The organism is Lewinella sp. JB7 (assembly GCF_024297185.1).
Classification (GTDB): domain Bacteria; phylum Bacteroidota; class Bacteroidia; order Chitinophagales; family Saprospiraceae; genus Neolewinella.
Window position 1 is genome coordinate 1 of sequence record NZ_JANCTD010000003.1, and the last position, 57671, is coordinate 57671.

Consider the following 57671-nt stretch of genomic DNA (forward strand, 5'->3'; position numbering starts at 1 on the left):
TCCCGGCAGCGCACCAGGGCGGCCAGTTCTTCCGGAGTGCAAAATACCTGGAGGCGTGGCATAGGCCAATCGAGTTAGATCATCCTACTAAACACGGCAGCCCCTTATTATGTGCAATTCAATAAGCCGGCGCTACACTAGCCGGTGCTACACGTAAATATCCACAATCGACGCCGTGCCGAATACCAAACTCGCCACGCCATTTGTCGTGAAGAATGCTAGGTCCACGCGGCTGAGATCCCCCGGTCGCACGATCGTGTGCTGGTAGGCCAGCAGGGATAAAAAAACGAGACCGCCCACGAACGTCAGTACCCCAAACTCCGGATACAGCCGATGTTGCAGCACCAGGGCGTAGAGCAGTACGATGGAACAAGCGAAGTGAATAACCCGACCGAGCTGCAGGGCGCGTACCGTACCCAACCGGACCGGAATGGAGAACAGCGCTTCTTCGCGGTCGAAAGATTCATCCTGCAACGCGTAAATAATATCGAATCCCGCGACCCACAGCAGAACGACCGTTCCGTACAACACGGGAAGCAGGGCCCACTCCGCCGTAACGGCCAGGTAAGCACCGATGGGGGCAAGCGCCAGCCCAAGTCCCAGTACGAAGTGGCACAGGTACGTAAATCGCTTCGTGTAGCTGTATCCCAGAATGATCAGCAGTGCGAGGGGCGATAACAGTAACACGACTGAATTCAGCAGACCGGCGGTCCCAATAAACAGTACGGAGTTGAGCACCACGAAAGTCAGGGCGGCACGCGAAGAGATCGTGCCGGCGGGAATCTCCCGTACGGCCGTCCGGGGATTCCGGCCGTCGATGCGTCGGTCGAGCCAGCGATTGAAGGCCATCGCCGCGGACCGGGCAAAAATCATACACAGCAGTACCAGTAGCAACTTGTACCAGCTGAAGTCCCCCCGGTCCAGGGTCGCCAGAAAAAAGCCGAGTAGGGCGAAGGGCAGCGCAAATACCGTATGGGAGAACTTGACGAGGGAAAGAAAATTACTGGCCCGACGGAGGGTGGACATAGGCTGCGCTGAAATGTTCTTAGGCAGTAAAAGCCTCCTGGGTAAAAATGTTGCCCGCCCGCCAACGACCTTACCCCAGACGTGCGTCTGACCCGACAAATACCGACCAATGAAACTACATCTCCCCGTAATCATGCTGGCCCTGACGCTCACCGGATGCCTCACCGACGATTGCCAGGACACTATTTCGTTCCAGTCCTATACTCCGGTGATCCTTACGGCGGCGGAATGGCGCTCCGACGAATTTCCCTCCGGCTCCACCGGGGAGGTGTGCGACCCGAGCGGGTTTTATGTGTACGGCACTCACCTCTTCGTCCAGGATCGCAATGAAGGACTACACATCATCGACAACTCGGACAACGACAATCCCCGTCCCGTCAACTTCATTCAAATTCCCGGAGGACAGGGCATTGCGGCCCGCAACTCCATCCTTTACGTGAACCAGTACGTCGACCTGCTGGCGTTCGACATCAGCGACCCGGCAAATCCCCAGTTCCTGAGCCGTACCGAAGACGTTTTTGAGGTGCACGGCACTTTTTCCAACGCCGGCCTCATCAATGGCGACATCGTGATCGGGTATACGGAAGGTACGGAAACGGTTGAAGTAGATTGTAACTCGCCCTACTACCACCACGGATGGTGGATGGTTGATGACATGGTCTTCGCCGTGAACCGGGGGCAGCTAAACAACTTCTCCGCCGCTAACGGTGACTTTGCGGCCATGCAGGCCGGCGGCCAGCCGGAGATCGTCGGCATCGGCGGTAGCCTTGCCCGCTTCACCATCAGTAAGAGCACGCTCTATGCCGTCGATGACCACAGCCTGCGGACCTTTTCTCTGGAACGGGCCGACCAACCCGCTTTCGTAGGCACCAGCGAACTGGGCTGGGGCATCGAAACCATCTTTCCGTACGGAGACGAACTCTACATCGGGGCCAACAACGGCATGCACATTTACGGCATCGACAACCCCCTCGAGCCGGAGTACCTGTCTACCTTCCAGCACGTGCGCAGTTGCGATCCGGTGGTCGTTCAGGACGACGTGGCCTACGTAACGATGTGGGGCGGCAGCAACTGCGGCGATCAGGGCGATCAGCTGATGGTCGTTGACGTCGCGGATCCCCGCTCCCCCCAGTTGCTGCAGCAGATCCCCATGACGAACAGTCACGGGCTGGGCATCGACGGCGACCGTTTGTTCCTTTGCTCGGCGACGGACGGCATTCGGGTGTTCTCCGTGCAGCCCGATGGGCAGATCGAAACCGAAGTACACCACGCTACCGGTTTCGACGCCAAGGACGTGATCGTCCTTCCACAGCGCAACGAACTGATCGTTTTCGGATGGGGAACGAACGGCATCAAGCAGTACGACTACACCGACGACGGATCGCTCACGGCCGTCAGTGACATCGCCGTTTGCGACTAATTACCCCAATCCTCGAGCGCATGAAAATCGTCTTCCACCTCCTCCTCGTTCTCCTGCACTGTTCGCTATTTGGACAAAGCACCGCTGTGCCGACGGACATCATCCACCTGCGCAAAGGGAAAAGCGTCCGGGGCACGGTCATCGATTACGATTTTGGAGAGCGGATCACCGTGCTGACCCCGGCCGGCGATTCTACCGATGTACTCTGGCAGGACGTGAAGCGCGTGCACTTCGGATTTCGGGAGTCTACCTACAAGCATCAGGTAACAACGTCGGTGGGATTTGCGCGGGCCGACCCGGCCGTTAACTTCGGTTGGGGAACCATTGAAACCCCACCGGAGCTGGCCCTGGGACTTGATTACCACCTGACGCGTAGCCGTAATGCCCTGACGGTGGGCGTGGGCCCGGGCGTTGCGCTGCTGCCCGTCGGGTGGCGGAGGGAGAAAGTCGTACAGTTGACCGGTCTGGTGGAATACGGCCTGGGCAAAGCCCGGTTTCGGCCGGTGGCTACCCTGGTGGCCGGGGCCAACCTACCGATCGGTAGTGAGTCCCTACGGTTAACGGGGCGTTCCGTAGGTATGGTCGTTCATCCTTCCTTGGGATTGCGGCTACACCCCCGGGCCGGAGGATGGGGGACGGTACTGGTCGATCTCGGGTATCGCTTTACCGACCTCACCTACCGTACGGCGAGTTTTGACGGATTCAATACCACGCAACGGAACATAACTTACCGCAGACTTACCGTCACCACAGGCATCAGATTTTAATCCTTGGACACAGCACACGACAGAACCCTGGTGAATGAGTGTCTGCGGGGCAACCGCCGCGCCCAGGAAACCTTTTACCGCCGGTACGCGCCGGTGGCACTCGTGGTGTGCCGCCGGTACGCGCCGGGGCGGGAGGAGGCCATGGCACTACTCAACGGAGGCATGATGAAGGTCTTCGAAAAGCTCGATCAGTTCCGCTGGGAGGGCAGTCTGGAGGGTTGGGTAAAACGCGTGGTATTTCACGCCACCATCGATCAGTTTCGTAAACAGCGTAAGCGCCCTACCCTGGAGATCGCTGACTGGGACCAACCTACCGAGGACAGCGTGACCCACCGGCTCTACGCGGACGACCTCTGCCGCCTGATCGATCTGCTGCCGGAAACCAGCAAGGAGGTCTTTTGGCTATTCGCCGTGGAAGGCTATAGCCACGCCGAGATCGCCGGGAAGCTTCACTTCAGTGAGGGCAACAGCCGGTGGCACCTCAACAAAGCCCGGCAACTGCTGCGCGAAAAACTCAATCAAGCATCCCATAATCAGAACCGTTATGCCGGATAGTAAAGAACACAACTGGGTACCGGACGAAGGCTTCTGGAACGAGGCCTGGACGGATATGGAGGACCGCCTGGTACGCCGCAAGCGCCGTCGCGCACTTCTGGTCTGGTTGGGGATCTTGCTGCCCGTCCTGGTGGCGGGTACGCTGGTCCTGCGAAACGCGCCCGCCACGTTTACCCCCGAGGTCGAGCCCACCCCCGCTGCCGCAGCCTCCGCTGCGCCCGTCGTAGCGGAAAAGGAAGAGCCAACCTTTGTTCCGACGGGCAAGCAAGCTCAGGTGACTGCCGCCGGGTCCCTGCCCGAACCGTCTGCTGAAAGACCTTCCCCCGCCGGAGTGATCATTACGGGTGAGCCGACTGCTCCCGCGCTCGCCGCCCCCCTACCCTACGAAGCCGGCCAGGATATTTCAACCAACCTACCCCCCTCCGCCGTAGCAAGCATCGCCACTCTGGGGCCTTTTTTCCTACCCGTGGGAACCACCCTACCTGACCTCCGGGTGGAGTTGCCAACGGTAAAGGCAGACTGCCCGGCCCCGCCCGCGCTTCAATTAAGTGCAGGGACAAACGTGTACGCCGGGAGTTGGAGGCCGGGGGGCTACGGCAGCCTCGCTTACCGCTGGGGTAAGGGCAAGTGGAGCTTTCCCCTGGAAGCGCGGTACGTCTATTCCCGTCGGGAGTTCCAGTTGAATGCGGAATCCTACGGGGAGGCTCTCGCCGACTTCGCCGCGGGTGGAACGCCGCAGCTTTCCACCGGTGGATTCGCGAGTTCGCTACGCAGTGCCATTGCCGACAGTGGATTCGAGTCTGTCCGTACCCACGAGATCGAACTACGCGCAGGTGTCGGCCGGAAACTGGGATCGTGCGGGCGATTCTACCTCAGCGGTGGCCTCGGGTTGAGCTACCTCCTGAGCGGGCAGGGCCCGGCCCTGTACACGACTTCCGGAGGGAATACGACCTTTGACGTACGGGAAGAACGTCTGAACGCGGGGGGCACGAGCGGGAGCGCCAATTTTTCCCCCACCGCCGGCAATTTTCCGCTCGACACCGAGGTTAACCGCTTCACCCCCTCGGTTTGGTTACGGGCGGATTGGTGGGTCGCTAAGCGCTGGGGAGTGAGCGTCGGAGCAACGCGGCAACTCGGTCCGCTATACCGGAGCAGCTTCCTGGACGCGGGGCAAACGAGATTGGCATTCGGGCTTAGTCACCGGCTCTAATTTGCCTATCTTTGCGCGCCAATTGCGCGTTCATCATGAAAAAAGACATCTCACCGCCCGAAGTAACCGACGTGGCCGTCGCCGTGATCCCGCGGCAGGATGCCGGCGAAGAACTCTGGGATACTTACCTGATCAATTTGCGGGACGAGCCGCTGGAGAACATCCTCATTACGAGCCAGGGTTACGGCAGCGTCGAAGGCGTCGACAAGACCACCACCGTGCTGCGTCACTTCCACCAGCAGTTGCCCGCCGGAGATTCGATCAAGATCGAACCAATCCAGCCCTCGCTTTTCGGCATCACCAACGAATACTGGGTCAGCTTTAACAGCAACGGCCAGATGCTCGATAAACGCTACGTGTTCAAGGCCAATACCATTCGTCGGGAGGCGCTATCGGAGGTGCCCGTCGTCGCGCGTCCCGGAATCGTACTCCAGTGAGCCGGCCCGCTCCCAAACGAGTGGCTGACAGTTCGACTACCATGTCGGAACTGGTCATGCCCAACGACACCAATCCCCAGGGCAACCTCATGGGCGGCAATATGCTGCGGTGGATGGACATTTGCTGTGCCATCTGTGCCGGTAAGCACTGTGCCCGCCCCGTGGTCACCGCCAGCGTCGACAACGTGGCCTTCAAGAGCGCCATCAAGAACGGAGAGGTCATCACCCTGGAAGCCAACGTAACGCGCGCCTTCAACACCAGCATCGAGGTCTACGTGGAGGTCTTCGCCGCCACCATGCAGGGCACCCATCCGCGCCGCACCCACCACGCTTTCTTTACGTTCGTGGCGCTGGACCGCGACAACGGTTCGCCGGTCCCGGTTCCCGAACTCATCCCGCTTACCGAAGTGGAACACCAACGCTACGCGGCCGCCCTCAACCGTCGGGAACTCCGGCTGGTCCTTGCCGGGCGACTCAAGCCCGACGAGGCCGGTCAGTTGCAGGAACTTTTCCGGCGTCCGGCCTGATTTTTAATCGTTTCACCCTACACCACCCCGTTTTGAATATCGTGACCTACAACGTCAACGGCATCCGCGCCGCTCTCCGCAAGGGGATCGCCGAGTGGGCCGCCGCGACCGACATCGACGTCCTCTGCCTGCAGGAAACCAAGGCCCACCCGGAACAGGTCGATCTCGCCGAACTCCGGGCCGTAGGATTCGAACACGCCGCCTGGCACAGCGCCACCAGTAAGAAAGGATACAGCGGCGTCCTGACTCTCAGCAAGCAGGCTCCCGATCTCGTCGTACCGGGTTGTCAGCTGGAAGTCTACGATTGCGAGGGGCGGGTGATCCGGACGGATTTTGGCGACCTAACCATCTTGAATTGTTACTTCCCCAACGGCGGACAAGGCGATCACCGTCAGGATTATAAGTACCGTTTCCTCGACGACTTTCTGGCGTTCGTGTTGGAGTTGCAGAAAACCCGTCCGAACCTCATCGTGGTCGGTGACTACAACATCGCCCACCAGGAGATCGACCTGCACGCCCCGAAGCGGAACGAAAACACCACCGGGTTCCTGCCGGACGAGCGCAAGTGGATGACTCGCTGGTTCCGGGAGACGGGTCTCGTGGATGCTTTCCGCCACCTTCACCCGGAAACGGTGGCCTACAGTTGGTGGAGTTACCGCGCCAACGCCCGCAATAATAACAAGGGGTGGCGCATCGATTACCACAGCCTCAACCCCGCCCTGGCCGAACGGATCGTCGCGGTGGAGCACCTGCCCGATGCCCTGCACTCCGATCATTGTCCGATCTTGCTGCAATTAACTTCCTAGCCCCTTGAACAGAATCTTCCTCGACAACGCCGCCACCACCCCCCTCGATCCCGACGTACTCGCCGCCATGACGGAAGTGATGGCCGGCACCTTCGGCAACCCCTCCAGCATTCACGCGGAAGGAAGAAAGGCCCGCAGCCTCATCGAGGCCGCCCGTAAGACCGTCGCGAACTGCCTCAACTGCAGCATCGGCGAGATCTTCTTTACGTCCGGGGGTACGGAGGCCAACAACATGGCCCTCAAGAACGCCGTGCGCGATCTGGGGGTGACGCGCATCATTTCCTCCCCCCTCGAACACCACTGCGTGTTGCACAGCCTCCAGTCCATCGAGGCCACCGGCGCCGCACGTATGGAAATGGTACGCATCGACGAGAACGGGCACGTCGATACGGAGGACTTACGCAAAAAACTGGAGAACGGACGGGAGAAAACACTCGTCAGCCTCATGCACTCCAACAACGAGATCGGCAACCTGCTGCCCCTGGAAGAAGTAGCCAAAATTTGCGGGGACGCGGGAGCCATGTTTCACTGCGATACGGTGCAAACCATCGGTTACTACCCCATCGATCTGGACAAGACGCGGGTAAATTTCTTGTCCGGTTCCGCCCATAAATTCTACGGACCCAAGGGGGTAGGTTTCGTGTACGTCAATAGTGAAAACATCGTAAAGCCCTATCTGGACGGCGGAGCGCAGGAGCGAAACATGCGGGGGGGGACGGAGAACATATACGGCATCGTCGGACTGGCCAGAGCCCTCGAGAAAGCCACGGCCGAGCGGGACGACCGCATGCAAAAAATGCAAGAACTGAAGCGGCATTTCGTAGCCAGCCTCCGGGCCGCATACCCCAATGTTCAGTTTAACGGAGATCTTGAAAACAGCCATCCTAAAGTGCTGTCGGTCAGCTTCCCGGAATCACCAAAGGGGGATTTGCTGCTGATGAACCTCGACCTATCGGGTATTTCCGCAAGCGGCGGCTCCGCCTGCTCCAGCGGCATCGACGTCGGCAGCCACGTCGTGGGTCACTTACACCCGGATTCCAAACGGCATACCATTCGGTTCTCCTTCAGTCACCACAATACGCGGGAAGAAGTGGATGCCGTAGTGAGCAAGCTGGGCGGAATGCTGTAGGGCCTGGTCGGTCATTACTGCACCAGCAGCAGTTTAGCCCGATGACCGGAACCTTCCTGCGACGCCCGGATCAGGTAGGAACCCGGAGTCAGGCGGTTCGAAAGCTCGATCAGCTGGCTACGTTCTGCGCCGAGTTCGTACGCCCGCTGAAATAGCTGTCGACCCGTTATGTCATAGACCTCGATCGTAAGTTGAGCCCCTGACGTCACCCCGACTGCCTGGACATAGAAGTGCCGCCCGGTATTCGGATTAGGAAAGAGGGAGAAGGACCAATCGACATCGGCGGAAAAATTTACCTCTACCAGATGCGACAAGCTGATGCTGCCGTCGAAATCGGTGGTCCGCAGACGGTAGTACGAGGTGCCGGAATAGGGTTCGTCGTCACGCAGTTCGTAGGAAAGCCGCTCTCCGGGGACCGAGTTTCCCGCCGCGGCGGTGGTGCCTACGGTGGCAAACGCCCGTCCGTCGACCGTCCGTTCGATGGTGAAAAAGTCCGTATCGACCTCATCCTCGGTGACCCACTTGACGAGGACGAATTGTTCGCCCGGAATAGCGTCGAAGCTGATGAGGGTCAGTGGCAGGGGCACGACACCGAAGAAGTAGTTGGCATGGAATCCCTGCCCCGGTCCGCCCAGGTACAGGGCCGCCAGATCCTGGCCGGTCACCGTGGCCGACAAAGTCCTGAAGTCGAAGCCATCTCCGGCACCACCCGTGTACAGTCTGGCCAGCGAAGTACTGCTGAGTAAGGTGTTCGTGGTGGCGTGGTCGAAGCCGTCGCCATCGCTGCCACGAAACACGCCGGCAATAGATTCTCCGCCCAGCGTCAGTGCTGCGGTCTCCCGACTGAATCCATCGCCGCTACCGCCGGAGTAGGCTCCCCGCAGATCCGCTCCCGATAGGTTCAGGAAGACCGTCTGCCGATCGAAACCGTCGCCCGCCCCGCCAGAAAAAACCGAGACCAGACTCAGGCCGGCCAGCGCGAAATTGCCCGATTTCTGGTCGAAACCGTCGCCGGGTCCACCGGTATATACGCCGGCTAGATTTTCGCCGGAAAGGGAAATCGTAAATCCTATGGCATCGGATCCATCGCCGTCACCGCCGGTGTATACGGCCCTGGTTCCCGCGGGCTGGCCATCGATGGTGACCTGCACGATTTGCCGGGCAAAGAAGCCATCCCCCGGCCCGCCGGAAAACTGTGCGGTGAGGGAGGCTGTAGCCAGGATTAAGGTCGGAAGGAGTAGCCAGCGGACCTCGGAGGATTGGTGGGTTAGCATGAGTACCTGCTTAGTTGGCGCTTCTCACGCCGCGGAAACCCAGCCTGGTATTGGCGCCAACGAGTTCGGTAGCCGCATCATTGCGGTCGGACAGGCGCAGAAAAGGTGCACCGTTCGCGTGGCTTCCGCCGCGGTATCCGAGTCCCAGATTCCCTACGGGCCAGGAGAGTACGTTGTGGGTGTTTGAGATTTCTCCGTCTCCGTGACTTCCGTTAAATGCCCTTCCCTCCGGATTACCGATGGTGATCATCCGTTCGTACAGGTTGCCGGAGAGTTCCATGATCCCGTAGTAGCTGCCCCCGGTTTCCTCGCGGTTGGCGTTAAGGGCACTGGCCGCGAAAATTCCCACGCGTGCCGGTCCGAGGAACGTTGGATTGGTCGCAGCGTAGTGCGCATTTCCGGTCCCTTCTCCCAGTCCCAAAAATTGCTCGGATGGCTGTCCTGCATTCATGGCCGTGTATGTCGTAGCGAAAATGCTTGAGGTACCCCAGGCGTATTCACCCTGTATCGGTTCGGCGGGCCCGCGGCCGGCCTTCTCGAATTCCAGTTCGGTCATGGGTCGTAAGCCCGCCCAGTCCAGGTACGCCAACGCGACCTGGTTGGAAACGTAGTTCAGGGCCACATCGGGTAAGGATGTCGTGGCGTTCCCGCTTTCATTCCAGGCGATTCCGTTCCGGGCCGATACGGCGTCGGTATTTTTTCCGCCGGGACCGGTAACGTCGAGGGCGACGCGCTGGGCTTGGGTAAGGGTGTTGAAGAAGGCGACGTATTGCGCCTGGGTGGTTTCGTACTTGGCGCAGTAAAATCCGGCGTACCCCTTCGGGAATGCCGCGGGAACCGGTCCGATTTGATCTCCGGAAGTCACTCCTTCATTGCTGGGCGGATAATTCAGGTTACCTACTGCCCCACCGATGGTGATCTGGTCCTCCGATTCCACCGCATAGGCAGGACGAAGGAGCGGAGTAACGGTAACCCGATAAAACTCTCCGGCCTCCAGGGTAGCCGGGTTTACTAAGGTCCCACCTGTGCCGAGGTTGAAGGGTCCCTCCGGCACGTAGACCATCTCCAGGGCGAATACCTGTACGTCAACGACCGCGTTGTTATCCACGCCGTCTATGCCGTAATCCCATACGAGTTGTATGTCCTGATAGGCGACGTCGCCGCTGCCGTCGCTACTGCGGTACACGAAAGCCCCCAGGTTGTCGACTTCCTCGACCGTTGCTCCGCCGGGGGCACTTCCGGTGCGTGCGATGTTGGCGTGGCGCCAGGGCCCTCCCCCGACGCGGTACTTAATGATCACCCAGGCGGCGTCGTAGTTGGCGGGACCAACACTGATGCGCCAGGAGTTTTCCCACGCCAAATCAAACTGAACGGTGGTCTCCCCGGAGCCAACGTCTTGGTCGGTAAGCACGATGTTAGAAACCGCAATGTTGTTAGCCCGTAGGGCGGTGAACGAGAGTAACACCAGTAGAAGGAGGGGGAAGTGATTCATTGTGAATGGATTGGGTAAGTGAATTGAGGCATTTACGGTATTGATAATTAGACCGGCGAGGCCGTTACACCCCCGGGCGAAAAACCTATCTTCGCCGCAACCCAAATGATCCGTTCTTGAGTTACGAGACCACCATTGGCTTAGAAACCCACGTCCAGTTGGCCACCGCGTCCAAGGCATTCTGCGCCGACCGTAATGAGTTCGGGGCCGAACCGAACCGTCACGTGAGCGAAGTAAGTCTTGGCTATCCGGGCACCCTGCCCTTCCTGAATGAGCGGCAGGTGGAGTTCGCGATCAAACTCGGGCTGGCGCTGGGTTGTCGGATCAACCGACGCAGCACCTTCGACCGGAAGAATTATTTCTACGCCGATCTGCCCAAGGGATACCAAATCACCCAGGACGACCGGCCCATCTGCGTCGGAGGAGCTTTACCCATTCGTACTGACGCGGCGACCGTGCGGCACGTCCGGCTTCACCACATCCATTTGGAGGAGGACGCGGGTAAGTCGGTACATGCCCCGGACGAGTCGTTCAGCCGGGTTGATCTTAATCGGGCGGGTACGCCCCTCCTCGAAGTCGTCACGGAGCCGGATCTGTGCAGCGCGGAGGAAGTCGACGCCTTCATGAGCGGTATGCGCCAACTCGTCCGCTGGCTCGACATCAGCGACGGCAATATGGAGGAGGGCAGTCTACGCTGTGATGTGAACGTGAGCGTCCGCCCCCGGGGCCAGGCCGCGTACGGTACCCGGTGTGAGATCAAGAATATGAACAGTATGCGGTACGCCCGCCGGGCGATTGCCTACGAAGTAGACCGACAGATCGCACTGTTGGAGGCCGGAGGGGAGGTACAGCAACAGACCCGCCAATTCGACCCCCAGTCGGGCACCACTTCCGCTCTGCGCGACAAGGAAAACGCTCACGACTACCGCTACTTTCCCGACCCCGACCTTCCACCCGTTGTCGTCACCGAAGGGTACGTGAGCCGCCTGCGGGAGGACGTGGGGATCCTGCCCTGGGAAGCGTACGATCAGCTCACGGCGCTGGGATTAGACGCGGAGGACGCCGCCCTGATCGGTGAGGAAAAGGACCGCTACCTCACCTTCCTTCGCTACGCGGAACACTCCCCCGCGGTCCCCGAACTGGCCAAACTCTGGGTGAACCGGGTGCTACCTTTCGCGCAGGGACGGGAACTCCAGCTGGCCCCGGAGCAATTCGTCCGCCTACAGGAGCTGATCGCGGACGGCAAGGTGAGCGCCGCCAACGCCGCTTCCCGCTTGCTTACCGACCTGCTCGAGGAACCGGGCGATCCCGTGCAACGTGCCGAGCAACTGGGGTTGATTCAGAATACCGATACGAATTACCTGCGCGAAATCGCCCGCTCGGTGATCGCCGATAATCCGGGCAAGGTGACGGCTTACCAAAAGGGTAAAAAGGGGCTGCTGGGCTTCTTTATGGGGCAGGTCATGCGCAAGAGCGGCGGTAGCGCGGAACCCACCGAAACCCAGACGCTTCTACGCGATATGTTAGAGGAAAAAGCTTAACCATGGCGAACGACTACGCGGAGTACCTGATGTGGTGGAAAAAGCACGGTCGTCATGCCCTAAGCGATTATACGGATGGCAAGACCTCGTACGTAGTGGGGCTTTCCCCCCAGCGGGCGCTGGAGTATTCCGCCGTAGAGATCACGAGCATCCTGCACGGGCGCCTGGGCAGTTCATTGTTCCAGCGCGCACTTAATCCTGACAACCGGATCGAAAGTCACGTTGCCGAGCGCGCGAACGGCGACTGGTTGAAATCCTGCCACACGGTGGGAGTGAACGTACGCACGATCGGAAGCTTCTGGAACGTGCTGAAGTACGCGCTCACCCTGCCGGATCACATTCGGGGCATTCACCTATTGCCGATCTGGGAACCCGGCGTAGTGGGTAGCCTGTACGGAATGGCCAGTTGGAACCTGAACTGGGAATTTCTGGACGGCGAAGCCCTCCGGATGTTTCCGCAGTTGAGAAACCTGGAGAACCAACTTAAGGTGACCATCAATATGCTGCATGCCCTGGGGAAGGTCGTCGGCATGGACGTCATTCCCCATACCGACCGGTACAGCGAGATAGTACTGGCTAATCCCAGCTACTTCGAATGGCTTCGACGCGACGATCTGACCATCACCGATCACCGCGAGAACCTGCACGAGGACGCCGAGCGGGCTATACTGGACTGGCTGCGCCTAACGGATCCACGGCTGGATTACCAGCCGGAGACATTTTTCGGGGAGCTGACGGAGGCGGACCGGTTACTGAAGCTGTTCGGCCCACCTACCGACTACGATCTGCGCCTGGAGCGCCGGGTGAATTTGGTCGATTACCTGTATGACCAGGGACTGGAGCCGGTACCGGCCACCATGGCTCCCCCCTACCGGGGAATCGAGGTGGACCCCTCCCCCGAAGCGCTGACGGTAGACGATGCCGGCCACCGGTGGCGCGACTACCGGATGACCAGGCCGGAAGGGATGAGCCGGGTGTTCGGCCCACTGGCCCGCTTCAAATTTTACGGTCGAAAGGACGGGAACCGGGACTGGGCAATCGATTTTGACCACCCCCGCCGGGAAGTATGGTCATACTTTACGGAAAAGTACGCCGAACAACAGGCTCGCTACGGATTCGACTTTATGCGGGGCGATATGTCCCACGTCCAGATGCGGCCCGACGGGGTCCCCGAGCACACCGACGACTATTACGATCCCCTACGGGCCGTCAAAAGGCGGATCGCGCGTGAGGTCCCCCACTTCGCCTACTTTGCCGAAAGCTTCCTCGCGCCTCCGGGTGTAATGGCCTATGGGGATGAGGTACGGCACCTAATGGCATCGGAGGCGGAAGTAACACTGGGGGACCTGCAGGGCATGGTACCCGGTAGCGAAAGATTTCAGGACATCCTGGAATCTTATCTGGAGATCGCCGAAGTCACCCCGGTCACTCCGGCCTTTACCGTAATTACGGGGGATAAGGACGATCCCCGCTTCGACCATTTCCACCATCACGGGGAGGTCGCGCGGTTCTTTACCGGATTCTTCCTCGGCCGACTTCCGCTCTACTTCGCCCTGGGGTTTGAACAACGGGACCGTCACTTCACCCCCGCTCCGAACGAGAAGTATACCAAGCTGTACGTGTTCCAGGAGCGTAGCGGTCCGAAAGCGACAAATGGACGCTGGCGGTGGGGCACCAACTTTACGTTATTCCACCAACTGCAGGAAGTACATCTTTTCGCCCGGAAGATTCTGCCCCGCCTCGGTTCCGACCTGCTCGGCAGTGGTAAGATAATTGTGCGGACGGACGGACTGGTTCACTGGATCCGGGCGGACGTAGAAGACAACACCGCCTATCTGTTCGTAGTCAATTTTTCGGCGACAGAACGCGCACTAACCTTTAATCCGCAGGTCGGGTTCAGGCGGGCGGAGCTACTCCTTGCCGTACCGGAGATGGAAACCCATAGCTTACCCATCGGCCGGGATCTGGACTTGGGTTTACTGGCCGGCGGAAGTGTCCGTGGATATCAATTGGTCTAGTTTCCGGAACAGCTTGGCTCCCGCGTCCCCGCCCTGAACCATACACGTGCGGAGCCAGTTAGACGGGCGATGCCAAACTCCCCCGCCCCCGCCCGTCTCCGCCTGATCCTCGGCGATCAACTAAACATCAATCACAGTTGGTTTCGCACTGCTGACGATACCACCGTCTACGCGATGTTTGAGACATACTCCGAAGCAACGTACTGTGAACACCACGTTCAAAAGATCACCGGCTTCTTTCTGGCGATGCGCGCTTTTGCTGAACAGCTGCGCGTACGGGGACACCGGGTGCACTACCGCACGCTCGACCAGACCAGGGAGGCCGGCCTGAATACGATCACGGACAACCTCAGCGATCTTCTGCACCAGCTGGGCGGGCCGGCGTTCGAGTATCAACTCCCCGATGAATGGCGGTTGGATCAGGAACTGATTTCGTTTTCGGAAAATATTGGCGGAGTAAGTGTGGATTCGGAACACTTTATGTCCGATCGCAACGACGTGGCCGACCTCTTCGCGGGGAAGTCGTCCTACCTGATGGAAACCTTTTACCGGGAAATGCGCCGACGGCACGGGGTTCTGATGGACCCGAGCGGGGAACCGGAGACGGGCCAGTGGAACTACGACCAGGAAAATCGGGGTGCGCTACCGAAGGAGATCAGTTTTCCGGCCGCCACGGTTTTCGACCGCGACGCCGGCGACATCGTGGCAATGATCGATCGTCATGGCATCAACACCATGGGTCGGATGCAGGACAACCGCTTCACCTATCCCGTAACGCGGGAGGAATGCCTGGAGGCGCTGGCAGACTTTTGCGAAAAATCGCCTTCCCTTCTTCGGTACTTACCAGGACGCAATGACCATGCACCACCCTTTGCTGTACCACGCCAATCTGAGCTTTGCGATGAACACCAAAATGCTGTCCCCCCGGGAGGTGATCGATGAGGCCATCCGGGCCTGGCGGCAGCATCCGGACGCCATATCGTTCAATCAGGTCGAGGGCTTCGTACGCCAGATCCTCGGGTGGCGGGAATACATGCGGGGGGTATACTGGGCCCAGATGCCCGAGTTCGAACACACCAACAGTTTGCAGCATACGCGCAAGCTTCCCGGCTGGTACTGGACCGGAGACACGAAGATGAATTGCCTGAGTCACGCCGTCAATCAGAGTCTCGACCTGGCCTACGCCCACCACATCCAACGCTTGATGATCACCGGCAACTTCGCCCTGATCCTGGGTGCTCACCCGGACGAGGTGGATGCCTGGTACCTGGGCGTCTACATCGACGCGATTCAGTGGGTGGAGATCACCAATACCCGGGGAATGAGCCAGCGGGCCGACGGTGGACTCATCGCCACCAAACCCTACTGCAGCAGCGCGAACTACATCAACAAGATGAGCGACTACTGCCGCAGCTGTCACTATGACCCCAAGAAACGAACGGGTGAACGCGCCTGCCCCTTTAACAGCCTGTACTGGGACTTTCTCGATCGCCACCGCGAACGTTTCGCCGGCAATTTCCGCATGAAGATGATGTACCGCGCCTGGGAGCGAAAGGGATCGGAGGAGCAGGTCGCGATTCTGGAACGGGCGGCCTGGGTGAAGGAGCACGTGGAGGAATTGTAGGTCGCCATCCCGTGGTCGCCTGCCCCCAAACTTTTTCCTACCTTCACGGCCACTAAAATATAGCCAATGAACCTCCACGAATACCAGGGCAAATCCATCCTCAGCAAGTACGGCGTACCGATCCAGAACGGTTACGCGGCCGACACCGTCGAGGAAGCCATGACCAAGTACGACCAACTCGCCCAGGAAACCGGCAGTGCCTTTGCCGTGGTGAAGGCCCAGATCCACGCCGGAGGACGCGGCAAGGGGGGTGGGGTTAAACTCGCCAAGAACCGCGAGGAAGCCCGGGAGCACGTCTCCAACATCCTGGGCATGCAGCTCAAGACGCCCCAGACGCCCGGCGGCATGGAGGGCGCGGGCAAGCAGGTGAACAAGATCCTCGTAGCCGAGGACGCCTATGCTCCGGACTTCGACGCCAATAAGGAGTACTACGTGTCCATCCTGATGGACCGGGAGCGCAAGCAGAACGTGATCATTCACAGCACCCAGGGCGGAATGGACATCGAAGCCGTCGCCGAGGAAACCCCGCACCTCGTGCACAAGACCTACGTCGACCCCGAACTCGGCATGCAGGGCTTCAACGCCCGCGAAGTAGCCTTCAACCTCGGACTGGAGGGCACCGCCTTCAAGAACATGACCAAGTTCATCAGTAAGCTCTACCAGGCTTACCTGGGCGCCGACGCGAGCCTGATCGAAATCAACCCCTGCCTCCACACCGGCGACGACCGCATCGTCGCCGTCGACTGTAAGTTCAGCGTCGACGACAACGCCCTCTACCGCCACAAGGACATCGCCGAGATGCGCGACACGACGGAGGAGGACGCCACCGAAGTCGAGGCGCAGAGCTACGGCCTCAACTTCGTCAACCTCGACGGAAACGTCGGCTGCATGGTCAACGGTGCCGGACTGGCCATGGCGACGATGGACATCATCAAACTGTCGGGTGGTGAGCCGGCCAACTTCCTCGACGTAGGGGGTACGGCCGATGCCGCCCGGGTGGAGCAAGCCTTCCGCATCATCCTCCGGGACGAGAAGGTCGAAGCTATCCTGATCAATATTTTCGGCGGCATCGTGCGCTGCGACCGCGTCGCCCAGGGTGTCGTGGATGCTTACAAGAATATCGGTGACATCAAGGTGCCCATCATCGTACGCCTTCAGGGCACGAATGCCGACATCGCCAAGGAGCTGATCGATAATTCCGGACTCAACGTACGCTCGGCGATCTCCCTCCAGGATGCCGCGCAGGAAGTGCAGGCCGTGCTGAAATAGGACAACGGACTACGCCCACACGATCGGGGGCCGTCGGCGTTTTGCCGACGGCCCCCTTTCTTTAGCGCACGACGGCTTCCGGTTTTCGGATGGGGATCTGGATTTCGCGAACCTTCAGCCCGATGTCGCGCACCGCATCCGCCTCGCTGCTTACGGCTACGTCGCCGAGCAATTGGGGATCGAGTCCGCCGGCCGGCAGGCGTTCCGGTGCGTAGGTCAGTCGGACCAGAATACCGTCCAGTTTTCCCCCGTTCCAGTCGGTGACGGTACCGCCGTAGTCCCACCCGAAGCCGGTGAAGGTGAAGGGTCGACCGTTCATACGGTGCAGTTCCGCAAGCGTAGTACCGATGGTCAGACCGGTAGACTCCTCCCTCCAGTTGCTGCGGTCGTTGCTGAAGCGCGCGGTGGCGGGTTGCTTGTCGTCGCCGAGCTCGATTAGGAGTTCATCCGTCGTGCCGGGAAACAACACGTAACCGGGGGCGGTCTCCCCTTCCCCCAGTTCGATCTTGCGGCTTTCGAGCACTCCGGAGCCGTAAAGGTTTTCAATCTTGGCCATGGGCATACCGGCCTTGATCAGGCCTATTCGTTCCCCGGCGCGAAAGGTGCGTTCGCCCACGGCGGCAACGGCGTCTTGGGGCGGGGGCGCGGGTGCAACGATGGTTTGGGAAGCGGGCTCATCCCCACTTTCCATGCATCCCACGAAGCTCACTGCCAGCAGACAAGCGGTAATTAGTCTAAACATCAACGTTACTTGGCTTACCAACGGAGACCATTCGAGAACCTCAATTGTTCAGCCGTGCCCGGGTGCGATCGGTCCGCTAACCGATGCGGACGATCAGATCATTAGCCTCCACCAGCGTTTTTTCCTTCAGGGGGATCAGCGTTACCTCTCCGGAGACCGGGCTGGTGATCGTCGATTCCATCTTCATGGCCTCAATGACGAACAGTGGGTCACCGGCTTGCACTTCATCTCCGACCTTGACGAGGATTCGGCTCAGGTTGCCCTGCAGCGGACTACCCACTTCATTTTCCCCGCCCGCCTTAACGTTCACCGCCACCTTGCTGTCGATTTTTCGGTCGCGTACGGTGATGCTGCGGGTTTGCCCGTTGAGGCTGAAGAAGACCAGGCGGTTGCCGAGCTCGTCGGCATTGGTCATATTCAGGTACTTGATGGTGATGCGCTTGCCGGCGCTGATCCTGACAAGGATTTCCTCATTGGGCTTGAGGCCATAAAAGAAGGCCGGCGTAGGCAGGTTGGCGACCTCCCCGTATTCCTGCTGGAATTCCTTGAATTCCGCGAAAACCTTGGGATAAAGCTGTTCGCTGAGCAGGTCCTTCACGTCGGGGTCTTCGCCGAAGGTCTTCCGGTAGTCTTCGGCCACCTGGGAGAAGTCGACCGGATCGAGATGGGCGTTGGGGCGGTCCGTGTAGGCCTTCTCTCCCTTCAGGACCATACGCTGCACCTCGGGATCGAAACCGCCCTCGATTTGTCCCAGGTCTCCCCGCATGAGGCTCTTGACGCTGTCCGGGAAGTCGAGCTTGTCCCCCCGCTTACGGATGTCTTCCTCGTTCAGTCCGTTGCTGGTCATGAACATCGCCATATCACCGACCACCTTAGAAGACGGGGTCACCTTCACCAGATCACCGAACAGGCGGTTCGCGGCGGCGTAGTTTTCCCGGATGGTGCTGAACTGCTCCTCGAGTCCCAGTCCACGGGCCTGGGGCCGCAGGTTGGAGTACTGGCCACCCGGAATTTCCGTATCGTAGATCGTAGCGGTGCCGGCCCGTAACTCCGTTTCGAAGGGGTAGTAATAATTGCGGACCGTTTCGAAGTAGTCGGCGTAGCGATTCAGCAGGGGCAGGTCGACCGGATTTTCGCGGGAATGTCCCTGCATCATCGCCACGATGCTGTTGTACCCCGGCTGGGAGGTGAGCCCGGAGAGGCTGTTGAGGGCTACGTCCACTACGTCGACCCCCGCGTTGATGGCTTCCAGGTAAGTGGCGCTCTGGATGCCGCTCGTATCGTGGGTGTGGAGGTGGATGGGGAGGGAAACTTCCTCCCGCAGCGCGGTGATGAGTTCGCGGGCGGCGAGTGGTTTGAGGAGACCCGCCATGTCCTTGATGGCCAGCAGGTGGGCACCGGCACTTTCCAGGCGTTTGGCGAGATCCACGTAGTACCGCAGGTCGAATTTGGTCTTACCCGGGTTCGTCAGGTCACCGGAATAACAGATGCAGGCTTCCGCCAGGCTGTTGGTGTTTTCCCGGACGGTCGTGATCGAAACCTCCATATTCTTCACCCAATTCAGGGAGTCGAAAATGCGGAACAGGTCGATGCCGCCGGCGAAGCCCTGCTCGCGACCTTCGGCATCGTAGAGCATGGACCCCCGTGCCGCCTCCTCGATGAACTTGATGATCAGATTATCGGGGTAGGCTTTATAGCCCACGCCGTTGCTGCCGCGCAGCAACATCTGGAAGATCGTATTGGGAATGGCGGTCCGCAATTTCCGCAGGCGACGCCAGGGATCTTCCTTGAGGAAGCGCAGCGCGACGTCGAAAGTGGCGCCTCCCCAGACTTCCATACTGAAGAGATCGCCAGGCTGGTTCATGGCGTAACTGCGCGACACGTTAAGCATATCGATCATGCGCATGCGGGTGGCCAGCAAACTCTGGTGCGCATCGCGGAAGGTGGTGTCGGTATACTGGATGCGTTTCTCCTGCTTGAGCCAGTCGACGAAGCCGTCGCGGCCTAGTTCTAACAGGCGGTCCCGGCTGCCCTTCGGCACTTCGGCGTAGGGGTCGAAGGCGGGGACCACGGGCTTCAGGAAGGTTTTGCTCTTGTCGATGTAGCGAACGTCCGGATTGTCGTTCACGATCACTTCGGCCAGGTAGCGGAGCAGCCGCGTACCCCGGTCACGAAACTCGGGAAGCTCCATCAGTTCCGGATGATCGGGGATGAAGCGCACCGTAGCCCGTCCTTCCTGAAAGTCCTCGTTCTCCAGCAGATTGAGCAGAAAGCCGATGTTGGTTTTGACGCCCCGCACCCGGAATTCCCGCAGCGCCCGGTGCAGGCGTTCCGCGGCCCCCTTCAGGGTCCGTCCGGAGCCGGTCACCTTGACGAGTAGGCTATCGAAGTAGGGAGATATGATGGCTCCGGGGAAGGCCGAGCCGGCGTCCAGACGGATGCCCATACCGCTGGCTGACCGGTAGGCGATCAGGGTACCGTAGTCGGGTTTGAAGTTGTTACTCGGATCCTCGGTAGTGACGCGGCACTGGACGGCGAAACCATTGGCCCGGATATCCTCCTGACTCGTAATGAAAATTGTAGGGTGGTCGAGTCGGTAACCCATCGTGACCAAAAACTGGGTACGGACCAGGTCGATGCCCGTGATCTCTTCCGTGATGGTGTGCTCGACCTGAATGCGGGGGTTAACCTCGATAAAGTAAATGGAATCGTCCTGATCAACCAGGAATTCTACGGTGCCGGCGCAATAGTAGTTGACTTCCCGCCCGAGGCGGAGGGCGTAGTCGTACAGCTTCTCTTTGGTCTCGTCGCTCAGGTTGGCCGCGGGAGCCACTTCCACTACCTTCTGGAAACGCCGCTGTACCGAGCAATCCCGCTCGAAGAGGTGGACCAGGTTGCCGTGGCGGTCGCCCAGCAGTTGCACCTCAATGTGGCGGGGATTCTCAATGAATTTTTCCAGGAAAATGGTCCCGTTGCCGAATGCCTTTTCGGCCTCGCTACTGGCCTCGACGACTTCCGCCCGCAGCTGCTTTTCGTCGCGCACGACCCGCATGCCCCGCCCGCCGCCGCCGGCGGCGGCCTTGATGATGACCGGATACCCGATCCTGGCGGCTTCGCTGGCGGCTACCTCGGGGTCGGAAATGTCCTTTTCGCTATCCTGGATTAGCGGCACGCCCACCCGGCGGGCGAGCTCCTTGGCGGCTACCTTATCACCGAGCTGATCCATACTGTCCGGCGACGGCCCGACAAACTCGATGCCCTCGGCCAGACAGGCGCGCGCGAAGTCGACGTTCTCCGACAGGAAGCCGTAGCCCGGGTGGATGGCATCCACGTTTTTTTCCTTCGCCAGCTTGATGATGGCCTTGATATCGATGTAGGGGCGCAGGGGCTCGTCGTCGGGGCCGATCTGATAACTCTCATCGGCCTTGTACCGGTGGAGGCTGTAGCGGTCCTCGTAGGTGTAGATCGCCACGGTACGCATCTGTAACTCGCTGGCCGCGCGGAGGATACGAATGGCGATTTCGCCCCGGTTAGCGACGAGGATTTTCTTAAAACGTTTTCTTTCTCGGGGAGCCATAGTATGTCATTTGGGGTGCGGCAATATAGTGCTTACGTGCCGGCAATCCCCTGCCCCCGCCGCGAAACCCTCGGTGGGATTTACGACGGGACATACCATTGGTAAATTTTATTTAGACAAGATCAAAATAGTTAGCAAATCGCTTGGCGGTCTTTAGGGCTTGGGGCTACTTTTGCGCTTATTAAGATTGAATACAGATAAGTATTAACCAACATGACCCGTATTTCCTTATTCCTTCTTTTCCTGGCTACCTTCCTTACCGCCTGCCAGGACGACGACGATCCCATCACCCTCATTGACGTACCCACGAGCTACACCTTCGCCCGCAACGGCGCATCCACCGTAAGCTTTGACGGGCAGACCACCCGTATCGGGATGGCCGAGGAACTCGTAGCCGCCCTTTCCGACCCGAACAACAGTGAGGAGACCCTGATGAATATGTTCCGCAATGCCGGACCGAACGGCGAGGACGTGAACCCCTTCGCCGACGCGGACCTTAACGCATCCGACAAATCGATCCGTAGCAAAGTAGCCGCCAGCACCGACTACTTCTCCGCCAACGCCACGCAGTCCGCCGCCGTACGCGCGGATTTTGAAGGCTGGATCAGCAGCCAGGCCAACGAGGTATTTCCCCGTTGGAACGAACTGGCCGCCCCCGGGGAGGCCGGGCAGGTCGCCACGGGCAGCCGCGTTCGCTACGTTAACGGACAGGGGCTGGAGTACAACCAGATCTTCGCTAAGTCCCTTCTCGGCGGACTCATGCTCGATCAGGCGCTGAATAATTACCTCAGTCCGGCCGTCCTGGACGCCGGAACCAACCGGGCCGACAACGAGACGGGCACCACCGAAACGGGCCAGACCTATACCTCCATGGAGCATAAGTGGGACGAAGCCTACGGCTATCTGTTCGGCCAGTCCGCCGATCCCGCCAATCCATTGGCGACCCTCGGAGAGGACGGCCAGTTCCTGAATGAATACATCGCCACCGTCGACAACGATCCCGACTTTGCCGGGACCGCCCAGACGATCTTCGATGCCTTCCTGCGGGGCCGGGCCGCCATCGTGGCCGGCGACTACGCCGAACGTGACCGTCAGGCGGCCGTGATCCGGGAGCATCTGAGCCGCGTGATCGCGGTGCGCGGCACCTACTACCTCGCCCGCGGCGCCGATGCCACCGAAACCGAAACCGCCCGCGGCGGTGGGTTCCACGCCCTGAGTGAAGCCTACGGATTTATCTACAGCCTGCAGTTTACACGCAATCCCGCTACCGGAGCACCCTACTTCAACCGGGAGGAAGTCCGGCAGCTGCTGGCCACCCTCACCGAAAGTTCCGCCAACGGCCTCTGGGACGTCACTCCCGCCAGTATCCGCTCCGTGGCTCAGCAGATCTCCGATCGCTTCGGCTTTTCCTTCGACGCCGCCGCCAACTAAACGCCGCCTATGTATCGCCTTGCCGTATTGCTCTTACCGATTATCTTCTGGTCCTGCGACCCCGCCCCGGACGACGACGCCACGACCACCGGCGAGTCCTTCGACCGCGGAGCTATGCTGGCCCACTGGGCTGATGACATCGTGACGCCGGCCTTCGAAGATTTCCGGACGGCTTACGCCGACCTGTCCACCGCCGCCGGCACCTACGCCGCCGCACCGACCGGGGAAGCCCTCACCGAATTGCGGGCATCGTTTACCCTTGCCTACCGGGAGTGGCAGCACTTCGCGCCCTTCGCGGGCGTCATCGGCGACGAATACCGCCTCGTCGAGCGGCTGAACACCTACCCCACCAACACGGATCGCCTGCGCACCGAACCCGAGGCCAACCTGCAGCTTCCCTCCAATGACGACGTCCAGGGGTTCCCGGCACTCGACTACCTGCTGTACGGCACGGACGACCCCGCGGAATTCAGTGCGCGCATATCGGAAATCGTGGATGCCGTGGACCTGGAGGCTCCCTATATGGCATGGCGCGACGGTGGCCGCGACCGCTACGTCAGCAACTCGGGCAATAGCGCGACCGCCTCGGTCGACCGGACCGTGAACGACCTCATTCTCTACTACGAAAAGCAACTGCGGGCCGGAAAAGTCGGTATCCCCGCCGGCGTTTTCTCGAACGGCCCCATGCCCACCCTGGCCGAAGCTCCCTACCACGCCGAACTCGCCCGGACGTTGTTTCTGGACGGCCTGGCCGCGATTGACGAATTCTTTTCGTCCGACCCCGGCCTGGCCACCTATCTGGACGCACTCTCGGTGGAACGGGAGGGCCAACGCCTGAGCGAGCGTATCGAGGCCGGCTTCGACCTGGCCCGTGCACGGGCGGAGGGGCTGGACGCCGACTTCGCGACCCAGGTAACGACCGATAACACCGCCCTGCTGCAACTGTACGATGCCCTGCAGGCGAACGTCATCCTCCTGAAGGTGGACATGCTGCAGGCGCTCGGGATCAACGTAGATTACGTGGATGCGGACGGAGACTAGCGCGGCTCCTCTCATCGTGTTCCGGACGGGCTTCGGACTGATGATGCTGCTTAGCATCATCCGCTTCTGGTCGAATGGTTGGATCGACAAACTGTACCTGCAGCCCGACTTTTTCTTTTCGTACCGCTACTTCGAGTGGGTCCGCCCCCTGGGGGAGTGGACCTACCTCCTTTTCGCCCTCGTGGCGGCGGCGGCATGTTGCATCATGGTCGGCTACCGCTACCGCTGGGCTACGCTGCTTTTCTTCCTCGGCTTCACCTACATCGAGCTGATGGACAAGACGACCTATCTTAATCATTATTACTTCATTAGCCTGCTTTCCCTCCTGCTTTTGTTCATCCCCATTCCGGCGGGATTCGGGGGGGTAAGCGCTCACCACGCACCGCGCACCCGGGCGGTGTACATCGACGCCCTGCGACTCTTCGTGGCCGTCGTGTACTTCTACGCCGGCCTGGCCAAACTCAATTCCGACTGGCTGCTGCACGCCCAACCCCTATCGATCTGGCTTCCGGCGAAGTACGACACTCCCCTCCTGGGCGATCTGCTGCAACGCCGGTGGGTGCACTACGCCTTCGCCTGGGCGGGCGCGGCCTACGACCTGCTGATTCCCTTCCTGTTATTGTGGCGGCGGACGCGGGTGGCGGCCTTCGTGCTGGTCGTCGTTTTTCACGTCCTCACCCGCGTGCTCTTTCCCATCGGCATGTTTCCGTACATCATGATCGTGAGCGCGCTGATCTTCTTCGGACCGGAATTTCACGAACGGATCCGCGCGCGGCTGGCCGGGTGGCACCAACAATTCAGGGAGCGGATCAACGCCCGGCCGACGCTTCCCACGGGGCCTGGCTACGTACTAGAGCAGTGGCGCTTAGTTCCGATTGCGCTGCTCCTACTGTTTCACCTAATCTTTCCCTTCCGCTACCTGATGCACCCGGGCGAGCTGTTCTGGACCGAGAACGGTTACCGCTTTTCCTGGCGGGTAATGCTGATGGAGAAAGCCGGTCTGGCCACGTTCCGCATCGTGGATCCCAGCGACAACCGGAGCATCGTGGTCGACAATCGGGATTACCTTAGCGCATTCCAGGAAAAGCAGATGTCAACCCAGCCCGATTTCATCCTTCAGTTCGGCCACTTTCTGGCGGACGAGTACCGCCGGCGGGGTATTGCACAGCCACGGGTGTACGTAGACAGTTACGTGGCCCTCAACGGCCGCCTGAGTCAACGCTACGTCGACCCGGGGGTCGATCTGGTTACCATCGACCGGGACGACCCCGTGGAGGAGTGGCTTCTTCCGTTCAACGATACGATATATGGACTTTAGAAACGGAAGGCAAAGGAGCTGGGCGGGAACGCGGGAGCCGGGCGGATGGGTAAAAAAAGCCATCCTGCTGACGTGCTGTTTACTCACCCTCCTACCCTTCGCCGGTGCTCAAAGCACCGTGACGGTTTCGGTGGTAGATACGGCCGCCCGGGCCATTGCCGAAGCGGAGGTATTCGCCGAAGAAACCGGCCAGTTAAGGAGCGCCGGCAACGATGGTCTACTGGAACTTGACGTCCCCCCCGGTGCCGAGCGGTTGACGCTCACCGTGTTCGCCCCGAACTACACGACCCGCCAGGCGGTCATCGCGACCGGGAATGGGCAGCAACGCCTCGTGCTTTCGCCGCTGGTGCAAGACCTTAGTTCGGTGACCGTTGTGGCGGAAGCCCGGCGACGGGAAGCACTGACTCGACTACGGGCCGTGGAGGGAACGGCCATATACGCCGGTCGTAAAACGGAGGTCGTATCGCTCGAAGCCCTCACGGTCAATCTGGCGACCAATCAGGCACGGCAAATCTACGGGGAGGTGTCGGGGCTCAACATCTACGAGAACGACGACGCCGGACTGCAGCTCAACATCGGCGGTCGTGGCCTCGACCCCAACCGCTCGGCGAGCTTCAACACCCGCCAGAACGGATACGACATCAGTGCCGACGTACTCGGCTATCCGGAAAGTTACTACACCCCACCCGCCGAGGCCCTCGCACGCATCGAGGTCGTGCGCGGAGCGGCCAGCCTCCAGTACGGTACGCAATTCGGCGGTCTCGTCAACTTCGTGTTTCACCAGCCCAACCGGAGCAAGCGCATTGAATTGCTGGCGCGGCAGACGGTAGGTTCCAACGGATTATTCACCAGTTTCAACAGCCTGAGCGGACAGGTCGGCCCCCTGGGCTACTACGGCTTTTACAACTTCAAGCGCGGCGACGGCTTCCGCCCGAATTCCGGCTTCCGGTCCCATAATGCTTTCGTCCACCTCGATCTGGCTCCCGCGTCCGCGCCCAACACCAAGGTGAGCTTCGAGTATACTTACCTCGATTACCTGGCCCAACAGGCCGGCGGCCTGACCGACGCTCAGTTCTACCGCGACCCCTTCACCAGCAACCGGGAGCGGAACTGGTTCGCGGTGGACTGGCAACTATACAGTCTTCGCCTCGACCATAAATTCGACGAGCGTACCCGCCTGAGCGTAAACGTATTCGGCCTCGACGCTTCCCGCAAAGCCGTTGGATTCCGCAGCAACCGGGTGAGCCAGGTCGACGACCCATCCACGCCCCGCGACCTCCTGCTCGGCGACTTTCGCAACTACGGCGCCGAGGCCCGGCTCCTGAAGCGCTACTCCCTCGGCGGCCGGGACGCCATCGCGCTCCTCGGGCTGAAGTACTACCGTGCCAATAACGGTGCCATTCAGGGGCCGGGCACGGCGGCGGCCGACCCGGACTTCAGCTTGGCCACCGCGGACTTTCCGAGTTACCCCAACCAGTCGGATTTCACCTTCCCGAACCGGAACGTGGCAGTCTTCGCCGAGCACATCTTTTACCTGAACGAGCGGCTCAGCATCACGCCCGGCATTCGGTACGAATATATCCGCACGGCCAGCGAAGGGACGTACAACCGCTTCGACTTCGACCTTGCCGGAAACCCCATCCGGGAGCAGGAATTTACCGATAACCGGATCTTCGACCGCAACCTCTTGTTGCTGGGTATCGGCGTGAGTTTCCGCCGCAATCCCGCCCTGGAGGTCTTCGCGAACCTGAGCGAAAATTACCGTTCGGTTACCTACAACGATATCCGCACCGTCAATCCCAGCTTTCAGGTGGACCCGAACATCCGCGATGAGCGGGGCTACACGGCGGATGCCGGCATCCGCGGCCGGGTGGACCGTTGGTCATACAGCGCCAATACTTTTTTGATCCGTTACGGCAACCGCCTCGGGGAAGTACTGACCCCCGAGCTGCGCACCACCACCGACGGGGAGGAGGTGGAAACGGGTCGGATCATCCGGCGCCGCGGCAATATCGGCTCCGCCCTGCTGTACGGACTGGAAACCCTCGTCGAGTGGCAGATTCTTCCGGAGCAGCGGGGTGAACGCGTGCCACGGACCCTGGCGGCTTTTGCTAACACGAGCTTGACGCACTCGCGCTACACCAGCTCGGAAATTGCCGGGGTGACGGATAATGAGGTGGAGTTCATTCCCCGCCTCAACCTCAAGACCGGGCTGCGGTTCGGGTACGGCAACCTGCTCGGCTCCGTTCAGTACACCCTGCTCACCCGCCAGTTTACCGACGCCAGTAATGCCCTACAGGACCGCAGCGACAATCAGAGCGGAATCGTAGGCAGCATTCCAGCCTACGGGGTCGCGGACCTCAGCCTGAGTTACCACTACAAGTGGCTACTACTGGAGACCGGCATCAATAATCTCACGAACGAACGCTACTTCACCCGCCGGGCCACCGGCTACCCCGGACCGGGGATCATACCGAGTGCGCCCCGCAGCTTTTACCTCACCGCCGGCGTAAAATTCTGATCACTCCAATAGTGCGTAATCGCGCTCGCCGAACTCCACCAGGATGTTGTCGCCCAGCGTGGTGGACAGCACCATACCGCTGTAGGTGACGTAGATCGGCCACTCCTTGTGCCGGCGGTCGACCAGCACGGCCACCTCGATCTTTTTGGGAAGGACGGTCTGCAGGGCGCCCATGGCGTAGAACAGCGTGCGGCCGGTGTTCGCTACATCGTCCACTACCAGGACCGGCTTGCCCCGGAGTTCCTCCACGTCGTGGTCGAGGGTCGGTCCGGAAGCAAGTGGGTCAGAGGGAGAAATGTTCAGGTTCCAGAGGTGCAGGGGAGCCTCCGATAAGCGCCGGAGATCGGCGGACAGTCGGCGGGCCAGTTCCATTCCCCGGCGGTTAATACCGAGGATGTATAGCTCGGATTCCTCGGTGTTACGCTCGAGTATCTCCATGGCCAGTCGGGTAACTTTCGCACCGATCTGGGTATCGTTGAGTAGCTGCACGGAAGGGTCTGTTTTATTCCTGAATCATTTGCAGCAATTTACGGACCTGCTCAACAATGGTCACCTTCCGCTTACCCTCGGCGGTGCGGTTCGCGCGGCGCAGTTTGAGCCGGAAGAGGTACAGGCTGCGGGGTCCGAGCAGAAATTTTTCATCGGCCAGGTAATCCTTGCCGACGGGCACCTCGTCGGTGTGGGTGTCCACGAGCATCTCCCACCGGGTAAATTCCTTCACCCCGGGCAGATTAAATTCGACACCTTCCCAGTACCCGTTGAGGATAAGGAGGAAGATATCGTCCTTGATCCGGCGGCCTCTTTCGTCGTACTCTTCCATGCCCTCCCCGTTGAGGATCATGCCGATGCTGCGTTGGTTACCGTCGGCCCAGTTCTCCTCGGTCATCTCGTGGCCGGTGGGATTGAGCCACAGGATGTCGCCCATGCTCTTATCCTGGATCTTACGGCCGTTGAAGAAGCGACGGCGGTGGAAGACGGGGTTTTCCCGCCGCAGTTCGACCAGTTTTCGGGTGAAGGAGAAGAGGGAAGCTTGTTCCTCCGTCCAGTCCCAGTTGAACCAACTGATCTCGTTGTCCTGACAGTACGCATTGTTATTGCCATGCTGCGTACGGCCGTACTCATCGCCCATGGTGATCATGGGGACGCCCTGGCTAAGGAGCAGGGTCGACAGCTGGTTGCGCTGCATTCGCAGTCGCAGGTTATTGATGTCGGGGTCGTCGGTAGGTCCCTCTACCCCACAGTTCCAGCTGCTGTTGTGGCTGTCCCCATCCCGGTTGTCTTCCCCGTTGGCCTCGTTGTGCTTCTCGTTATAGCTGTAGAGGTCGCGCAGGGTAAAGCCGTCGTGGGCCGTGACGAAATTGATGCTGGCCGCGGGCCTACGGCCGCTGAGTTCGTATAGGTCGCTGCTGCCCGTAAGTCGGTACGCCAGATCGGCCACGCCGCTGGCATCCCCCTTCCAGAACTCCCGGACGCTGTCGCGGTACTTTCCGTTCCATTCGGACCAGAGGACCGGAAAGGCTCCGACCTGGTATCCCCCGGGACCCACGTCCCAGGGTTCGGCGATCAGTTTGACCTGGCTGATGATGGGATCCTGGTGAATGGTATCGAGGAAGGTGCTCAATTTACCGACCTCGTAGAGACCGCGGGCGAGGGCGCTGGCCAGGTCGAAGCGGAAACCGTCGACGTGCATTTCCGTGACCCAGTAGCGGAGGCTGTCCATAACGAGCTGCAGGGAACGGTTATGGACCATATTGACGGTGTTACCCGTTCCGGTATAGTCCATGTAGAACTCCTTACTATCGTCGACGAGACGGTAATAAGCCTGGTTATCGAGCCCCTTCATGCTGAGCATCGGGCCGAAGTGGTTGCCCTCGGCGGTGTGGTTGTACACCACGTCGAGGATAACTTCGAGGCCGGCCTGGTGCAACTTTTTGACCATATCCTTGAACTCGATGACCTGCTGGCCGGCCCGCCCGGAGGCCGCGTAATCGGCGTGGGGAGCAAAGAAGCTCTGGGAATTATACCCCCAGTAATTGCGCAGTCCCTTATCCTGTAGGTGACTGTCCTGCACGAAGTGGTGAATCGGCATCAACTCCACCGCCGTGATCCCCAGCTTCTTGAGGTATTCGATCGTTTTCGGGTGAGCTACCCCGGAGTAGGTGCCCCGCAGTTTCTTCGGAATGTCGGGGTGCAGTTCCGTCATCCCCTTGACGTGCATCTCGTAGATGATCGTTTCGTGCATGGGGGTTTCGAGCCGGCGGTCGTCTTCCCAGTCATAGGCCGTATCGATAACCACGCCCTTGGTGATGTAGGGGGCGGAATCCTGCTCGTCCATGGTCAGGTAACGATGGGGGTCGTCGCTGTGGATCGGATAGGGAAATACGGCCGGGTGCCAGTCGATGGTTCCATCGATCGCCTTGGTGTAGGGGTCGATGAGCAGTTTATTGGGATTAAAGAGGTTGCCCTCTTTCGGATTCCAGTCGCCGTGGGCCCGGAAGCCGTAGCGCCAACCGGTTTCAAGATTAGGGATAAAACAGTGCCAAACCTGGTCCGTCTGCTCCATCATCTGGATGCGGTATTCTTCCTCGTTGGGGGTCTCCTGGCGAAACAGGCAAAGATCCATCCGGGTAGCGCGCTCGCTGAACACGGCGAAGTTGGTTCCTTCCGGCGACCAGGTGGCTCCCAGCGGGTAAGGCCGGCCGGGCCACACTTCGATGTCCGAAAATTTACCGTAGGGTTTCTTCCCCTGTAGTTCAGCAATGGATTTTTCCTGAGTCATATAACTAGATTGGCCGGTAATGTGAAACTACCGGCAGTGGGGTTAAATTAGTGTAATACGGGTGGATGTTGTTGATTAACCCGGCCCGGTCAGTGGACGTTCACTCGATGAGCGATCATCGCGGATTAATACTGACCGCCGGCCAGCATCACCAGGGTACAGCCCCGCACGACCTCAATACCGTTTTCCCGGGCCAGCCGCGCAAGTTCCGCATTCTCGGTACCCGGGTTGAAGATGATGCGCTTGGGTGCTACCCGCAGCAGCCAGTCGTAGTATTCGGGCTGGTGCTGGGGTCCGACGTAAAGGGTAACCGTATCCACTTCGGGGACGTCGGGCTTGCCGTTCAGGATCTCGCGGCCGACTACTTTTCCTTGTTTGATGCCAACGGGAATGATGTCGTGCCCGTGGGCGGTCAGGCGTTGTGCCGCCAGATAGGCATAGCGGGAGGGGTTGGTGGTGGCCCCCAGAATAAGAGTAGGTTTCAATACGTGGTTTTTTGGCGGGCTAAAGGCACGTCGCCACCGGTCGGGCATTCGCCGCCGCGACGCTCGTGCGTGCGTGCTACCGTATAACGTTTGTGTGCCCGATCTGTGCTAAAGGATCCGAGTTTTTGGGCGGGGAAACTTGGGCCGCCCCCCCCCGACTAGTCAGGCGGTTGCGGTTGGCGAGGATTGCTCTTCCGGATTAAACGCGGCACCCGCGTCCCCGCCCAGCGATTGACCTAATGTTTACTTCCGCATCAGCTCCACCTGGGGCCAGATATCGCCGATGAGGCTCACCAGACCGTAGATCAGCATCTGGATGCCGATGGCCATAACCAGGAAGCCCATGATGCGGCTGAGGGCGGAGAGGCCGGCGCGCCCCAGTAAACGAAACAGCAGGGGGGCAAACTTGAGGGTGACGAAGATGAGCAGGGCCATCACGACGACAACGCCGACGATCAGAAGGCTGCTTCGCCAGCTCGGATCAACGGCCGACAGACCGATCAGCAGGGAGATACTTCCCGGGCCGGAGAGCATCGGCATGGCCATAGGCGTAAAGCTGATATCCTCCTTCTGCTGAGCCTCCTCCTCGATCTGGTGGCTGATGCGGCGGCGTTCGAACTTGCTGTTGAGCAATCCGTAGCCGCTGTTCACGATGATCAGGCCGCCGGCAATCCGCAGGGCGTTCAGCGAGATGCCGAAGAAGTTCAGGATGACGGAGCCGGCAAAGAAGAAGACCACCAGGATCATCATAAAATAGATTGCGGTGCGCAGGGCAGTAGCCGAACGTTCCTGCTTACTGTAATCGTTGGTCAGGGTCAGGTACATGGGTACCGCCCCGAGCGGGTTGACGACCGAGAAGAGCGAACCGAGGGTGGCGAAGAAGAAACTGATCATTGGGCTGCAAACATAGGGTCAACGACCGAAGTTTCGCAGCCGACCCTACCCTACCCCCACGGTCAAAGCGAGCGCATTCCGTTGCCGTTACGCCTAGCGATACTTCTCACAGACCGGCACACGGGAAGCCCAATTCCGTTTGGGAAGACGCAGTCCGGACGGGTAATTATCGTCCGAAAAATATACCGTTAAAGTTCGCCGTCAACGCTTCCGAATATCCACCCACCGGGTACCAATTACCCGAACGTGCGGTAGAACGATCCCGAACATCAGAGGCGCTCGTAGATGCCGGCAATACCCTGGCCACCGCCGACGCAGGCCGTGACCAATCCGTACCGCAGATCACGGCGCTTCATCTCGTTGAGCAACTGAATCGACAGCTTGGCGCCGGTGCACCCGAGTGGGTGGCCGAGGGCAATGGCCCCGCCGTTGACGTTGACAATGTCGGGGTCCAGGCCGGTCTCCCGGATGACGGCAAGGGACTGGGTGGCGAAGGCCTCGTTGAGCTCGACCAGCTGAATATCTTCCAGCTTAAGCCCGGCCTGCTTCAGCGCCTTGGGGATGGCGACGCAGGGCCCGATGCCCATGTACAGCGGATCCACTCCCCCGACGGAGCAACTGACCAGCCGCGCGATCGGCTCCAGTCCGAGCTGTTTCATCATTTCCCCGCTCATCACGATCACGAAGGCTACCCCGTCGCTGGTCTGGCTGGAGTTGCCGGCGGTGACCACGCCGCCCTGCTGGAACACGGCACGCAGGCGGGCGAGGGCCTCCATGCTGGTTCCCCGGCGTACGCCCTCGTCCACGGCGACGGTATGGCTGCTCGTGGCCCGCTTACCGTCACGGACGAAGACTTCCTCCACCTCGATCGGCACGATCTCCTCCGCGAAGCGACCGGCATCAATGGCCGCCGCCGCCAGGGCATGACTGCGGACGGCAAACTGGTCGGCATCCTCGCGGCTGACCTTGTACTTGCGGGCGACGGCCTCGGCCGTGATGCCCATGCTTACGACGTAGTCCGGCGTATTGCTGGCGACCTCATAGCTGGGCGCGAGTTTGTACCCCGTCATGGGAATCTGGCTCATACTCTCCGCCCCTCCGGCTACGTAGCAGTGACCCATGCCGGCCTTGATCTTGGCGACGGCCATGGAGATGGTTTCCAACCCGCTCGCGCAATAGCGGTTGACCGTTACGCCGGGTACTGATTTGCCGAGTGCCCGCAGACTGATCTGGCGACCGACCTGCAGTCCCTGTTCGCCCTCCGGATTGGCGCAGCCGACGAATACGTCGTCCACCACCTGGGGGTCGACCGCGGGGTTTTGCTCGAACAGATGTTGGATGACCCGGACGGCCAGGTCGTCGGAGCGGAAATTGCGGAACCCACCCCGACCGGCTTTACCGACGGCGCTGCGGTATCCGCTGATGATATATGCCTCGTTCATGTTATTGTCTTTTACTGGTTCTTAATTGCGCAGGGGCTTATTGGTCTGCAGCATGTGCTGAATACGCTCGAGGGTTTTCTGCTCCCCGCAGAGACTGAGGAAGGCTTCCCGCTCGATATCCAGGAGGTACTGTTCGCTGACCTGCTGGGTACCGGTGAGGTCGCCACCACAGAGAACCCAGGCAATTTTCTTGGCGATCTTGATGTCGTGGTCACTGGCGAAGTGGCCGCGCTTCAGTTCATTGGCCGCCGCGTAGAGAGCCGCCAGTCCGCCCCGGCCCAGCACGGTGACATCCTCGCGCTGTCGGGGCATGGTGTAGCCGTCGTCGGCCAGGTCGAGCACCATGCGTTTGGCCTCGGCGATGTTGCGATCCTTATTGACGACGACCTTGTCGCGCCCCTTGATCAGGTAGCCGTGGTCGTACGCCTCGTAGGCACTCGTGGATACGGCCGCCATGGCGATGGTCTTGAAGCGTTCGATGAGCGTCGGGATCATGACGTCTCCCTCAAAGAAACTATCGCTCGTGCGCAGCGCGAACTCCTTGGTACCGGCCCCGGCGGGAATTACGCCGATGCCGGCTTCCACGAGCCCGATGTAGCTCTCGGCGGCCACGGCGGCGCCATCGCAGTGCATCACGCTTTCGCAGCCCCCGCCGAATACGTAGCCCTGGGTGGCGGCGATGACGGGAATTGCCGAGTAGCGAAGGCGCATCACGCTCTGCTGGAAGAGATTCACCGCCAGGTTGAGCTCCTCGAACTCCTGTTGGTAGGCGAGTTGGGCGATCATCATGAGATTGGCGCCCACGCTGAAGTTGTCGGCGTTGTTGCCGAGTACCATGCCCCGCCAGCCTTCCTCCTCGAGCTTCGTGATGGCTTCCTGGTAGCCCCGGAGTACGCCTTCGCCGATGCTGTTGTAGGCGCTGGTGAATTCCAGGCAGGCGACCCCGTCGCCGATGTCGTGCAGGGTCACTTCGCTGTTCTGGTACACCGGCTTCCGATCGCGGAGGTTGTCCAGGATGATGAACTCCTCGGTGCCCGGCTTTACGCGATACGATTGCGATGCGATGTCGTAGTACTTCAACTGACCGCCCTCGCGCTTATAGAAGCTGTCGTGGCCCGCGGCCTGCATCTCCCGGACCCACGGGGCAATAGTACCGCCGTCCGCTTCCGCGGCGTCGATGCCGGCCTGCAGCCCTACCGCGTCCCAGTATTCGAAGGGTCCCATCTTCCAGGCGTAGCCGGCGCGCATGGCGTCGTCGATGCTGTAGATGTTGTCGCTGATCTCCGGAATGCGATTGGCGGCGTATGCGAACAGTCCGGCCAGGCTGCGCCGAATTAATTCACCACCCTTATCGTCCGCCGTAAAGAGGGCCTTTATCCGTTTTTGCGGATCGTCGATCTGTTTGGCGAGCTTCAGACTGGCCAGATCTTCCCGCTGACTGGGCTCGTACTCAAGAGTCTTCAGATTAAGGCCGAGGATCTGGCGGTTGCCTTCCTCGTCCGTCACTTTCTTGTAGAAGCCCTGTCCGGACTTATTCCCCAGGAAGTTCTTGTCGAGCAGGAATTCGTAGTAAGACGGGATATTCATCACCGCGCTAGCCTCGTCGTCGGGTGCGTTTTCCCGGATGCCGGTCATGACGTGAGCGGCCGTATCGTGGCCGACGAGGTCGCCCAGCCGAAAGGTGCCGGTTTTGGGCCGTCCGATAGCCGGTCCGGTAAGTTTATCCACGGTTTCGATGCGCAGACCCAGTTCGTCGGTGAGGGCGTAGATCCGGGCCATACTGTACACTCCGATCCGGTTGCCGATGAAGGCGGGAGTATCCTTGGCCAGAACCGTGGTCTTGCCGAGGTAGAGATCTCCGTAGCGCATGAAGAAATCGATTACCTCCTGCTTGGTGTCCGGTCCGGGGATGATCTCGAACAGGCGCAGGTAGCGGGCCGGGTTGAAGAAGTGAGTCCCGCAGAAATGCTGACGGAAATCCTCACTCATGCCCTCCTGAATCATGCGGATGGGAATGCCGGAAGTGTTCGTCGTCACTAAACTTCCCTTACGTCTGACTTTGTCTACCTGCCCTAAAACCTTCTGCTTAATGTCCAGTCGCTCCACCACCACTTCGATGATCCAGTCGTAGTCCCCGAGCTTGTCCATGTCGTCGGTGAAGTTGCCGACCGTGATCCGGCTGGCGAAATCCTTACGGTAGAGGGGGGCGGGCTTCGACTTCAGGGCCGCCTGCAGGGCTGTGGTCGCGACGGAATTGCGGACGTCCGGATTGGTTTCCGTTTCCTCCATGTCCCGGGGCAGGATGTCGAGCATCAAGACTTCGAGGCCGATATTGGCGAAATGGGAGGCGATACCGGAACCCATTACGCCCGAGCCGAGAACGGCTACCCGGCGGATGTGTCGATTGGTGTTTTTGGTCATAGCAAGATCGTTTAGCGAAATTTCGCTGGCTAAGGTAAATAAAAGCGCGGCCCCGCCCAAAAGTTGAGCGCGCTCAATTCCCTATGATCAAACTATTCCCGCCGGAGCAGGGTCTGGCGGATGATGTATCCCTTCTCCGCCTTCTCGTTCCAGGGAAGGTCCACGCAACTGCCAGTGTCACCGTCGCAACACACCCGGCACTGGGTGTGGCGAGCATCTACGAACCGTTCGACCAAGCCGAGCCCCGGCGCGTACCGCTCGTATGCCTGCCGCAGATCGATGAGGTTATCGACCTCCGCCTGCCGCACCGTCACCACGCTATCGAGCGCCAGCCCGGTTTCCAGTTGCAGGGATTCGCCCACGGCCGCGTAGTGGTACACCCAGCCGTTGTAAACATCAAGAAATTCACCGCCGACCGCGACGGTGCGTGCCGCGTCAAAGTCCGCATTACCGTCCCATTCGGTGGTTTCCCGGAGGGGCAGCACCAGCTTGGTGAACGTCAGATTGTCCTCACTGCGCAGGACCGACCGTTCCGTGAGCGTGACAGTGTAGGTCTGCTTGTAGCGGAAGGGTTCGCTTTCGGTCGCTCGCTCCCAGCGCTCGCCGCGGTACACCACGGAACCGTCGCCCCCGGTGAATTGCTCCACGAGGGTTTCGCGGGCTTCGAGTCGCGCGGTATCGTAGCGGGTTCCGGATACCGTGTTGACGAGCACGATGCTGTCTACCCGGAAGTAAGCGGGACGGTTCAGCTCCACGGGGTAGTACCGTGCGAGCACCGCGGCGTCAGCCGGGGCCAGCACTTCCTCCTTACAGGAGGACGCACCAAGGATGAATAAACAGATACAGGAAGACAGGAGGATACGGAACGGCATATTCATCATGAGTGGGTCGCATTTACCGGCTCCGCTCCCGCGCGCCCGCCTCCCCGGATGTAGGGAAAAGCAACGGCACCGATGACGGCCAGTAAAATCAAAACGCTGGAAATAAACGAGATGGTACGCCCGACCGCAAAGCTAGCGGGGGCAAAGACCATCTTTATGGTATGCTGCCCCGCCGGAACACGTAGCGCCCGCAGCGCGTAGTTGGCCCGAATGAGGTCGGCGGGCTCCCCGTCGATGGTAGCTTGCCAGCCCAGATCGGGGCCGTACCAGATCTCCGAGAAGACCACGAGCTGCTCCGCATCCGAATGGAAGGTATAGGTAAGGGCGTTGGGTGCATATTCCGTAAGTTCGACATTACCCTGGCCGGTAGGTTCGAGGGCGGCGAGCGCGGGAGCAAAGTCTGATTCCACGATAGCCGTCCGCCGCAGATCCTCCACCGTACCCAGGGCCGCAAACTCCGCATCCGGCCCTTCCACCACACGAATATCGCTGACCAGCCAGGCGTTCCCGTACGCCCCGGGGTTTTGCTGGGCACGCAGTTCGCCGTTTTCACCGGGGATCAGGAAGTACTTGGTATTGAGCATATTGAGCACGTCTTCATCTCGTTGCGATAGATAGCCGTCGATGAGATCCTGATACCGCCGCAACTTGACGGCCGAATACCCGCCGATGCTCTTGTGGAAGTAACTGGTGAAAGCGTCCTTGTCGAGGTCGCGGGAAAGATTGAGCACCCGGTAATTAGGGTCGGGATCCTGCATAATTTGCTGGTCGGCCGCCGTGGGTTGTACGGCGTTCGACACCACCCGCCGGGGCTGGAAGTCGTCGTGGCTGAGGTAGCGTTTGTTTATCCCGACAAAGTCCACCAAACCCAATAGGCCGACGGCAATCGCGGCCACCATTAGCGATACCTTATTACGCCACAGCAGGTAGAGTGCGCCGTAGGTGAGCCCTACGAACAAAAAACTTCGCCAGGCATCGTCGCTGTAAACTTCCCGTCGCGTATCGGCCAGGGCGCCGACGAGTTGGCTCACGTCCCCCTGCCCGCCGGTAAACCGGGCGAGCTGGGCGGCATCCTGGGCGGAGGAAAAATCGAGCATCGTACCCAGGGCGAGCACGAGGACGCCCATAGCGGCCGCCGCGATGCCGGCCAGCCGCAGTCGACTCCCGGCCGCCTCCGGAGTCCGCGCCCGAAGCGTGAGCCAGTTCCTGACTCCGAGTACCCCCAGAGCGACCATGAGGAAGGTGGCGATGCTTAGGGCAGAGTTCGGGGTACGGAAGTTGTTGAGCAGGGGCAGGTAGTCAAATAGGAGTCGGTTGATCCCTGCGGCGTTACTGCCCAGACTAAGCATAAAGATTAGCAGGGTACCGCCGCCCAACCAGATTCGCGCGGTGGTGGAAGCCGTGAACAAGCCGAAAACGAACAGTGCCCACACCACCGCCCCGAGGTAGATCGGCCCCTCCGTAAAGGGCAAACTTCCGTGGTAAAGCGGGGCGGGGAACACCTGGGGTACGCGGAACCCAGCCCGCGTCATGGCACGACCGAAGGCGCTCTGGTTGCTAACCTCCTGCCCGCTGCCGCCGCCGGCCGCCATGGGAGCATAGGTTGCCAGCATATCCTTAAATCCGTTGCTCCAGGCCATGGCGTAGTCCCACTCCAGGCCGCCCTCTTGGGTCGTATTGTCGTTGTCCGCCGGAGCCGAAGTGGATCCCGTCAGGATGGTCCCGCCACGGATAGATTGCGGCAGGTACTCCGTGGTGGTCAATAGGTTGCTGGCCCCCGCTCCGACGGCGAGCAATAATCCGACGACCAGTGCCGCCATGGCCTTTCCGAATACGGGAAGGGTCTTATGGCGCACGTGGCGTACCAACTCCGCGATGCCGAGAAACGGCAGGGTAAGTCCGAAGTAGTACAGCATTTGCGGGTGATTCGCCATGATCGCGAGGCCCATTCCGAGCGCAAACACGGCTCCCCCGACGAGGTAGCGACGGCGGAAGGCCAGTAGGATGCCCGCCGCCACCAGGGGGAGGTACATAATGACCCGCACCTTGCTGACGTGCCCCGCTTCGTAGAGCACGATGTTGTTCGTGGCGATTCCGGCCATCACGGCCCCCGCGATTGACAACCAGGGACTTACTCCCAGTAAAATCATCATCAAGTAGAAGGTCAGCATGCCGCAGAACACGTATCCCGCCGGCCCCGACATGAAGCCAAAGAACAGCCGGTCGGCCACCCGCAGTTGGTTGCCTTCGGTAACGGCCGAAATCTGGTAAGTGGGCATCCCCCCGAACATCCCGTTGGTCCAGTTGGTCCGTTCGTCGGTTTCCTGGCGAAATTCGGTCAGTTCCCGGCTCGCGCCCCGGTACTGCATGAGGTCGCCCTGCTGCAGGCTTTTGCCTTGAAACTGCGGCAGGAACATGACGATCACCGTCAGCAGAAAGAATACAACGGCGATCAGGTGGGGCAGAAAATTCTTAAACTTCATGCGGTAGGCTTAAAGGAAATCAACGTCAACGTCGTAGGGGTAAGTAATCAGGTAATTCATGGCTTCGTCTACCGGGTGCCCCTCGAACACGATCTGGTAAAGCATCTCCGTAATGGGAACCCGGAGGCGCATGCTGCGGGCCAGGTGGCGGGTGATCATGAGCGTCCGGACGCCCTCGGCGAGTTCCTGGCTCGTAGCGGCCACTTCCTCCAGCGTCTCTCCCGAACCGATCCGGTAACCGAACATATAGTTACGGCTTTTCTTGGAGGTCGCCGTAGCGATGAGGTCACCGATACCGGCCGTACCGAAGAACGCCCGCTTGTCGCTGCCGAGCGCCTGCCCGAAGTGGACCATCTCCACCAGGCCGCGGGTAATGAGCATGGCCTGAATGTTCTTTCCGAGCCCCACCCCCTTCAGGATGCCCGAGCCCAGCGCGATCACGTTTTTCAGTACCCCCGCGAGCTCCGCACCCAGCATATCGTGGGTGCCGAATACGTGCAACTGTCGGGACTTGAGAACCAGCTTGGCCCGGTCAATCACCTCGTCGAACTTGCTGGCGATGACCGAAGCGGAGGGTTGCCCGTCGAGGAGTTCCCGGGCGAGGTTGGGACCGGTGAGCGCGCCCACGCGTACGACGACGCTTTCCTGTCGGATCACGTCGGTCATGGTGTGTACGTTCTTACGGTCGATACCCTTCGTCCGGATCTTGTCTTCGTCGATCCCCGTGACGTCGAGTCCCTTCGTTCCGTGGATGAGGACGTGGTTGGGCCGCAGGTGATCGGTGATGCTGCGCATCATTTCGCGGAAGGCGTCGGAGGGCACGATCGGAAAGATGAGTTGGCAGCGTTCGGCGACGCGCGAGAAGTCGTTGACGACCGTGATGCGCTCGTGGAGTTTGACGCCGAAGCGGTATTTTTCCCTGTTCAGGCGCTCAGCCAGTTCCTCACTGCGGCTGTACACCAGCACCTCCGTATTGAGGGCCAGCAGATTGGCCATGGCGGTGCCGAAAGTCCCCGCCCCGATTACGCCTACGGGTTCCACTATTGCCATGGTGCTGATTGTGGAGGGCGAAGGTAAGGGAATTGATTTCCTATTCCCGCATGGTGCCGGGATGACGGCCCTGCGGTCGGTCAGCGACGCCTAATCCCCGTCGTCCCAGAGCGTATCGTCCTTGAAGGTTTCGATGGTACGCCGTTCCCGTTTGGTGGGCCGACCGGCACCCTTTTCCCGAAACTCGCCCTGCGCCTTACCGACGAACCAGTCTTTGTACTTGTTCATCTCCTCCTCGGAGGTATGATTCACGTAACAGGTCACGGCCAGCGGGGCACCGACACGCTTGTTGAGCAGTTTCACGACCTCCAGATCCAGGTTGAACCCCTCCTTCAGTACGGTAAGTCGATCGCCCACCGTAACGTTGGTACTGGGCTTCACCGCTTCCCCGTGCAGCTTTACCTTACCCTTTTTCACGACATCGGTGGCCAGCGTCCGACTCTTGAAGATCCGTACGGCCCAGAGCCACTTGTCGATGCGTACCTTATCCATCAATCGATGATTTCGTAATCGATATCGAGCTTCCGCAGGGCACGGTAGGCCGAACTCTGATTGAAGGAAACGTCTACCTCCACCGGTGATCCTGCCAGGAGTATGTCCGTGTATTCGGCGGCGAGATTAGCGTCAACATCGTCGGCAATGTCTTCAATGGTGCGGGAGATGGCTCGGCGGTCCGGACGCAGCGCGCCGCAACTGATTAACTTTATCGTCATAACGGGTGCAAGTTAATGGAATCGCAAAATATATACAAATTGTTTGAATAACTTTTTAACTCCCTTTTTTGCGTACACTCGATTCCTCCCACTCCCGCCGTAAAATCCGAAACTGAATCACGGTCTGTACCTCGCCGTTTTTGACGGTATGGTCCTCCAGCACGGCCTCGTGACGAAACCCGCTCTTGAGTAGTACCCGGGCCGAAGCGACGTTGTGTTGTCGGGTCATGGCCTGGATGCGGACCAGGCTGGTGTGGGCGAAGGCGGCATCCAGTAAGGCACCTACCGCTTCCGTTACAAATCCCCGGCCCCGGTAGGGCGCGCCCATCCAGTAACCTATCTCTCCGTAGCCGTAGCGGTCGTCGATGTGGAGCCCAATGCTCCCCACGAACCCGTCGGTGTCGCGCAATTTGATGGCGTACTGGAATGCGGTGCCCGCCTTCCGGTGAACGTTGGCTCCGTGCAGGAAGGCCAGCGCGTCGGCCTCGCCGTACGGGTAGGGAAAAGAAAGGGTCATCTCCTCCACGACCGGGTCATTGGCCAGTTCGATCATCGCCGGAGCGTCGGCGAGCGTGGGAGGGGTAAGCAGGAGCCGGGGGGTTAACAATTGCAGCGGGAGCATACCCGAAAGTTAATCGCGGGAGTGGCATAGTGACGTACAGCCCTTCAACTATTCGTAAAGAGCCATCCGCACGGTACTCCCGCGCACGGTTTCCGAACCTGCACTGTACCTTGACCGAAAGCTAATCCAGCACTCCTATGGACCGACGCCGATTCTTGTACGCATCCGCGGCATTTACCCTTTCCGGCTCGCTTACTCACCTCGGGGCCACGGGGATCCCCTCCCCCATCTCCGGCGGCCGGATCGTAAGGAACCACGTTGGCGTATATACCAACCGCGGCGGCACGATGGCGTATTACCTGCCCGATGGCGCGGAAGGAGGCGTAGTGGTCGACACCCAATTCCCGGAGCAAGCGACCGCTTTTCTCCACGAAGTGATGCCCGGACGGAGAAGACTTGACCTGCTCATCAACACCCACCACCACGGTGACCATACCGGAGGCAACGGAATTATCGCTCCCCTGGCCGATCGTTACGTGAGCCACGACCGGGCAAAAACCAACCTGACCGTCGCGAATAGCAGCCGCGGGGATGAACTCCCCCTTCCCCTTCCGTCCACGACGTTTGCGGATGATTGGTCGGTCTCGCTGCCCGATGGTCGGGAGATCGTAACGGCCCGCCACTTCGGCCCGGCACATACGGGCGGCGACGCGGTCATTCACTTCGAAAATGCCAACGTCGTACACCTAGGCGATCTGCTCTTCAACCGGCGGTTCCCTTACATCGACCCCGCTGCGGGGGGCAACATGATCCACTGGATCCGGGTGCTGCGCCGCATTCGTAAAACTTACGATCGGGATACGGTCTTCGTTTTCGGTCACGCGGCGGAAAGCTATGCCGTGACCGGTGACCGGGACGACGTCCGTTCCTTCCAACATTATCTGGAAGCATTACACGCTTACGTACGCCGGGAACGGCGGCGGGGCACCACCCTGGCGGCACTGAAGGCAAAAACCGTCACCATTCCCGGCGCTCCCGAATGGCGTTACGGGGAACGGTTGCGGGACGTGAATCTGGAGGTGATGTGGGCGGAAGTAGGTGGCGAAGGGTAAACACGGATCAAAGAGCTACTATAAACGGCTTAAGAGCGTAGAAAACGGAATAGTGCGGTACGGAGAGCCAAATTTGGATTGCTATATTGCCGCACCATGACACGCACCCAGATTCACAACCCGATTGTGGCGGAAAATTTTCTGCTGCACAACGACGCCGCCCGCGCGCTTTACCACGACTACGCGGCGGAGATGCCGATCATCGACTACCACTGCCACCTGCCGCCCGATCAAATCGCGAACGACCACCAGTTCGAAAACCTTACCGACATCTGGTTGCGGGGTGATCACTATAAGTGGCGGGCGATGCGGGCCAACGGCATTCCGGAATCCGGTATCACGGGATCGGCCACGGACCGGGAGAAGCACCGCAACTGGGCCGCTACTCTCCCCTACACGATGCGCAACCCGCTGTACCACTGGTCGCACCTCGAACTCGATCGCTACTTCGGGATCAATGAATTACTGGGACCGGCCAATGCCGATGCCGTATACGATCGATGCACCGAGCAGTTGGGGGAACCTGATCTCTCCGTTCGCTCCCTGGTACGTCGCATGAACGTGCGGGTAATCTGTACTACCGATGATCCGGCGGACTCCCTCGACCACCACCGTGCGATCTGCGACAATCCCTTTTCCTGCAGTGTCCTGCCCGGATTCCGGCCCGATAAATCTATCCTCATCCAGGCAACCGGCTACAATGAGTACCTGGATAAGTTAGGGGCCGCCGCCGATCGACAAATTAATGACTACGACGATCTGCTTGCGGCGCTTCGCGGCCGGATGGCCTACTTCCACGAGCTGGGTTGCCGCGTTTCCGACCACGGTCTCAATGAGTTGTACGACGTCACTTACACCGACGGTGAGATCCGTACGATCTTCGCCGGACGGCGTGCCGGACGGGAAGTCACCGAAGCGGAAGCCCGCCAGTTCCAGACGGCCCTACTGGTCGAACTCTGCCGTGAATACCACCGCCTGGGCTGGGCGCAACAGTTCCACCTTGGCGCACTTCGTAACAATAACGACCGCATCCTGCGCAATCTGGGGGCCGATGCCGGCGTGGATTCCATCGGAGATTTTTCCCAGGCGCGGGGACTGTCCCGCCTGCTAAACCTGCTCGATAACGGCGACCAACTCGCCAAGACCATCGTTTACAACCTCAATCCCGCCGACAATGAGGTGATGGCGACCATGGTCGGCAACTTCAACGACGGCAGCCTGGCCGGAAAGATGCAGTACGGCTCGGCTTGGTGGTTTCTGGACCAACTTGACGGGATGGAAAAGCAGATCGACGCCCTGTCCAACATGGGCCTGCTCAGTCGATTCGTCGGCATGCTGACCGATAGCCGGTCGTTCCTGTCCTTCCCGCGCCACGAATACTTCCGCCGCTTACTCTGCAACATGTTCGGACGTGATATCGAGCGGGGGCTGCTGCCCGACGATCGCCCCTTCATTGGCGGTCTTATCCAGGATATTTGCTACAACAACGCTAAAAATTACTTCAATTTCCCATCATGAAAGTTGTCACCTTCGGAGAAATCATGCTCCGCCTTACCCCACCCCATCACCTGCGCTTCTCCCAGGCCAATAGCTTCGACGTCATCTACGGCGGGGGAGAAAGCAACGTCGCGGTCGCGCTCTCCAATTTTGGCATGGACGCCCACTTCGTTACCCGCCTGCCCAACAACGATATCGGGGACTGCGCCCTGATGGAACTGCGCAAGCGCGGCGTGAATACGGACAGCATCATCCGGGGCGGCGAGCGCCTGGGTATCTACTTCCTGGAAATCGGCGCCGTACAGCGGGGCAGTAAGGTGGTGTACGACCGGGCCTACTCCAGCATGGCCACGATCGAAAAGGGGATGATCGACTGGGATGAAGTCTTCAAGGATGCCGACTGGTTTCACTGGACCGGCATCACCCCGGCACTTTCGCAGGGAGCCGCGGATGCCTGTCTGGAAGCCATTCAGGCCGCCAACCGGCTCGGGGTGCCCGTATCCACCGACCTTAATTACCGGGCCAAGCTCTGGAAATACGGAAAAGATCCCATGGACGTTATGCCCGCCCTCGTCGAAGGCTGCGACGTCATTCTCGGCAACGAGGAGGACGCCGAGAAGCACTTCGGGCTGCATCCCGAAACCGTGGACGTGACCTCCGGAGGGGAAATGGACGGTCAGGCCTACCTGCCCGTACTCAAGGAACTAATGAAACGCTTCCCGCGCTGCAAGATGACCATCACGACCCTGCGGGGTTCCATCAGCGCCAGCCATAACAGCTGGGCGGGAGTGCTCTACGACGGAGAGAAACTTTACGAAACCAAAACCTACCAGATCACCGACATCGTCGACCGCGTCGGGGGTGGCGACAGCTTCATGTCCGCACTGATCTACGGTCTGCTTACGTACAAGGACGATAAGCAACGCGCCCTCGACTTCGCCGTCGGTGCCTCCTGTCTCAAGCACACCATCTACGGCGACGCCAACCTGGTGACGGTAGACGAGGTAACGAAACTCATTGAAGGCGACGGTTCCGGCCGCGTAAGCCGGTAACCCATTTCCCGCCTCTTTAAAAGAATACATCCATGTCAACTCACTCCCGCCTTCACTGTCTTTCCGTCATTCACGAGCAGGGCGTTATGCCCCTGTTTTACCACAAGGACGCCGCCCTGGGTAAACAGGTCCTGAAGGCCTGCTACGATGCCGGCGGCCGCCTGTTGGAATTTACCAATCGCGGCGATTTCGCCCACGAAACCTTCCGCGAGCTGAATCTCTATGCCCGCCAGGAATTGCCCGATATGGTAATGGGCGTGGGCTCGGTAAACGATGCCGCTACCGCCGCTCTGTACTTACAGCTGGGCGCCAGTTTTATCGTATCGGCGTCGCTGCGGGAAGACGTCGCGGTGGTCTGCAACCGGCGCAAGGTGCCCTACCTGCCCGGCTGCGCTACGCTGAGTGAAATCGGACGCGCGGAAGAACTGGGCTGCGAAATCGTCAAACTCTTCCCCGGCAGCGTCTACGGTCCGGAGTTCATCAAGGCCATCCGCGGTCCCCAACCCTGGACGAGCATCATGCCTACGGGTGGTGTCACTACCGAGCTGGAGAACCTGAAGGGATGGTTCAGCGCCGGTGCCGTCTGCTGCGGTCTCGGCTCTCAGCTCATCGGAAGCAACGTACTGGTTGACCGGGACTTCGCCGGACTGACCACTCAGTTGAAGGAGGCGCTGGCCACGGCCAAATCGCTCCGACAGTGACCCGGATCCTAACGCTCCTCATTCTGGCCGCGGTGGCCGGTTCCTGTGCGGCGGACCAACAGACCAGGGTGTTGCGTCTGTCCCACGGACTGGATACCGGCCACCCGGTTCACCTCGGCATGGTCCGGATGGCCGAATTGCTGGCGGAAAAATCCGGCGGCGATTTAACCATCTCCATCTACCCGAATCAGCAACTCGGTACCGAGCGGCAGTCGCTGGAACTGTTGCAGATCGGCAGTCTGTCCATGACGAAAGTATCGGCGGCCGTTCTCGAGAATTTTTCTCCCGAAGCCACCGTACTTTCTCTGCCCTACCTCTTCCGGAGCCGGGAGCACGTGTACGATTTCGAGGACAGCCCGCTCGGCCGGGAAATACTGATCAGCAGTGAGCCGTTTCGCCTGCGCGGGCTCGTGTATTTTGATGCCGGCCAGCGGTCTTTCTACACCAAGGATCGTCCGGTCCGCACCCCGGAAGATTTGCGGGGGCAAAAGATTCGGGTGCAGCAGAGCGCCACGGCCATCGAAATGGTAAAGGCCCTGGGGGGGTCCCCCACCCCGATCTCCTACGGTGAACTCTACACCGCCCTCCAACAGGGGGTCGTGGACGGTGCCGAGAACAATCCGCCCAGTTTCTACACCAGTCGCCACTACGAGGTCTGCAAGTACTATACCCTGGACGAGCATACCGCGGTACCCGACGTGCTCATCATCGGTACCGAAGCCTGGGAACGGCTAGACCCGCAACAGCAAGCTTGGCTGCAGGAGGCTGCCGACGAAGCGGTCGTGTACCAGCGCAAGCTGTGGCAGGAAGCCGAACAGGAAGCCCTGGATGCCGTAGCGGCGGCCGGGGTTGAGATCATCCGACCGGAGAAAGGACCGTTCATCGAGCAAACGGCGTCGATCCTGGAAGCGTACCGCGATGACCCCGTGATTTATTCGCTCATCGAGCGCATTATAGCAATGGCCCCCCATGAAGAATAAAGTAGACCGCATACTCGGCGGCGTGCTCGTCCTGATGTTAGTAATCATGACCCTCGACGTGCTGTGGGGCGTATTTACCCGCTACGTTATGTCTAACCAGGCTAGCTGGTCCGAAGAACTGGCCCGCTTTCTCCTGATCTGGATCGGCATTCTGGGGGCCGCCTACGCCAGCGGGCAACGCATGCACCTTTCCATTGACCTGCTCAAAAACAAGCCGGTCCGCCTCATCGCCGCCCTCATCATCTTATTCGCCCTGGGGGTCATGGTGGTCGGCGGCACCCGCCTGGTTATGCTGACGGCCGAACTCGGGCAGCGCTCCCCCGCCCTGGGCGTGCCGATGTCCCTCATCTACGCCGTGGTACCCATCAGTGGACTACTCATCATTTTTTACCGTTTCCCGGACCTTAAATCAAGCTGATGGAAGTTGCCATACTCGTCCTCACCTTCGTTGTTCTGATTGGCCTGGGCATGCCGATCGCCTGGTGCATCGGTATCAGTGCTACCGTGACCATGCTGGTCAGCATCCCTACCCTACCGGCGCTCACCACGGTGGCCCAGCAAACGGCTACTGGGCTCGACAGCTTCGGGCTACTCGCCATTCCCTTCTTCATTCTGGCCGGAGAGATCATGAATCGCGGGGGCATTGCCCGCCGGCTCATTGCCTTCGCCCGTTCCCTCGTCGGCAGCCTGCCCGGAGGATTGGCGCACGTCAACATCATGGCCGCCATGCTCTTCGGGGCCATCGCTGGTTCGGCCGCCGCGGCGGCTTCCGCGGTCGGCGGTACGGTCGGAAAAGCCATGACAAAGGAGGGCTACAGTAAGGAGTTTTCGGCCGCCGTCAATATCACGTCCTCGACGACCGGGCTTATCATTCCACCCAGCAACATCCTCATCGTATACAGTCTGGCCAGCGGCGGCGTCTCCATTGCCGCCCTCTTCCTGGCGGGTTACCTCCCCGGTCTCCTGGTCGGCGTGCTGCTGATGATCGTTGCCGCCATTATGGCCAAACGCAAGGGATATACAACCCGGGGTACCTTCTCGGTCCGGGAAGTGGGTCGCAGCTTCATTAGTGCACTGCCCAGTCTCGCGCTGCTGGTTATCGTGATCGGGGGGATCGTCGTGGGCGTGTTCACGGCGACCGAAGCCTCCGCGGCGGCGGTCCTGTACTGCCTGTTGCTCTCCTTCGCTTACGGAGAGGTTACCGTGGCTCAACTCCCTCAGGTGTTCCTGAATGCCGTGGGCACCACCTCCATCGTAATGATCCTGATCGCCACCTCGATCTCCATGTCATGGATCATGGCGTTTGAGAACATTCCCCAGGACATCACCACATTTCTCCTGGCTACGAGCAGCAACCCCATCGTGATCATGATCATCATCAACCTGATCCTGCTTTTCGTGGGGGTATTCATGGACATGACGCCGGCCGTCCTCATTTTCACCCCGATCTTTCTACCGGTAGCGGTTGAGATCGGAATCGATCCGGTGCACTTCGGCATCATCATGATCCTCAATCTGTGTATCGGACTGTGTACGCCCCCAGTCGGTTCCGTACTCTTCATCGGAGTGGGCGTGGCGGGCACCACGATACACAAGGTCGTACGACCGCTGTTACCCTTCTTCGCAGCCATGTTGATCGCCCTACTGATCGTCACTCTCGTACCGGGGCTGAGCACGTGGCTTCCCGCGCAGTTCGGATTTTAGGCAGGGAACGCAGGTGCGGTGTCTACGGAAAAAAGCGATCTTTTCCGGTACCGCCCTCGGTGTTAATTACCACGGCAGGGGCTCCCCGTCCCGGTAAAACCCGCCGCTCGGGCCGTCGTCGTCGAGTTCCGCCGCCCATACGATGCTGCGCGCACCTTCCTCTACGTCGCGGGGGGCGTCGGCGCCACCCATGTCGGTCCGGGTCCAGCCCGGACAAACGGCATTGACGAGGATCTTGTCCTTACGTACGTCCGCGGCCAGTTTGACGGTCAGCATATTGAGCGCGGCCTTCGTCACGGCGTAGGCCGGCGTACCGGGCCAGCTCTCCACGAAGGACCCGCTGGCACTGGACACGTTGACGATGCGCCCCCCACCCCCCTTCCGGAGTAATGGATAGAGGGCTTTACTAAGCTTCCACGGCCCCAGGGCATTGACCTGCCAGGCTTCGTTCACGATGCCGAAGTCGGCCGTCAGTGTCGATTGATGCGTGTCGTAATGGATGCCCGCGTTATTGATCAGTACGTCGATGGTTCCGAACCGCTCTCGCAGGTACTGTACACACTCGTTTATACTCTGGCTGTCGGCAACGTCTAGTTGGTGAAAACTAACGTCGAGCCCCCCCTGCTGAAGTAGGCGAGCGGCTTCTTCTCCACTATCCGACCGACTGGTAAGAATCACCCGGTACCCCCGGCCGGCGAGTTGTCGGACGACCTCATGGCCCAGTCCGCGGTTAGCACCCGTTACTACGGCAATTTTCATGACGGCAAGGTAAGCGGTCTGAACAAATCCCGCGCCCGCCCGGTAAGCAACTGTAAAACACACTACATGAAACGTACTGCAATTGCCGTTTGGAAAGGATCCGGAAAAGAAGGCTCCGGCCACCTGAGCACCAAGAGCGGGGTCCTGGAACAAACGCCCTATTCCTACAAAAGCCGCTTCGAGGAAGGAAAGGGAACCAACCCGGAAGAGCTCATCGCCGCCGCCCACTCCGGCTGCTTCACCATGGCCCTTACCTTCAAACTCGGCGAAGCCGGTTACGAAGCTACCGAGTTACATACCGACTGCTCCGTAGATTTCCAGAACCAGACCATCGTCGAAAGTCACCTCAAGGTGCGTGCCCGCGTAGACGGCATCGATGAAGACGAATTCGACAAGATCATCACCGACGCCAAGGAAAATTGCCCCATTTCTAAGGTACTCGACACGAACATCACGCTCGAGTACACCCTGAACTAAGTCCCGGTACCGCGTTACCGACCTAGATGAAGAAGAAAGCCCCCCGCCAGTGTTGACGGGGGGCTTTTACATATCCCGGCGTCCGAAAACGACGGGATTTTAATAACAGTAAAATTTTACAGGCAATAGAAAGAATAATACACGACACTGGCGAGGGCCGCATGGCAGCACGTCGCCTCTAATAGAGTTTACACACTTATTCATGTCGGCACCCGCAACGGATGTTCGAAGACCAGTCGGAGACGAACTACAGACCTACCGCCGTCCGGGCCAGGGAATTCAGTGCTTCCCGGATCGTGGCCAGTTCGGGGGTGTCCGCGGCGATCCCGTGGCGATCGGCCAGGTAGTAAGGATCGTTGTAGGCCACCGTTACGTTGTCGTTGTCCAGCGCATAGACCAGCATCTTCTGGGGCAGATCGATTCCGATGCTCCGCTCCTCCCGGAGGAGGGGCGTACCCAACTGCGGATTACCGAATACGATGAGCCGAATAGCGGGAAGCTCCAGGCCCGCTGAAGCCGCATTCGCCTGGTGATCGACCTCCGCGATGATGCTGAGTTGAGCGTTGCCCACGATCGCGGCGCGCAGATTTGCGTACACACTATCGACCGAGCCACTCACGGTGATGTCCATTACTCCTTCGTTCCGCTCGACGTCATTGTCCGGCGCGTTGACGACATTGTCGTTACCCACCCCGGCGGCCAGACCCCCGAGAGCGTCCCGCATATCGTCAAGCGTAGCTGCTTCCGCCACCCCGTGACGATTGGCCAGGTACTCGACGGTGTTGTAGGCCAGTATGACGTCCTCATCATCCGCTTCGTAAACCAGCATTTTCTGTGGCAAATCAAGTCCCGCCTGCGGGTTGATCTGCATGAGCGGAGTACCCAGGCGGGGGTTGCCGAACAGGACCGTGCGCGTAGGTCGCAGGGAGGAACCCACCGACTGTGCGTTGGCCGCATGATCGACCTGCGCCACCAGGGATACGGCGGAATTAGCGTTGAGGGTCAGGATTAGTTCGTCGTAGATCGCTGCAAAGTCTCCCCCCTCCGCCTCGACGTAATTGAGGCCCGTGACGTCATTCGGTTCGTTGTTATTGATCAGATTGGGGAGCTTGTCTTCCCCGCAGGCAAGAAACAAGGGGAGAAGAAGTCCCAGGAGGGGAATACGTGATTTCATAATGTTGGTTACTTGGTGTTCTTCTACAAAAGACTCTCCCCAACACATGTTCGGACAAAAAAAATGCGGGCAGCGGGATTGACCCCCCACTACCCGCCTCCAAAGCTAAAATGGTGTGAATTGCTAAGGCTGATGCGTAGAAGCACCAGCTTTAACACGGATATAAAGACTCAAAAAAGTTAACTGGTAGTTAATCGACGTTGTCGTGCAGGAAGGAGTTGTTCCGACGCAGGGGCATTTCCTCATCGTCGTTAATACTCCACCGGCTCATTTCATTCTGATCGCTCGGCTTAACGTTGTCCAGCGAGATGTTCCGACGCAGGTAGGCGGGCTGGCTCTCCAGTTCGTTCACCACCTTCGGGTTGCTGAGCTTGGGCAGTTCGCTGCGTTGGCGGAGGGCTTCCCGGCGCTCCCGGTCGCGGAGTTCCATCTCCCGACGCTGGGCTTCCCGCCGGGCATCCTCTTCCTCCTGCATGAAACTCTGGGTAAAGCTGCCGCTGTCGCGACGACGGGCCCGCAGGCGCGCCTTGGCCTCCTCCATATCCTCGAACTCTACCGTACGTGAATTGGACTTACCGTAGCCCACCGGATCTTCTTCGCCGGTGATTTCCTCCAGCGAAGCCCGGCGTTGCTTTTCACGCTTGTCCTCGTCGAGGTGGACGACTTCCCGCTCGGGCGCCACGTTGCGGTTGGCGGCTTTCCGGTTCCCGAATCCGGTGGCGATGACGGTTACGCTGATGTGCTCGCCCAGGGACTCATCAAAGCAGTTACCCCAGATCAGGTCGGTACCGTAGCCGGCTTCTTCCTGTACGAACTCGGTAATCTCGAAGATCTCGTCCATGGTGACCTCCCGGGTACCACTGGTGATGTTGAGGAGGATGTGGTTGGCACCCCGGATGTCGTTGTCTTCCAGCAGCGGACTGTGCAGGGCCTGGTCGACGGCCACGCGGGCACGGTCGTCTCCTTCGGCCTTAGCGGTTCCCATAATGGCTACGCCGCTGTCGCGCATGACCGTATTAACGTCTTCGAAGTCAACGTTCACGTAACCGGCTACCGTGATGATCTCGGCGATACCCTTGGCCGCGGTGGTCAGGATATTATCAGCCTTGGAGAAGGCCTCGCTGAGGTTCAGGTTGCCGTGGATCTGGCGGAGCTTATCGTTGGAGACCACGATCAGGGTATCCACGTTGTCCTTTAGTTCCTGCAGGCCCTCCATACCGTTATTGGCACGGCGACGTCCCTCGAAGGTAAAGGGCAGCGTCACGATACCCACGGTAAGGATGTTCATTTCCCGCGCCGTGCGGGCGATGATCGGAGCAGCCCCCGTTCCGGTTCCACCGCCCATTCCGGCGGTTACGAAGAGCATGCGGCAATTGTTGTGGAGGTACTTCTTTACTTCCTCCACGCTTTCTTCGCAGGCAAGCTTACCTACGTTCGGCTTCGAGCCGGCTCCCCGGCCTTCGGTCAGGTTGGGGCCGAGTTGAATCTTGGTGGGCACGGGGCTGAGCTCCATGGCCTGGTGATCCGTATTGCAAATGGCGAAGTCGACGCCGATGATGCCCTGCTGGTACATATTGTTGACGGCATTGCTCCCGCCTCCGCCGACGCCGATCACTTTGATGATGGGAGATTCTCCCTGTGGAAAGTCGATAGTCATGATTGGTATATTGTATCTCGAACGGCGGTATGCGGTGGATGCTGGTTAGTCGCTACCGCCCCGAGGAATGATCTGATTTGAGTGATGATGCTGCCGTTGCAGCTTTGGATAGAAACGTGAGGTGGAATTAGAAGTCGCGGTCGGGCTCGGCCTCGAACCATTCCTTCGTGCGGCGGAAGACGTTGTCGAACCAACTGGGACCGTTGGCCTCTTCCTTAATCTGTTCCTCCAGTTCCACTTCCGTGACGGGTTCCTCCTTCTTGACGGGAGCGGGCTTGACCCGGCCGGCGTCGATGTCGGCAAATCCCTGCAACAGTAAGCCCACCCCGGTGGCGTAGATGGGGCTGGTCAGCCGTTCGGTGTATCCGTGGGCCAGGTGCTCGACGGGCGATCCGATTCGGGCACTCAGGCCGGTATGCAGCATGGTGAGCTTGTCGAAGTCGCGCAGCAGGGCTCCGCCGCCGGTCAGCACGATGCCGCCGATCAACTGGTTGCCGTCGAAGCCGGCCCGGCGGATCTCCCACAGCACGTGGTCGAGGATTTCCTCGGCCCGGGCCTGGATGATGAGGGCCAGGTTCTTCTCGCTGATCTCCTTGGGTTCGCGGCCGCGGAGTCCCGGGATCACGATCACCCGGTTCTCGTATACCTCACTGGCCAGGGCACTACCGTAGTTCACCTTGAGCTTCTCCGCGTGCTCTTCCATGACGGTGCAGCCCGCCTTGATGTCCTTCGTGATGACGTGACCGCCGAAGGGAATGACCGCGGTGTGGCGGATGATTCCCTCCTGAAAAATCGTAATGTCCGTCGTACCTCCTCCGATATCGACCAGCGCTACGCCGGCGTACTTTTCGTCGTCGTACAGTACGGAGGCCGCGCTGGCGATGGGCTCCAAGGTTACGTTAGCCATCCGCAGCCCCGCCCGCTCCACGCAGCGGTTGATGTTGTTACTGGCCGTGATCTGACCGGTGATGATGTGAAAATTCGCCTCGAGCTTCGAGCCCGACATACCGATGGGATCGACGATCCCCTGTTCGTTGTCTACGGTGTACTCCTGGGGAATGACGTGGAGAATTTTGTCTCCCGGAGGCAGTACTAGTTTGTGCATGTCCGCAACCAGCCGATCGATGTCACGCTGTCCGATCTCCGAATGGGAGTTATCGCGCATGAGCATCCCCCGGTGCTGGAGACTCTTGATGTGCTGGCCGGCGATCCCGACGTGCACCGTCTCGATGGCTTGCCCGCTGGCCTGTTCGGCCAGTCGGCGCGCCTCGGTGATGGCCCGGACCGTCTTCTCGATGTTGGAGACGACGCCGCGCATGACGCCCTCCGATTCGACCTTCCCGGTACCGAGAATTTCCACCCGCCCGTGCTCGTCGCGTCTGCCGACGAGGGCGCAAACTTTGGTGGTGCCGATGTCGAGTGCGGCAATGGTTTGTAATTGAGTGGTATCAGTCATTATATCCAAAGGTTTAAAAAAGTGAGGGAGCGGCCAGGGTCATTGCCCGCTACCATGAATGTGTGGTATTGTCAGACTTTTTTAGCGACTACCTGATCGGCGTAGCGTAAGTCAAAGCTCCGGTACTTCCTCCACCCCTCGTAGGGAAGTCCTTCGCGGTAAAATATTTTGAGTCGCTCGAGCCGCGACGGGGTAACCTCTTCGTCAAAGCGCCCAAGATAAACGACCTGGTCGCCAATTTTCGGGGCAAGTACTAATTCCCCCGTGGCCGTAACGTTGATCTGTTCGATGAGGGCCGCCAGGAAGGGATCCTGACGTAGAAATTGGCCGAGTGCCATGAGTTGCGACAGCTGATGTCGTGCATCTTTCCGGTAGTCGTCCGACCAGGCAACCACGTGGCCCGTTACGACCGGCACGCGCACCGTGTAGTTAGCACTCAGCGGCAGCCGTACGCCTTCCCGGTCCAGGTAGTAATTCTGCCCGTTGTCGGCGATAATTCGCAGCAAGGGTACGCGCTGGTCCACCGTGATGTTGAGGACCATATCGGCGTCTACGTAGGCCTCGGCGTCTCCGACGAATGCCTGCTGTTCGAGTACGCTCTCCACCCGCTCGATGTCGATGTCGGAAAGCTTGAGCTGGTCGAGGGGCTTGGTAAAACTGGCACTCAGCAGCTCCAGTAATTCTTCCGCCTCCACGAGATTGGCGTTCTCGGCCAGGGGCACGACGACGGGCCGTACGGCCACGATGTGCGCCGCCTCCCGTTCGGTAATGGCCGAGATCGCCAGTACCGCCACGCCGAGGGCCACGAAGATCCATCCGTACAGCCGGGTGAGGACGAACACCCCGGCCAGGAAACGGCCGAACATACCGGATTTAGTTGCCATAGTGCAGTGATTTTGTACGGTGCTGGGCGACTACCCGCGGTACGAGCGCGTCGATGTCACCCGCTCCGAGCAACAGCAACACCCCGTCCTTAAGTTCCGCCGTCCACTCCAACATTTGGGTGTCGGTGAGCAACCGTCGTTTTTCGTTCTTCATCAGGCCGTAGACCAACTGGCTGGTCACCCCGGGAATGGGTTCTTCCCGGGCCGGGTAGATGGGTATGATGATCGCCTCGTCTAACAAATCCAGTGCCCTGGCGAAGCCGGGAGCGAAGTCCTGGGTCCGGCTGTACAGGTGAGGCTGAAATACCCCCCGGATGGTGCGGTTCGGGTACAGTTCGCGGGCCGCCGTGATCGCCGCCCGCAACTCCGTCGGGTGATGGGCGTAATCGTCGATCACCACCAGATTCCCCGACTTCAGTACCGTTTCGAACCGGCGGGCGATGCCGTGAAAGTTGGCCAGCCCCTCCCGGAGATGTTCCTCCTGACCGCCCGCCAGGCGGGTGACCGCGCAGGCCGCGACCGCGTTTTCCACGTTGTGGCGGCCGGGCAGGGCCGTGCGTAGATTCTGAATCAGGTGACCGTCGGGCTCCCGCAGATCGAAGTGAAAGGCTCCGTCCTCCACGCGAATATTATGGGCGCAGAAATCTCCCGTTCCGATACCGAAGGTCGAAATCATCACTTCTTCTAAATCGGTAAAATGCTCGGCAACGTCGTAACGTACTACCAGTTGCCCCCCGGGCTTGATCTGGCGGGCGTATGCCCGAAAACCGGTCTCCAGCATTTGCTTATGGTCGCCGTAGATGTCCAGGTGATCGGGGTCGGTAGACAGGATCACCGCGATCTCCGGCGTGAGGCGCAGAAAACTCCGGTCGTACTCATCGGCTTCGACGACCACCCAGTCGCTTTCCCCGTGTACGTAGTTGCCGTCGAAGTCCCGGGCGATCCCTCCGAGGAAAGCGGACGGGTCGAGCCCGGCCGTCATCATCAGGTAAGTCGTAATGGTGGTCGTGGTGGTCTTCCCGTGGGTGCCCGCGACACCCACGCACTGCATGTGACGACTGATGAGGCCCAGCACCTCCGACCGCTTCATCACTGTGTAGCCTCCAGCGGTCACGTGGATTAACTCCGGAAAGGTCTTCGGCACGGCGGGAGTGTACACGATCAGCAGATCGTCGGCCGGCGGGGGAATTTGCTCCGGCCGCGCGCTGTAGTGAACAGCTATGCCCTCCCGCTCCAGCGTCCGGGTAAGCACGGTCGGTGTCTTATCGTAGCCGGAAACCTCCAGACCCCGCATGGCGAAGTAACGGGCAATGGCCGACATACCGATGCCGCCGATTCCGATAAAGTATACCCGCTTGAGGTCAGACAGTTGCATGAACGGTGGCTTGGTTGGGGGTGGATATAAGGTTAAGGACTTCTTCGGCAATGCGGGTAACGGCACCGGGCATCGCTAATTTCCGGGCGTTCGCGGAGAGGCGCTCACGACGGTGCCCATCATCCAGTAAGGAATAGACTTCGGGTACCAATCGTTCGGTCACGGAGTCATCGGAAACCAGGACGGCGGCATCTTCCCTGGTCAGCGCTTCCGCATTTTTTGTCTGGTGATCTTCGGCCACCCAGGGGGAGGGCACCAAGATGGTGGGCTTACCCAGGTATTCGATCTCCGCGATGGTCGTCGAGCCGGCGCGTCCGATGACCACGGTTGCCTCGGCATACGCCTGGTCCATCTGGTCGAGGAATGCCGTGAGGTGCACGTTCGGCAGGGCCGCCGTAGCGGAACCCTCGTAGGTAGCCAGGTAGTGCTTGCCGCACTGCCATACCCACTGGACCTGCGGCCGCGCCTTGATGAGTTCGGTACTGCCCGCCATGGCTTCGTTGAGTGATCGGGCCCCTCCCGATCCGCCCATCAGCAGTACGGTTTGACGCTGCGTCGTACGCTTACGCGCCAGGTCCAGCGAGCGATCCAGCAGTTGTTGCCGAACCGGGTTGCCCGTAATGACGAGCTTGTGTTTCGGAAAGAACCGCCCCATACCGGCAAATGCGACGCAAATTTTGTCCACCCGCCCGGCTAACCACTTGTTTGCCAACCCGGCAAAGGCATTAGGCTCCTGGATCAGCGTCGGGATGCCCATTTGTGCCGCGGCGTACAGAATGGGTGCTCCCGCGTACCCGCCCGTCCCCACCACGGCGTCCGGCCGGAAGTCCCGCAGGATCTGCCGCGAACGGAACAGACTGCTCAGCACCTTCACCGGAAAGGCCAGGTTATCGAGCGTAAACCGTCGCTGCAACCCACTGATCCACAGCCCCTCGATGGGGTAACCGGCCGCCGGCACCTTCTCCATTTCCATGCGACCCTTCGCTCCGACGAATAGGAATTCCGCATCCGGACGAAGGCGCTTCAGCTCGTCGGCGATGGCGATGGCGGGGAAGATGTGTCCACCCGTGCCCCCTCCGCTTATGATGAATCGGGGTGCGCTAGCTTTCATCGGCGGTCACGGCTTCTATGTACTTCGATACCGACATCAGGATGCCCAGGGAAATACAGGTGAATAATGTGCTCGTACCCCCCATACTGATCAGCGGTAGGGTCAGGCCGGTTACGGGGAGCAGGTCAAGATTGACCGCAATGTTAAGAAAAGCCTGGAGGAGTAAGGACAGGCCCAGTCCGAAGGCCACCATGGCGCCGAAGGCTTTACTACTTCGGGTGACCAATCGAATCACGCGAATGAACAGCAGCAGATAGATACCGATGATGAGAATGCCGCCCACGGCCCCGTACTCCT

The 57671-nt window shown here is 59.9% G+C and carries 50 protein-coding genes (1 of these 50 running past the window's edge); 25 read left to right on the forward strand and 25 right to left on the reverse strand.

Annotation, left to right across the window (positions count from 1 at the left end):
* Positions 1-147: 147 nt before the first annotated feature.
* The gene (locus NMA52_RS06105) at positions 148-1026 is read right to left on the reverse strand and encodes a UbiA-like polyprenyltransferase (protein WP_254826769.1); all 879 of its coding nucleotides are present in this window, start codon (positions 1024-1026) and stop codon (positions 148-150) included.
* Positions 1027-1135: 109 nt separating this feature from the next.
* Here NMA52_RS06105 and NMA52_RS06110 point away from each other — a divergent pair, with 109 nt between their 5' ends.
* The 8 genes from NMA52_RS06110 to NMA52_RS06145 are packed head-to-tail and all read left to right on the forward strand — an operon-like array spanning position 1136 to position 7877.
* On the forward strand, positions 1136-2446 hold the full coding sequence (locus NMA52_RS06110; protein ID WP_254826770.1) for an LVIVD repeat-containing protein: 1311 nt from the start codon (positions 1136-1138) through the stop codon (positions 2444-2446).
* Positions 2447-2466: 20 nt separating this feature from the next.
* The gene (locus NMA52_RS06115; protein ID WP_254826771.1) at positions 2467-3213 is read left to right on the forward strand and encodes a hypothetical protein; all 747 of its coding nucleotides are present in this window, start codon (positions 2467-2469) and stop codon (positions 3211-3213) included.
* A 3-nt stretch (positions 3214-3216) separates the two neighbouring features.
* A complete protein-coding gene (locus tag NMA52_RS06120; protein WP_254826772.1) occupies positions 3217-3768 on the forward strand; it encodes an RNA polymerase sigma factor in 552 nt (183 codons plus the stop codon).
* Positions 3758-4978 carry a hypothetical protein gene (locus tag NMA52_RS06125; RefSeq protein WP_254826773.1) on the forward strand — a complete coding sequence of 407 codons (1221 nt, stop codon included), beginning with the start codon at positions 3758-3760 and terminating at the stop codon, positions 4976-4978. The genes NMA52_RS06120 and NMA52_RS06125 overlap by 11 nt, the downstream gene beginning before the upstream one ends.
* Before the next feature lie 35 nt (positions 4979-5013).
* Positions 5014-5415 (forward strand): hypothetical protein, encoded by a 402-nt coding sequence (locus tag NMA52_RS06130; protein WP_254826774.1) that lies wholly within the window; start codon positions 5014-5016, stop codon positions 5413-5415.
* Between the two features lie 41 nt (positions 5416-5456).
* Positions 5457-5942: an acyl-CoA thioesterase gene (locus NMA52_RS06135; protein WP_371930947.1), complete on the forward strand. Its 486-nt coding sequence runs from the start codon at positions 5457-5459 to the stop codon at positions 5940-5942.
* 32 nt (positions 5943-5974) lie between these two features.
* Positions 5975-6748, forward strand: coding sequence for an exodeoxyribonuclease III (locus NMA52_RS06140; protein WP_256534175.1), 774 nt, complete (start codon positions 5975-5977; stop codon positions 6746-6748).
* A 4-nt stretch (positions 6749-6752) separates the two neighbouring features.
* Positions 6753-7877, forward strand: a complete 1125-nt coding sequence (locus NMA52_RS06145) for a cysteine desulfurase family protein (protein WP_254826776.1) — start codon at positions 6753-6755, stop codon at positions 7875-7877.
* 14 nt (positions 7878-7891) lie between these two features.
* Here NMA52_RS06145 and NMA52_RS06150 read toward each other — a convergent pair whose 3' ends face one another.
* Complete coding sequence (locus tag NMA52_RS06150) at positions 7892-9151, reverse strand: T9SS type A sorting domain-containing protein (protein ID WP_254826777.1); 1260 nt, start codon at positions 9149-9151, stop codon at positions 7892-7894.
* A gap of 10 nt (positions 9152-9161) precedes the next feature.
* Positions 9162-10643 (reverse strand): SUMF1/EgtB/PvdO family nonheme iron enzyme, encoded by a 1482-nt coding sequence (locus tag NMA52_RS06155; protein WP_254826778.1) that lies wholly within the window; start codon positions 10641-10643, stop codon positions 9162-9164.
* A gap of 116 nt (positions 10644-10759) precedes the next feature.
* Here NMA52_RS06155 and gatB point away from each other — a divergent pair, with 116 nt between their 5' ends.
* From gatB to sucC, 5 genes are all read left to right on the forward strand, one after another.
* Complete coding sequence (gene gatB / locus NMA52_RS06160) at positions 10760-12184, forward strand: Asp-tRNA(Asn)/Glu-tRNA(Gln) amidotransferase subunit GatB (RefSeq protein WP_254826779.1); 1425 nt, start codon at positions 10760-10762, stop codon at positions 12182-12184.
* A 2-nt stretch (positions 12185-12186) separates the two neighbouring features.
* Positions 12187-14202 (forward strand): hypothetical protein, encoded by a 2016-nt coding sequence (locus tag NMA52_RS06165; protein ID WP_254826780.1) that lies wholly within the window; start codon positions 12187-12189, stop codon positions 14200-14202.
* Between the two features lie 69 nt (positions 14203-14271).
* Positions 14272-15144, forward strand: coding sequence for a cryptochrome/photolyase family protein (locus tag NMA52_RS06170; RefSeq protein WP_254826781.1), 873 nt, complete (start codon positions 14272-14274; stop codon positions 15142-15144).
* The gene (locus NMA52_RS06175; protein ID WP_254826782.1) at positions 15104-15826 is read left to right on the forward strand and encodes a hypothetical protein; all 723 of its coding nucleotides are present in this window, start codon (positions 15104-15106) and stop codon (positions 15824-15826) included. Before NMA52_RS06170 ends, NMA52_RS06175 begins: the two co-directional genes overlap by 41 nt.
* 66 nt (positions 15827-15892) lie before the next feature.
* Positions 15893-17095, forward strand: coding sequence for an ADP-forming succinate--CoA ligase subunit beta (sucC, locus tag NMA52_RS06180; RefSeq protein ID WP_254826783.1), 1203 nt, complete (start codon positions 15893-15895; stop codon positions 17093-17095).
* 61 nt (positions 17096-17156) lie between these two features.
* Here sucC and NMA52_RS06185 read toward each other — a convergent pair whose 3' ends face one another.
* Positions 17157-17837 (reverse strand): hypothetical protein, encoded by a 681-nt coding sequence (locus NMA52_RS06185; RefSeq protein WP_254826784.1) that lies wholly within the window; start codon positions 17835-17837, stop codon positions 17157-17159.
* 76 nt (positions 17838-17913) lie between these two features.
* On the reverse strand, positions 17914-21414 hold the full coding sequence (locus NMA52_RS06190) for a pyruvate carboxylase (protein WP_254826785.1): 3501 nt from the start codon (positions 21412-21414) through the stop codon (positions 17914-17916).
* A gap of 213 nt (positions 21415-21627) precedes the next feature.
* Between NMA52_RS06190 and NMA52_RS06195 the strand changes: the two genes are divergently transcribed.
* From NMA52_RS06195 to NMA52_RS06210, 4 genes are read left to right on the forward strand one after another with little or no spacing between them, the layout of a single operon-like run.
* Complete coding sequence (locus NMA52_RS06195; protein WP_254826786.1) at positions 21628-22845, forward strand: DUF4856 domain-containing protein; 1218 nt, start codon at positions 21628-21630, stop codon at positions 22843-22845.
* 9 nt (positions 22846-22854) lie between these two features.
* Positions 22855-23886, forward strand: coding sequence for an imelysin family protein (locus NMA52_RS06200; RefSeq protein WP_254826787.1), 1032 nt, complete (start codon positions 22855-22857; stop codon positions 23884-23886).
* The gene (locus NMA52_RS06205; protein ID WP_254826788.1) at positions 23870-25204 is read left to right on the forward strand and encodes an HTTM domain-containing protein; all 1335 of its coding nucleotides are present in this window, start codon (positions 23870-23872) and stop codon (positions 25202-25204) included. Before NMA52_RS06200 ends, NMA52_RS06205 begins: the two co-directional genes overlap by 17 nt.
* Positions 25194-27725 carry a TonB-dependent receptor domain-containing protein gene (locus tag NMA52_RS06210; RefSeq protein WP_254826789.1) on the forward strand — a complete coding sequence of 844 codons (2532 nt, stop codon included), beginning with the start codon at positions 25194-25196 and terminating at the stop codon, positions 27723-27725. The genes NMA52_RS06205 and NMA52_RS06210 overlap by 11 nt, the downstream gene beginning before the upstream one ends.
* Here the strand turns inward: NMA52_RS06210 and NMA52_RS06215 are convergent, their stop codons facing one another.
* From NMA52_RS06215 to NMA52_RS06270, 12 genes are all read right to left on the reverse strand, one after another.
* Positions 27726-28214, reverse strand: a complete 489-nt coding sequence (locus NMA52_RS06215) for a phosphoribosyltransferase family protein (protein WP_254826790.1) — start codon at positions 28212-28214, stop codon at positions 27726-27728.
* Between the two features lie 13 nt (positions 28215-28227).
* Positions 28228-30504: a glycogen debranching protein GlgX gene (glgX, locus tag NMA52_RS06220; RefSeq protein ID WP_254826791.1), complete on the reverse strand. Its 2277-nt coding sequence runs from the start codon at positions 30502-30504 to the stop codon at positions 28228-28230.
* Positions 30505-30629: 125 nt separating this feature from the next.
* Positions 30630-30989, reverse strand: coding sequence for a CoA-binding protein (locus tag NMA52_RS06225; RefSeq protein ID WP_254826792.1), 360 nt, complete (start codon positions 30987-30989; stop codon positions 30630-30632).
* A 243-nt stretch (positions 30990-31232) separates the two neighbouring features.
* Positions 31233-31883 carry a MarC family NAAT transporter gene (locus tag NMA52_RS06230; RefSeq protein WP_254826793.1) on the reverse strand — a complete coding sequence of 217 codons (651 nt, stop codon included), beginning with the start codon at positions 31881-31883 and terminating at the stop codon, positions 31233-31235.
* A 269-nt stretch (positions 31884-32152) separates the two neighbouring features.
* On the reverse strand, positions 32153-33325 hold the full coding sequence (locus NMA52_RS06235) for a thiolase family protein (RefSeq protein WP_254826794.1): 1173 nt from the start codon (positions 33323-33325) through the stop codon (positions 32153-32155).
* A 21-nt stretch (positions 33326-33346) separates the two neighbouring features.
* Positions 33347-35746: a 3-hydroxyacyl-CoA dehydrogenase/enoyl-CoA hydratase family protein gene (locus tag NMA52_RS06240; RefSeq protein ID WP_254826795.1), complete on the reverse strand. Its 2400-nt coding sequence runs from the start codon at positions 35744-35746 to the stop codon at positions 33347-33349.
* 92 nt (positions 35747-35838) lie between these two features.
* Positions 35839-36618, reverse strand: coding sequence for a hypothetical protein (locus tag NMA52_RS06245; RefSeq protein WP_254826796.1), 780 nt, complete (start codon positions 36616-36618; stop codon positions 35839-35841).
* 5 nt (positions 36619-36623) lie between these two features.
* A complete protein-coding gene (locus NMA52_RS06250) occupies positions 36624-39110 on the reverse strand; it encodes a YfhO family protein (protein ID WP_254826797.1) in 2487 nt (828 codons plus the stop codon).
* Between the two features lie 9 nt (positions 39111-39119).
* Complete coding sequence (locus NMA52_RS06255; protein ID WP_254826798.1) at positions 39120-40160, reverse strand: NAD(P)H-dependent glycerol-3-phosphate dehydrogenase; 1041 nt, start codon at positions 40158-40160, stop codon at positions 39120-39122.
* Between the two features lie 90 nt (positions 40161-40250).
* Positions 40251-40652, reverse strand: a complete 402-nt coding sequence (locus NMA52_RS06260) for an RNA-binding S4 domain-containing protein (protein WP_254826799.1) — start codon at positions 40650-40652, stop codon at positions 40251-40253.
* Positions 40652-40873 carry a hypothetical protein gene (locus tag NMA52_RS06265; protein WP_254826800.1) on the reverse strand — a complete coding sequence of 74 codons (222 nt, stop codon included), beginning with the start codon at positions 40871-40873 and terminating at the stop codon, positions 40652-40654. Before NMA52_RS06265 ends, NMA52_RS06260 begins: the two co-directional genes overlap by 1 nt.
* Before the next feature lie 55 nt (positions 40874-40928).
* On the reverse strand, positions 40929-41495 hold the full coding sequence (locus NMA52_RS06270; RefSeq protein WP_254826801.1) for a GNAT family N-acetyltransferase: 567 nt from the start codon (positions 41493-41495) through the stop codon (positions 40929-40931).
* 137 nt (positions 41496-41632) lie between these two features.
* On the opposite strand from NMA52_RS06270, the gene NMA52_RS06275 reads away from it, so the two are divergent.
* The 7 genes from NMA52_RS06275 to NMA52_RS06305 all read left to right on the forward strand — a co-directional run bounded on the left by NMA52_RS06275 (position 41633) and on the right by NMA52_RS06305 (position 48481).
* Entirely contained in the window at positions 41633-42547 is a 915-nt protein-coding gene (locus NMA52_RS06275) for an MBL fold metallo-hydrolase (protein ID WP_254826802.1), read from the forward strand.
* A gap of 96 nt (positions 42548-42643) precedes the next feature.
* Complete coding sequence (uxaC, locus tag NMA52_RS06280) at positions 42644-44065, forward strand: glucuronate isomerase (RefSeq protein ID WP_254826803.1); 1422 nt, start codon at positions 42644-42646, stop codon at positions 44063-44065.
* Positions 44059-45096 carry a PfkB family carbohydrate kinase gene (locus NMA52_RS06285; RefSeq protein WP_371930948.1) on the forward strand — a complete coding sequence of 346 codons (1038 nt, stop codon included), beginning with the start codon at positions 44059-44061 and terminating at the stop codon, positions 45094-45096. Before uxaC ends, NMA52_RS06285 begins: the two co-directional genes overlap by 7 nt.
* Before the next feature lie 32 nt (positions 45097-45128).
* Entirely contained in the window at positions 45129-45797 is a 669-nt protein-coding gene (locus tag NMA52_RS06290) for a bifunctional 4-hydroxy-2-oxoglutarate aldolase/2-dehydro-3-deoxy-phosphogluconate aldolase (protein ID WP_254826805.1), read from the forward strand.
* On the forward strand, positions 45794-46777 hold the full coding sequence (locus NMA52_RS06295) for a TRAP transporter substrate-binding protein DctP (RefSeq protein ID WP_254826806.1): 984 nt from the start codon (positions 45794-45796) through the stop codon (positions 46775-46777). The genes NMA52_RS06290 and NMA52_RS06295 overlap by 4 nt, the downstream gene beginning before the upstream one ends.
* Complete coding sequence (locus NMA52_RS06300) at positions 46767-47195, forward strand: TRAP transporter small permease (protein ID WP_254826807.1); 429 nt, start codon at positions 46767-46769, stop codon at positions 47193-47195. Before NMA52_RS06295 ends, NMA52_RS06300 begins: the two co-directional genes overlap by 11 nt.
* Positions 47195-48481 (forward strand): TRAP transporter large permease, encoded by a 1287-nt coding sequence (locus NMA52_RS06305; protein ID WP_254826808.1) that lies wholly within the window; start codon positions 47195-47197, stop codon positions 48479-48481. Before NMA52_RS06300 ends, NMA52_RS06305 begins: the two co-directional genes overlap by 1 nt.
* Before the next feature lie 66 nt (positions 48482-48547).
* Here NMA52_RS06305 and NMA52_RS06310 read toward each other — a convergent pair whose 3' ends face one another.
* Positions 48548-49240: an SDR family oxidoreductase gene (locus NMA52_RS06310; RefSeq protein WP_254826809.1), complete on the reverse strand. Its 693-nt coding sequence runs from the start codon at positions 49238-49240 to the stop codon at positions 48548-48550.
* Between the two features lie 66 nt (positions 49241-49306).
* Between NMA52_RS06310 and NMA52_RS06315 the strand changes: the two genes are divergently transcribed.
* Positions 49307-49717 (forward strand): OsmC family protein, encoded by a 411-nt coding sequence (locus tag NMA52_RS06315; protein ID WP_254826810.1) that lies wholly within the window; start codon positions 49307-49309, stop codon positions 49715-49717.
* Between the two features lie 247 nt (positions 49718-49964).
* Here NMA52_RS06315 and NMA52_RS06320 read toward each other — a convergent pair whose 3' ends face one another.
* The 7 genes from NMA52_RS06320 to NMA52_RS06350 form a co-directional block, all read right to left on the reverse strand.
* Positions 49965-50891 carry a DUF302 domain-containing protein gene (locus NMA52_RS06320; protein WP_254826811.1) on the reverse strand — a complete coding sequence of 309 codons (927 nt, stop codon included), beginning with the start codon at positions 50889-50891 and terminating at the stop codon, positions 49965-49967.
* A gap of 190 nt (positions 50892-51081) precedes the next feature.
* Positions 51082-52548, reverse strand: coding sequence for a cell division protein FtsZ (gene ftsZ / locus NMA52_RS06325; RefSeq protein WP_254826812.1), 1467 nt, complete (start codon positions 52546-52548; stop codon positions 51082-51084).
* Positions 52549-52675: 127 nt separating this feature from the next.
* Complete coding sequence (gene ftsA / locus NMA52_RS06330) at positions 52676-54004, reverse strand: cell division protein FtsA (RefSeq protein ID WP_254826813.1); 1329 nt, start codon at positions 54002-54004, stop codon at positions 52676-52678.
* Positions 54005-54075: 71 nt separating this feature from the next.
* The gene (locus tag NMA52_RS06335) at positions 54076-54888 is read right to left on the reverse strand and encodes a cell division protein FtsQ/DivIB (RefSeq protein WP_254826814.1); all 813 of its coding nucleotides are present in this window, start codon (positions 54886-54888) and stop codon (positions 54076-54078) included.
* Entirely contained in the window at positions 54878-56263 is a 1386-nt protein-coding gene (gene murC, locus NMA52_RS06340) for a UDP-N-acetylmuramate--L-alanine ligase (protein ID WP_254826815.1), read from the reverse strand. The genes NMA52_RS06335 and murC overlap by 11 nt, the downstream gene beginning before the upstream one ends.
* Positions 56250-57374, reverse strand: coding sequence for an undecaprenyldiphospho-muramoylpentapeptide beta-N-acetylglucosaminyltransferase (murG, locus tag NMA52_RS06345; protein ID WP_254826816.1), 1125 nt, complete (start codon positions 57372-57374; stop codon positions 56250-56252). Before murG ends, murC begins: the two co-directional genes overlap by 14 nt.
* Positions 57364-57671 carry the final stretch of an FtsW/RodA/SpoVE family cell cycle protein gene (locus NMA52_RS06350; protein WP_254826817.1) on the reverse strand. 853 nt of this gene lie beyond the right edge of the window, so the window shows 308 of its 1161 coding nt (coding positions 854-1161); the start codon falls outside the window, past its right edge; its stop codon occupies positions 57364-57366. Before NMA52_RS06350 ends, murG begins: the two co-directional genes overlap by 11 nt.

Bases quoted from the DNA above. Each gene is read 5' to 3' on its own strand.
- NMA52_RS06255 (WP_254826798.1), bottom strand. From the start codon at position 40,160: ATGGCAATAGTGGAACCCGTAGGCGTAATCGGGGCGGGGACTTTCGGC.
- murG (WP_254826816.1), bottom strand. From the start codon at position 57,374: ATGAAAGCTAGCGCACCCCGATTCATCATAAGCGGAGGGGGCACGGGT.
- NMA52_RS06185 (WP_254826784.1), bottom strand. From the start codon at position 17,837: ATGTTTAGACTAATTACCGCTTGTCTGCTGGCAGTGAGCTTCGTGGGA.
- NMA52_RS06320 (WP_254826811.1), bottom strand. From the start codon at position 50,891: ATGAAATCACGTATTCCCCTCCTGGGACTTCTTCTCCCCTTGTTTCTT.
- NMA52_RS06110 (WP_254826770.1), top strand. From the start codon at position 1,136: ATGAAACTACATCTCCCCGTAATCATGCTGGCCCTGACGCTCACCGGA.
- NMA52_RS06105 (WP_254826769.1), bottom strand. From the start codon at position 1,026: ATGTCCACCCTCCGTCGGGCCAGTAATTTTCTTTCCCTCGTCAAGTTC.
- glgX (WP_254826791.1), bottom strand. From the start codon at position 30,504: ATGACTCAGGAAAAATCCATTGCTGAACTACAGGGGAAGAAACCCTAC.
- NMA52_RS06190 (WP_254826785.1), bottom strand. From the start codon at position 21,414: ATGGCTCCCCGAGAAAGAAAACGTTTTAAGAAAATCCTCGTCGCTAAC.
- NMA52_RS06290 (WP_254826805.1), top strand. From the start codon at position 45,129: ATGTCAACTCACTCCCGCCTTCACTGTCTTTCCGTCATTCACGAGCAG.
- NMA52_RS06165 (WP_254826780.1), top strand. From the start codon at position 12,187: ATGGCGAACGACTACGCGGAGTACCTGATGTGGTGGAAAAAGCACGGT.
- NMA52_RS06300 (WP_254826807.1), top strand. From the start codon at position 46,767: ATGAAGAATAAAGTAGACCGCATACTCGGCGGCGTGCTCGTCCTGATG.
- NMA52_RS06240 (WP_254826795.1), bottom strand. From the start codon at position 35,746: ATGACCAAAAACACCAATCGACACATCCGCCGGGTAGCCGTTCTCGGC.
- uxaC (WP_254826803.1), top strand. From the start codon at position 42,644: ATGACACGCACCCAGATTCACAACCCGATTGTGGCGGAAAATTTTCTG.
- NMA52_RS06235 (WP_254826794.1), bottom strand. From the start codon at position 33,325: ATGAACGAGGCATATATCATCAGCGGATACCGCAGCGCCGTCGGTAAA.
- NMA52_RS06200 (WP_254826787.1), top strand. From the start codon at position 22,855: ATGTATCGCCTTGCCGTATTGCTCTTACCGATTATCTTCTGGTCCTGC.
- sucC (WP_254826783.1), top strand. From the start codon at position 15,893: ATGAACCTCCACGAATACCAGGGCAAATCCATCCTCAGCAAGTACGGC.
- NMA52_RS06260 (WP_254826799.1), bottom strand. From the start codon at position 40,652: ATGGATAAGGTACGCATCGACAAGTGGCTCTGGGCCGTACGGATCTTC.
- NMA52_RS06125 (WP_254826773.1), top strand. From the start codon at position 3,758: ATGCCGGATAGTAAAGAACACAACTGGGTACCGGACGAAGGCTTCTGG.
- NMA52_RS06265 (WP_254826800.1), bottom strand. From the start codon at position 40,873: ATGACGATAAAGTTAATCAGTTGCGGCGCGCTGCGTCCGGACCGCCGA.
- NMA52_RS06270 (WP_254826801.1), bottom strand. From the start codon at position 41,495: ATGCTCCCGCTGCAATTGTTAACCCCCCGGCTCCTGCTTACCCCTCCC.
- NMA52_RS06230 (WP_254826793.1), bottom strand. From the start codon at position 31,883: ATGATCAGTTTCTTCTTCGCCACCCTCGGTTCGCTCTTCTCGGTCGTC.
- NMA52_RS06195 (WP_254826786.1), top strand. From the start codon at position 21,628: ATGACCCGTATTTCCTTATTCCTTCTTTTCCTGGCTACCTTCCTTACC.
- NMA52_RS06210 (WP_254826789.1), top strand. From the start codon at position 25,194: ATGGACTTTAGAAACGGAAGGCAAAGGAGCTGGGCGGGAACGCGGGAG.
- NMA52_RS06115 (WP_254826771.1), top strand. From the start codon at position 2,467: ATGAAAATCGTCTTCCACCTCCTCCTCGTTCTCCTGCACTGTTCGCTA.
- NMA52_RS06310 (WP_254826809.1), bottom strand. From the start codon at position 49,240: ATGAAAATTGCCGTAGTAACGGGTGCTAACCGCGGACTGGGCCATGAG.
- NMA52_RS06170 (WP_254826781.1), top strand. From the start codon at position 14,272: ATGCCAAACTCCCCCGCCCCCGCCCGTCTCCGCCTGATCCTCGGCGAT.
- NMA52_RS06305 (WP_254826808.1), top strand. From the start codon at position 47,195: ATGGAAGTTGCCATACTCGTCCTCACCTTCGTTGTTCTGATTGGCCTG.
- ftsA (WP_254826813.1), bottom strand. From the start codon at position 54,004: ATGACTGATACCACTCAATTACAAACCATTGCCGCACTCGACATCGGC.
- NMA52_RS06205 (WP_254826788.1), top strand. From the start codon at position 23,870: ATGCGGACGGAGACTAGCGCGGCTCCTCTCATCGTGTTCCGGACGGGC.
- NMA52_RS06150 (WP_254826777.1), bottom strand. From the start codon at position 9,151: ATGCTAACCCACCAATCCTCCGAGGTCCGCTGGCTACTCCTTCCGACC.
- NMA52_RS06130 (WP_254826774.1), top strand. From the start codon at position 5,014: ATGAAAAAAGACATCTCACCGCCCGAAGTAACCGACGTGGCCGTCGCC.
- ftsZ (WP_254826812.1), bottom strand. From the start codon at position 52,548: ATGACTATCGACTTTCCACAGGGAGAATCTCCCATCATCAAAGTGATC.
- NMA52_RS06315 (WP_254826810.1), top strand. From the start codon at position 49,307: ATGAAACGTACTGCAATTGCCGTTTGGAAAGGATCCGGAAAAGAAGGC.
- NMA52_RS06275 (WP_254826802.1), top strand. From the start codon at position 41,633: ATGGACCGACGCCGATTCTTGTACGCATCCGCGGCATTTACCCTTTCC.
- NMA52_RS06250 (WP_254826797.1), bottom strand. From the start codon at position 39,110: ATGAAGTTTAAGAATTTTCTGCCCCACCTGATCGCCGTTGTATTCTTT.
- murC (WP_254826815.1), bottom strand. From the start codon at position 56,263: ATGCAACTGTCTGACCTCAAGCGGGTATACTTTATCGGAATCGGCGGC.
- NMA52_RS06135 (WP_371930947.1), top strand. From the start codon at position 5,457: ATGTCGGAACTGGTCATGCCCAACGACACCAATCCCCAGGGCAACCTC.
- NMA52_RS06245 (WP_254826796.1), bottom strand. From the start codon at position 36,618: ATGCCGTTCCGTATCCTCCTGTCTTCCTGTATCTGTTTATTCATCCTT.
- NMA52_RS06175 (WP_254826782.1), top strand. From the start codon at position 15,104: ATGAACACCAAAATGCTGTCCCCCCGGGAGGTGATCGATGAGGCCATC.
- NMA52_RS06155 (WP_254826778.1), bottom strand. From the start codon at position 10,643: ATGAATCACTTCCCCCTCCTTCTACTGGTGTTACTCTCGTTCACCGCC.
- NMA52_RS06335 (WP_254826814.1), bottom strand. From the start codon at position 54,888: ATGGCAACTAAATCCGGTATGTTCGGCCGTTTCCTGGCCGGGGTGTTC.